The organism is Streptomyces sp. NPDC057307 (genome assembly GCF_042667665.1).
Classification (GTDB): Bacteria; Actinomycetota; Actinomycetes; order Streptomycetales; family Streptomycetaceae; genus Streptomyces.
The window spans coordinates 1-54,238 of record NZ_JBHUZM010000028.1 but is presented as its reverse complement, the minus strand read 5'-3'; the positions used below and the strand labels follow the sequence as shown (position 1 = coordinate 54,238).

Genomic DNA, 54,238 nt, shown 5'->3' with positions numbered 1-54,238 from the left:
CGCTGTCGTACGCGAGCGCGACATGCGAGGTGCCGACGACCTCCCCGTCGTACTCGGCGACCAGCATCCGGTACTTCGAGTCCGGGTGGGCGTTTCGCACGGCGAAGTGCAGGGCCTCCTCGGTCGTGATGGCGGCCTGCACGGAGGCACGCCGGACACGGACGACGGCGGCGGCGTCCTCGGGGCGGAAGTCACGAACGATCACGGTCATGGGGCGGCACGCTACGCGGGCCCGGCGCGGGGACGCCTCTTATTTTTCCGCCCCCGGAACGCGGGGCGCCAACACGGGGGCCGAACGCGGGGGATGGGGGACAATCAGCCGTGTGACCTTGAGAATCGCCATCGACGACGACGCGGCCGCCGCCCCGTACGAGCAGTTGCGCACCCAGATCTCCGAACTGGCCCGCTCGGGCGCGCTGCCCGTGGGACACAAGCTTCCGACGGTACGCGGCTTCGCCGAGGAACTCGGCCTCGCGGCGAACACCGTCGCCAAGGCATACCGGGCGCTGGAGTCGGACGGGGTGATCGAGACGCGCGGCCGGAACGGCACGTTCGTCGCGGCGGCGGGCGACGCCGCCGACCGCAAGGCGGCGGCCGCGGCCCAGGAGTACGCGGAGCAGGCGCGACGGCTGGGCCTGGCCCGCGCGCAGGCGCTGTCGCTGGCCGAGGACGCGGTGCGGGCGGCGTACTCGCGCTGAAGCGGCACGGGCCCGACGCGCGTGATCATCTCGCCAGCCGGCCCAGCAGCGACGACGCCGCGGTGATGCCCACGAGCGCCGCGAAGATCAGCACCCCGAAATCGAGCAGGAGATGGGACGGCGTGCCCAGCAGCAGCCCGCGCAGCGCGTCCACCTGGTAGCTGAGTGGGTTGATCTTGCTGACCACTTGGAGCCAGCCCGGCATGATCGCCACCGGGTAGAGGGCGTTCGAGGCGAAGAAGAGCGGCATGGTGATGGCCTGGCCGATGCCCATCAGCCGGTCCCGGGTCAGGACGATGCCCGCGATCGTGATCGACAGGCACGAGAAGAAGGCCGAGCCGAGGACCACCACGACCGCGACCCCGAGCAGCTTCAGCGGATTCCAGGTCAGCCCCACCCCGAGGGCGGCGGCGATGACGATCACGACGAGCGCCTGGATCAGCGCCTTCACCCCGGAGGCGAACGCCTTGCCGCTGATCAGCGCGGATCTCGGCGTCGGAGTGACCAGGAGTTTGGTCAGAATGCCGGCGTCCCGCTCCCAGATGATCATGATGCCGTAGAAGATCGCGATGAACATCGCGGACTGGGCGATGATCCCGGGCGCGAGAAAGTCGATGTACGGGATACCGCCGGTGGGGATGGCCCTGATGTGGGTGAAGGTCTCGCCGAAGATCAGCAGCCAGAGGGCGGGCTGGATGGCACGGGTGTACAGCTCGGTGCGGTCGTGGCGCAGCTTCTGGAGTTCGACCACGCACATGGCGACGACCCTGGCGGGCAGTACCCGCCAGCCCGTCCGGGGCGCCGGCGGTACGAGCAGCAGATCGAACCGCTTGGGATCGACGGCCTCAGCCGAGTCGGGACGCCGTCCGTCGGGTGCTCCTGACATCGCTGTAGTCACCTCCTTCCTCGTCCAGCCCCTGGCCGACCACGTCGCGGAAGACGTCCTCCAGCGTCGGGGTGGTGCCGTCGTCCTTCGTGCCCGCCTCACGCGCCTCCGTACGGCGGCGGTCACGCAGTTGGCCACGCAGTTCGTCGGAGGTGCCGAGCGCGTGGATGCGGCCCCGGTGCATCAGCCCGACCCGGTCGCAGTACTGCTCGGCCTCGTCCATGTAGTGCGTCGTCACCAGCACGGTCATGCCGGTGGCCTGCCGCACGGCGTTGATGTGCTCCCAGACGCTGCTCCGGGCGATCGGGTCGAGACCGATCGTCGGCTCGTCCAGCATCAGCAGGCGGGGCGCGCTGACCAGTGCCTGCGCGAGTTCCAGCCTGCGGATCATGCCGCCGGAGTAGGTCTTGGCCATCCGGTCGGCGGCGCCGGTGAGATCGACGACGTCCAGGGCCTGGGCGACCCGCGCGGCACGCTCGCGGCGCGGGACGTCGAAGACGCGGGCGAACAGCGTCACGTTCTCGCGGCCCGTCATCGTGGCGTCGGCGGAGAGCTGCTGCGGTACGTACCCGAGCAGACGCCGTACCGCCATCTTCTCCTTGGCGGCGTCGTGCCCGAACACCTTCACCATGTTCGTGGGGACCGGCAGGAGCGTGGTGATACAGCGGATGGCGGTGGTCTTGCCGGCGCCGTTGGGGCCCAGCAGGCCGAAGATCTCGCCGGTGTGGACGGACAGGTCGAGGCTGTCGACGGCCTTGGTGTCACCGAAGGAGTAGTTCAGCGCGCGACAGCTGACGGCTTCTTCGGCGGCTTCTTCCGCAGCTTCTTCGGCGGCGTCACCGGGGTTTCCGTCGGGGGTTTCGTCGGCGGCGACAGGTCCTCCGGTCATGGCCCCTCCACTTCCGCGTGCAGATTCCCGGCGAGCCTGCGCAGTGCCGGAAGGGCCCCGGCCAGGGCCGAGCGTTCCTCGTCGGTCAGCCGGGCCACCTGTTCGCGCACCAGCGCGGAGCGCCGTGCCTCCCAGTCGGCCAGCCGCGAGGTCGCCGCGGGGGTCGGCATCAGCAGGACGGCCCTGCCGTCGGCCGGATCACTGTCGCGACGCAGATATCCGGCCCGGCTGAGCTGATTGACGAGCGTGGAGACCGAGTTCCCGGCGAGGAACAGCTCCCTCGCCGCGCTCGACACCCGGATTCCGGGGTGGGCCGCGACCAGCCGCAGCAGATCGACCTGCGCGCCGCGCAGTGGCGGGGCCGTCAGGCCGGCCCTCAGCCGCCGCCGAATGGTGCGCTGCACTCCTGCCAGCACATCGGCGAGGGAGTCTGGGAGCGAGTCGGAGAACTCGACCGAAGTCATGCCTTCATTTTAGCTCTGACTGGGAGGAATCGCCCATAAGTGATCAAAGGTGTCGAAGGTGGCGAGTCGGCGAGTGGGCGAGTCGACCGGTTGGGTCACCTACAGATACAGCCCCGCGTCCATGCCCTTCGACTGACCCGGGACCGACGTCGGGCCGCTGCCTCGGCGCAGCGCGAACAACTCGGCCAGCGTCGCGCCCTCCCGGCCCACCGCGCCCTCCCAGTCGCCCTCCTCCCGGCTCAGCCAGCTCTCCGCCTCCGGGCGGGTCAGCGAGCCGACCTCGATACGGGCCAGACAGCGGCCGGGCCTGACGACCGCCGGGTGCAGCCGCTCCAGGTCCTCGTTGGTCGTCACGCCCACCAGGACGTTCCTGCCCTGGCCGAGCAGCCCGTCGGTGAGATTCAGCAGCCGGGAGAGCGCCTGGCCGGCCGTGTGCTTGGCCTCGCCGCGGATCAGTTCGTCGCAGTCCTCCAGGAGCAGCAGTCGCCAGCGGCCCTTCGCCGACCCCTCGTCCTCGCCGATCGCGATGTCCATCAGATAGCCGACGTCGTTGAACAGCCGCTCCGGGTCCAGGACGCAGTCGACCTGACACCAGTCGCGCCAGGACCGGGCCAGCGTCCGCAGCGCCGACGTCTTCCCGGTGCCGGGCGGGCCGTGCAGCAGGAGCAGCCGCCCCGCGATGTCGTCCGGTGTCACCTTCATCAGCCGGTCCATCGCGTCGGCCACCGGCGCCGTGTAGTTGGCTCTGACCTCGTCCCAGGTGCCGGCCGCGATCTGCCGGGTCGTCCGGTGCGGGCCACGCCGGGGCGACACGTACCAGAACCCCATGGTCACGTTCTCCGGCACGGGCTCGGGCTCGTCCTGCGCGCCGTCCGTCGCCTGCGCGTGCACCTTCTCGGCGAGTTCGGAGGTGGTCGCGGTCACCGTGACGTCCGCGCCCCGGTTCCAGCGGGAGATCAGCAGCGTCCAGCCGTCGCCCTCGGCGAGGGTCGCGCTGCGGTCGTCGTCACGGGCCGAGCGCAGCACGGTGGCGCCCGGCGGCAGCAGGGAGACACCGGACTTGACGCGGTCGATGGACGAACTGTGCGAGTGCGGCTGCTCGCCCGTCGCGAAACGCCCGAGGAAGAGCGCGTCGACCACGTCCGACGGCGAGTCGCTGTCGTCGACGTTGAGCCGAATCGGCAGGGCGTCCTGAGGGTTGGCAGACATGCGGCCCATGATCCGGCACGGGCGCCCCCGACGCACGGTGTTTTGCCCGGGGACGCCCCGCTCGCTCCGTAGCCCTCCTCGTTCCTTGTCGACCGTGTCGGCCTTGTCTGTCCGCGTCAGCCCTCGCCGATCCTTCGCGCGGCCCGGCGGGCGCCCCGTACCACCGCGTACGCCTTCGTCAGCGCACGGTCGGCGGCGAGGACACGGCCCGGGGAACGGCCGTCGACCAGGCGCGCGAACGCGTCGATCCCCGTGGAGCGCCGCACCGTGAGCCGTTTCAGGGCGTACGGACCCTGGGCCCGGCGCGCCGGGGCGTTGCCCACGGCCAGTGCCTGAGTGAAACCGGCCGCCCGTACCGCCCGGCGTACGCGGCGGGTGGAGTAGCCGTACGGGTACGCGAACGAGACCGGTGCCGCGCCCAGTTCGGCGGCGACGATCTCCCGGCAGCGCGCCGCCTCGTGGCCCAGCCGACCGTCGTCCACCTGGTCGAGCTGCGGGTGCGTATGGCTGTGGCCGCCGATCTCCACGCCCGCGGCGGCCAGTTGGCGCACCTGGTCCCAGTCGAGCATCGTGTCGAGGGCGCCACCCTCGTCGTACGGGCCGCGCAGCCACCCCGTGGAGACGAACAGGGTTGCGGCGAAGCCGTGTCGGGCCAGGGCCGGCAGGGCGTGCCGGTGCACGCCCTCGTAACCGTCGTCGAACGTGATCAACACCGGCCGCGCCGGCAGCCGCCCCCCGCCCCGCCAGACGGCGGCCAGCGCGGCCGTCGTCAGCGGGGTGAACCCCCGCTCGCCCAGCAGCGCCAACTGCTCGGCGAACGCGTCCGGCGACACGGACAGGGCGCGCACCGACGGGGCAGGACGGTGCGCGAGCGCGTGATACATCAGGATCGGCACGGGCTCCCGCGCGTTCGGTACGGGCTCCACCCCGCCCGGTACCGGCCCCTTCGCGCCCGGACTCATGCCGACACCGACGCGGCGGGCGTGATCGGGCCCGACGAGAACGTCACCGCGCCCCGGCGCGCGCGGGCGCTGCCCACCAGATAGCCCGCCGCCGTCGTCAGTACCCCGGCCACGATCGCGCCGGCCCGCCCCGCGCCGCCGCGTCCCCGCCCCGGCCGGCGCACCGCGTCGCGCAGCCCGCGCGCCACCCCCGCGGGCAGCACCCGTGTGGCATAGCGCCGCTCGGACTCAAGTCCCTTGCCCGCGCCGACACTTCGCGCCACCAGGGCCTTCGAGAGGCCCTCGGCGTAGGCGCGGGTGCGGAAGTACCCGAACCGGGTACGCGCCCGCGGCACCTTGTGGTGGATCACCGCCCGGTCGTCGATCAGCAGTACCGCGTCCGGCAGCGCCCTGCTGAGCCTGATGCACAGCTCCGTCTCCTCGCAGCCCAGCGGACGCTTGTCGCCGTCCCGCCCGATGCCGGTCGCGAAGCCCCCGGCGGAGTCGAACGCGGTACGGCGGAAGGAGGCGTTGCCGCCCAGGACGTTGCGGACCCGCACCTTGCCGGGCGGCAGACCCCGGTACGTACAGCCGACGACCCAGTCGAACTCCTCGGGGAACCAGGCTGGCCGGGCCCCCGTCGACCAGGCGGGCAGCGTCCTGCCGCCGACCGCCATCACCCGGGGATCGCCGTAGCCCGCCGCGAGGTACCGCAGCCAGTCGCGCTCGGCGACGGCGTCGTCGTCCAGGAAAGCCACGAACTCCCCCCGTGCGGCGGCGATCCCGGTGTTGCGGCCGGCGGAGAGGCCACGGGGGCCCGCGTTGGCGAGCACCCGCACCTCCCCGCCGTCCGCCGGTGACAGGGAGGTGTACCGCGCGCGGAGCCGGTCCAGCAGCGCCTCGTTGTGGTCGACCACGAGCAGCGTCTCCGTGGCCGGCATCGACTGACTCCGTACGGAGTCGACGGCGGCGAGGGTGTCCTCCCAGCGCTCCTCCGTGTACGCGCAGACGACCACGGAGAACGAGCGGTGGAGGTGACGGTCGATCAAGACACCTCTCCCTGGCTCGCGACGGTCCCCGCGAGGCCCGTCCGGACGGCGAGCGGGAGCGGCCCGGGAAGCGCCGGCCGGACACCGCGCGGCCGGCGCCGCGCCGCCCTCGGCACGCCCTTCTCCCGGAGGATGACCCTCAGGACCCGCAGTCCGTCCCGTACGGCCCGGAGATTGCTCACGCCGTGGATCCGGTCGTACTCGTGGCTCGGTATCTCCTGCACCTTCAGACCGGCCTTGACGACCCGGATGTTCATCAGGGTCTCGACCTCGAACCCGGTGCAGTCGAGCGTGATCCGGTCCAGGCAGTGCCGCCAGAAGGCGTTGTAGCCGTAGCAGAGGTCGGTGTAGCGGGCGCCGAACTTGGCGTTCACGACCGCGCAGAGCACATGGTTGCCGAGCTTGCGGATCGGTGTCATGTCGTCCGTACCGCCGCCGTTGGCGAACCGCGACCCCTTGGCGAAGTCGGCGCCCGAGACGAGGGCCGACACATAGCTGACGATCTCGTGGCCGTCGGCCGAGCCGTCCGCGTCGATCATCACGATGATGTCGCCGGTGCAGGCGGCGAAGCCGCTGATCAGTGCGTCGCCCTTGCCCTTGCCGCGCTGTTCCACGACCTTGACGTCCGGCCACAGCTCCCGCGCGACGCGGACCGTGCCGTCGGTGGAATTCCCGTCCACCAGGACGACTTCATGGATCCAGTCGGGCAGTGTCTTGAAGACGTACGGCAGATTCTCCGCCTCGTTCATCGCGGGAATCACCACGCTCACGGGCGGCGCGATCGCGAGGTAGGAGGAGATTGGCCGATAACGGCCAGGAAGGTGCCGGTCGTCGAGTCGTCGGTCGTCGAGAACGTCAGCGGAAAACGACACGGCTAACGGATCTTCGCCCGGGGTCGCCGGGCGCAGGAATGAACTCACGGGATCTTTTCCCTCTCCACCGGTGGACCGCCCGCCCCCGGGCGGTCCGGATGATGTGCCGGTTCGAAAGGGGGGTTCTCACCCTGTACGCGACAGCGTGGATCTCCGTGCCTGTCAGGTGAGTTGACAAGATTCGAGCGCCGCGCGGCACCCCCCTACCGCGCCCCGCGCCGGGAGCCGCCGCGACTTCTGAGCCCTCCCCTGAAGTCGCTCTCCATGACGGACCGATGCGGGTGGATGTCCGAAGGTATTGATACTTACGACTGTATGGCAAGGGCTGCGACATGACCGCGCATATTTGCTATTTGGCCTTACTTCGACGGTGGTTTCCGGAACCTCCCTGTTCGGATTTACTCGATCTGTTACGTCACGCGCCCCCGTTCGAGCCAAATCGAGCGGTATACGCGCGTCCATCTGCAATTTGTCACCGGATCTACTTGGCATGGGCACTTCCAGTGAAGTCCCTTGCCTGGTACGAACGTTGAAGCAGAGATCCTGCTCAATGGAGGTTCCATGAAGCTGTCCAGATTCGCCGCGCTCTCGTCCACGCTCCTGCTGGGTGCTGTTCTCGCGTTCACCGGCGCGGGCCAGGTCCAGGCGGCCGAGGCCGCGGCACTCGACTACGTCGCCCTCGGCGACTCCTACTCGTCCGGTCTCGGCGCCGGGCCCTACGACAGCGCGAGCGGCAACTGCAAGCGCAGCAACAAGGCGTACCCGTCCCTCTGGGCCGCCGCCAACGCACCCTCGTCGTTCGCCTTCACCGCTTGCTCGGGCGCTCGTACGGGTGATGTGACCGGGAGCCAGCTCGGGCCGGTGAACTCGGGGACCGACCTCGTCAGCATCACCGTCGGCGGCAACGACGCCGGCTTCGCCGACGTCATGACCACCTGCGTCCTCCAGTCCGAGGCCAGCTGCGTGGCGCGCGTGAACACCGCGCGGGCCTACGTGGACAACACGCTGCCCGGCCAGCTGGACACCGTCTACAACGCGATCAGCGCCAAGGCACCGGCCGCCGAGGTCGTCGTCATCGGCTACCCCCGCTTCTACCAGCTCAACGGCACCTGCGTGGTCGGCCTGACCGAGCGTGAGCGCAGCGCCATAAACGGTGCCGCCGACCACCTCAACACCCTGCTCGCCAAGCGCGCCGCCGACCACGGCTACCGCTTCGCGGACGTCACCGGTCCCTTCACCGGTCACGAGATCTGCTCGCCGTCGACCTGGCTGCACAGCGTCACGTTCCCGATCGGCGAGTCCTACCACCCCACGGCCCAGGGCCAGTCGGGTGGTTATCTGCCGGCCTTCTCTTCGGCCGTCTGACCCAATCGCGGATCGTACGAACTGACCGCCGGGCCGATGCCTGTCCGTCCGTCCCTCGGGGCGGGCGGGCAGGCATCGGTGTTCGATCCGGTCGAACCATTCGGTGGTCGATTGTCCAACTCGCCCTGGAATACAATGGATTCACCGGGCGGACTGCCATCCCCAACGGGTGCTGTCAATCCCTGAGGCGGGATACACGTGTGTCCCATGGGGGCGATAGGGTTAACCTGCCCGAGCCGGGTGCCCTCGTACGGGTGGGGAGTGACATGGATCAGATAACGGTGCACAGCAGGGCGCGAGTCCCTGCCATCACATGTGGGAGCAGCGCGACCAGTTCACGGCTCGACCGTCATCTGTCGGTGCTGGGCGGCCCCGCCGTCCCGCAGCGCGAGACGGCCGAGGCGACGATGCTGATGCGGGAGTTGACCTCGCGGGACGAGGTACGGACCCGTAAGAGCAAGAGCGCGCGTGTCTCCCTGTTCGCACCGCTCAGGCGGCTGCGACGGTCCCTCTTCGGCAGCCGCCGCTGACCTCAGCCGGTCGGCGGTCGCCGACCCCCGGACAGCGCTCGGACGATCACACCGTCCCGACGCAGCGCCGCTCTCCGCTCGCCCGTCACTCCCAGGGCCGGCGGCGGTGCGTCGGTGTGCTCGCCGAGTGCCGGGACTGTCCCCCAGCGGTGTCGCCTTCTCACCACCCGGCAAAGTGAACCGGCGGCAATCGGCAACGGGACAGCGGCGGTCGGCGGTGCGGCGGCGAGCCGCTATTCGCCGTTCCCGGTGTATCTGCGGACCGTCAGCGGCACGAACACCACCAGGATCAGCAGACCCCAGAGCAGCGCCCCCGCCACCGGATTGGCCAGCGGCCAGGCCGCGTCGGGGTTCGGCGGCGCGTTGCCGCACAGATCGCGTACGGCGGCGGCGACCGCGCTGATCGGATTCCACTCGGTGACCGGGCGGAGCCAGCCCGGCAGTCCGTCCGTGGGGATGTACGCGTTCGAGAGCAGCGGCAGGACGAAGGTGACGCTGCCCAGTTGACCGGCGATCTCCTCGTTGCGGATGAGCAGCCCGAGATACGCGCCGACCCAGTTGGTCGCGAAGCGGAAGAGCAGCAGCAGACCGAAGGCCCCGAGCGCGCCCGGTACACCTCCCTCGATCCGCCAGCCCACCGCGAGGCCCACCAGCACCAGCGGCACCATGCCGACCGCCGTGGTGACCAGATCCGCCGCCGTCTGGCCCAGCGGTACGGCGACCCGGCTCATCGGCATCGTGCGGAACCGGTCCATCACGCCGCGCTGTGCGTCCTGCGCGGACTGGAACATGCCGGTCATCATGCCGCCGGCCGCCGTCGCCGCGAGCAGCCCCGGCACCAGGAAGGCGCGGTACTCCTGGCCCGGTGTCGCGAGCGCGCTGCCGAAGACGAAGCCGAAGAACAGCAGCATCGTGATCGGCATGGTCTGGGTCAGGATCACCACGCCGGGGGAGTGCCTGATGCGCTGGAGATGGCGGCCGAGGACGGCCGTGCTGTCGTGGGCGACGGTGCTCACGCGGCACGCTCCTCGGTGGTCCCACGGGCGGTACGGGGCGTACTCGCGCCACCGGTCAGCCGCAGGAACGCCTCGTCCAGCGTCGGCGGCCGCAGGCTCGCGTCGACCACCGGCACCCCGGCCGCGTCCAGTTCGCGGACGATCCGGGGCAGGGTCAGCGCCCCGTCGGTCGCCACGGCCCCCACCGCCCGGCGCTCCCGGTCGATCACCGGCTCGGCGCCGGTCAGTCGGTCGAGCACGCCCGCCGCGGTGACGAAGACCGCCTCCGTGGCGTCGTCGGCCACCACCACCTCGGCGTACGACCCGATACGGGACTTCAGCTGGGCGGGTGTGCCCCGGTGCGCCGCCCGGCCGTGATCGATCAGCACGATGTCGTCGGCCAGCCGGTCGGCCTCCTCCAGATACTGGGTGGTGAGCAGGACGGTCGTGCCCCCGTCGGCCAGCTCACGTACCGCCGTCCAGATCTGGCCGCGGCTCCGCGGGTCGAGCCCGGTCGTCGGCTCGTCGAGGAAGAGCACCCGGGGCCTGGTGAGCAGGCTCGACGCCAGGTCGAGGCGGCGGCGCATACCGCCGGAGTAGGTGCGGGCGGCCCGGTCGGCCGCCTGGTCGAGTTCGAACCGTTCCAGCAGCTCGTCCGCGCGGGCCCGGCCCGTCGCCCCCCGCAGCCGGAGCAGTTTCGCGAACAGCCGGAGATTCTCCCGGCCGGTCAACTCGCTGTCGACGGAGGCGTACTGGCCCGCGACGCCGATCGCCGCGCGGACCGCCGCCGCCTCCGTCGCGATGTCGTGCCCGGCGACGCGGGCGGATCCGGCGTCGGGCGCGCTGAGCGTGGTGAGGACGCGAACGGCGGTGGTCTTGCCCGCGCCGTTCGGCCCCAGCACCCCGCAGACGGTGCCCGGCGCGACGGCGAGATCCAGACCACGCAGGGCGTGGACCGCACCGAACCGCTTCTCCAGACCTTCACTAAGTACAGCGTACGTAGTATTCATGCGGCTCACCGTACCCCACTACGTACGGTGTACGTAACAAGGCTTCTGGGGGAGAATGGCGGACGAGGTGATGACCGATGGCGGGGCGACCTGCTGAACCCGAAGTGATCTGGTCGCGTCCCGAGCGCGCCGCACGTGGCCCCAGGCCCGCGCACACCCGCGCCGAGATCGCGGCCGTCGCCGTACGCGTCGCGGACGACGACGGCATGGACGCCGTCTCCATGCGCCGGGTCGCCGGGGAGCTGGGCTGCGGCACGATGTCGCTGTACAACTACGTGCCGCGCAAGGAGGACCTGTACGAGCTGATGGTCGACCTCGTCGCCGAGGAGCACGAGCTGCCGGAGCGCCCCACCGGCGACTGGCGCGCCGATCTCACGGCGCTCGCCCACCGGGCGCGGGCCATCATGCGGCGCCATCCGTGGATGTCGCGCCTCATGCAGTCGGCCTACGGCTTCAGCCCGAACTCGATGAAGTTCCTCGAATTCAGCCTGTGGTGCCTGGATCCGCTCGACCTCCCGTACGGGCGCAAGGTCGAGCTGGTGGCCATGGTGAACGGCGTCGTCACCACCTATGTCGCCAACGAGCTGCAGACCGCCGAGCGCACCCGCTCACTGCCCTGGCCCGCCGAGCGGGAGCACGAGATCCGGATGGCGTATCTGGAGAAGCAGATCGCCACGGGGCGGTACCCCCGGCTGGCGGCGGCCTTCGCGGAGGACTCGGGGCCGGTCGACATGGAGGCCGTCTTCGACCGGGCGCTGAGCCGGGTGCTGGACTCGTTCGGGGGCGGCTGACGCCGGCCGCCCGCCGTCGCCGTACGGCTCAGATCAGGGCGAACTGCCCGTCCGGGCCCTCCTCGTGATGGTCGAGTACGGAGGCGGGGCGCCGGGCCGCGTCCGGGACCGGCAGCACACCGGCGGCCCGCAGCTCGTCGGGTCCGATGACCGGCCCGTTGTCCAGCGCCTCGCTCAACTCCCGCTGCCGGGGCCGCACTTCGGCGAGCAGCGCGAGTACGGTGATCAGCTCCAGCAGCTCCGAGGTCCACTCCTGCGGCCAGGCGCGCGGGCCGATCGCCTCCAGGGTGCCCGGCTCCGGGGGTGAGGTACGCCGCTCGAACCACAGCTCGATCATCCGGACACCGCCGACCTGGAAGTCCCACGCCTCGGCCGGCACGGGTGAGATCCGGCCGTCACCCAGGTGGAGCGTCTCGTCCTCGGAGTCGTAAACGATGGTCGTGGGCCGGGCGGGGATCGCGGCGCGTACGTACGGGCGCCGGCCACCCGGCAGCCGATGGCGCTCCCCGCCGCGCGCGCCGCGCAGTTGGACGCCGGTGAGCAGGGCGCCGAGCGCCACGCCGGTGGTCCAGAGGTCCGGGTCCGCGGTCAGCGGGACCACACAGCCGCGCGGCGAGGGCCGGGCCGCCGCGACCGCCCAGTCGAGCAACTGGCGTGCGGTGACCTCGTGTCCGAGGCGCGCGGACAGCGACTCCAGGAGCCCGGGCGTCAGATTGGGCTCCGTGCCGCCCGGCCGCCGGAACAACGGCCGGATCCGGCCGGGCCGCCCGGCGGGGGAGCGGCCGTCCGGCAGCAGGGCGCTGACCAGCAGCGCCGGACCGGCGGCTCCGGGGACGAACCCCTGCTCCACGGCGAAGAGCTGACGTTCGTCGGCGACCCGCCACAGCTCCGGCCTGGCCGCGTCGATCAGCCGGTGGTCGGGGATCAGATACCGCTCGTCGAACGGACCGTGCCCCACCCGCAACGGCGTCGGACACCGCCCGGACTCCCGCGCGAACCTCCCCGTGCCGGTCAGTTGCCCCGGCAGCGCGGTGACCGCGCTCTGCGGCGTACGGGACCGGGTCGGGCGGAAGAGCGCCGTACGCTGGGCTCCCGTGGCCCGTATCAGCGTGTCCCAGCGCGCGGTGAGCGAGGCGGCGTCGGGGGCCAGGATCCAGCCGCGGCCGAGCCGCAGCGGCGCCACCGACCACGGCATGAGGTCGCTCAGCAGCGGGGCCGTCGTCGGGGCCGTCATACGGGCACACCCCTCCCGGTCCGTTACGTGCCGTCGGCGAAAGCGTACCGACCGGGCCCGCCGGGCAGTGGCTCAGCCGTTCTGTCGCGTCAGTCCGTCTCCATCGTGACCGAGAAGGAGAAACGGTCGCCCCGGTAGCGGATCCTGGCCACGTCCACGACCTGGCCGTCCGCGTCGTACGTGACCCCCGTGTAGTGCAGGATCGGGCTGAGCAGCGGCACCTGGAGCAGGTCGGCCGTGGCCGGGTCGGCGAGCGTGGCCTCCACCGTGTCAGTGATCCGGCCGATCTTCACCCCCAGCACGTCGCGCAGCACCTTGGTCATCGGCCAGCGCTCCAGATCGCCCGGATCGAGCCGGTCCGCGACCTCCGTACGCAGCGCGTTCTCGGCCCAGTTGGTCGGCTCACCGCTCTCGCCGTCGCGGCGCAGCCGCCGGTAGAGGCCCACCTCGTCGACGCCCGGGAAGTACTCGGCCAGTTCGCCGGGCACCGGCGCCCGGCCGTGACCGATCACCGACGTCCGCTCGCCCGACTGCTGGGCCACGACCGCGTCGACCGAGCCGAGCAGCCGGCGGGGCGCACCGCGCCGGGCGCCCGGTTCGATGAAGGTGCCGCGCCGCCGGTGCCTGCTGATCAGGCCCTCCTGCTCCAGCTCCTTGAGCGCCTGACGCATCGTCAGGACGCTGACGCCGTAGTGCCCGGCCAACTGCTCCTCCGTGGGGAGGCGCAGCGGATCGTGCGGGCGCCGGCCGAGTATGGAGGCCCGCAGCGACTGCGAGACCTGGTACCAGAGCGGCAGCTTGCGGTTGAGGACCAGCGAATCGGGGGCGAATGCGGTCACGGCGGGCTCCGGGTCAGGGTCTGTCGGTGGGGGCCGGGCCGGAAGTTGGCCTGAAGTGGCGCTCCAGACCCTGCCACACGTTGTCGTAACCCGACTGAAGGTGTCCGGCCGTCGCGGCCTGGGCGGTGGCGGTCACCGGCCAGCGCGTCTCGAACATGAACGCCAGTCCGTCGTTGATCCGCTGCGGTTTCAGCTCGGCGGCGCTTGCCCGGTCGAACGTCTCCCGGTCGGGCCCGTGCGCCGACATCATGTTGTGCAGCGAACCGCCGCCGGGGACGAAACCCCCCTTGCCGGCTGTCTTGGCGTCGTACGCGCCCTCGATCAGGCCCATGTACTCGCTCATCACATTGCGGTGGAAGTACGGCGGCCGGAACGTGTTCTCGCCGACCAGCCAGCGCGGCGCGAAGACGACGAAGTCGACTCCCGCCAGACCCGGCGTGTCGGACGGCGAGGTCAGCACCGTGAAGATCGACGGATCGGGGTGGTCGTAGCTGATGGTGCCGATCACATTGAACCGGCGCAGGTCGTAGACGTACGGCAGATGATTGCCGTGCCAGGCGACGACATCGAGCGGGGAGTGGTCGTACGTCGCGGTCCACAGATTCCCGCAGAACTTGTTGACCACCTCCGTCGGGCGCTCGACGTCCTCGTAGGCGGCGACGGGAGCGCGGAAGTCCCGCGCGTTCGCCAGGCCGTTGGCGCCGATCGGGCCGAGGTCGGGCAGGACGAAGGGGCGGCCGTAGTTCTCGCAGACGTAACCGCGCGCCGTGTCGTCCAGCAGCTCGACCCGGAAGCGCACGCCGCGCGGGATCAGCGCCACCTCGCCGGGACGGGCGGCGAGCAGGCCGAACTCCGTGACGATCAGCAGCCCGCCCTGCTCCGGCACGATCAGCAGCTCACCGTCGGAGTCGCTGAACACCCGGTCGGACATGGGGGAGTTGGCGTGATAGAGGTGCACGGCCATGCCCGCGCGCTGCGCGGCGTCGCCGTTGCCCCCGAGCGTCCAGAGACCGGCCAGGAAGTCCGTGCCGGGCGCGGGGGCCGGCAGCGGGTTCCAGCGCAGGCGGTTGGGGTCGGGCACGGACTCGGTGAACGGCGCGCCGCGCAGGGTGCCGTTGTCGGTCCGGGTGAACGGCGGGTGCGCCGCCGACGGGCGGATCCGGTAGAGCCAGGAACGGCGGTTGTGCGCGCGGGGCTCGGTGAAGGCGCTGCCGCTCAACTGCTCCGCGTACAGGCCGAGCGGGGCTCTCTGCGGCGAGTTCCGCCCCACGGGCAGGGCGCCCAGGACGGCCTCCGAGCTGTGCTCGTTGCCGAAACCGGTGGCGTACGCCAGGCCCTCGGCGGTCTTCCGCGCCTGCTCGATGCCGCTCATCGTCGCTCCCCGTGTCGCCGGTCCTGCCACCGGTCGTGCCGCTGTGCTGCCGGACAGTGAATCCTATGGTCCACCGTAGGATTCCTTCGGTGGCGCGTCAACGGGGACAGGCACGTTGGATCACGTTGTCCGAAAGAGACGCCTGGACGAACAGAAGTACGTTCGCGCCGTCTCGAACAGCGGCCCGCCACAAGGGAGACTCGAAGGGCCGCAACCACCGCACATCTCGCCGAAGGATGGGCCAGCCCGTGTACGGAGTCAGCGCCGGCACCCACGACGGCCTCCGCAGGGTCCCCGTGCAGCAGCGCAGCGCGGCGCGTCTGGCCCGGATCCTCGACGCCTGCGCCGAACTGCTCGACGAGACCGGCTACGAGGAGCTGTCCACCCGCGCCGTCGCCACCAGGGCGGGCGTACCCATCGGATCCGTGTACCGCTTCTTCGGCAACAAGCGCGCCATGGCCGACGCGCTCGCCCGGCGCAATCTGGACAGCTACGCCCGGCGCGTCGAGCGCCGGCTCGCCGCGATCCCGGCCGCCGACTGGCGGGCGGCGATCGACGCGGTGCTGGACGAGTACCTGGCCATGAAGCGCACCGTGCCCGGCTTCGGGCTGGTCGACTTCGGCGCCAGGATCCCGGCGGGCCCGCCCGGTCCGGCCCCGGCCCCGGCCACCGACGACGACGACGGCGAGCCGGTGCGGGACGCCAACCACCGCGTCGCGGACCGCCTCACCACGCTGCTCGCCGCGCAGCTGCGCCGGGCCCCGGACCCCGTGCTGTGCCGGATGGTCCTGGTCGCCGTCGAGGCGGCGGACGCGCTGCTCCAACTCGCCTTCCGTACGGACCCGTCGGGCGATCCGGACCTCATCGCCGAGACACGGGAGCTGATCCGCGCCTATCTGGCACGGACCCTGGACTGAGCGGGCCGGGCCTCCCCGGCCCGTCCGGCGCATGGGGGCGAACCGCCACCGGACGGACCGGTCGGCGTGCCGGGCGGCGGCACCCACGGCGTACGTCACCGGCGGACCCCTTCCCTCATCCGTACCGGTCGGTATGCTCGGCGGCAGCCCGTGCGCCGTCGCCGCCGCCCCTGGAGGACCCATGCCGCCCACCGGCCCCGCCCGCACCGCCCTGCGCGTCTGCCCCCTCTGCGAGGCCACCTGCGGACTGACCCTCACCATCGAGGGGAGCACGGTCACCGGCGCGCGCGGCGACCGCGACGACGTGTTCAGCAAGGGCTTCATCTGCCCCAAGGGCGCCTCCTTCGGCGAGCTGGACGCCGACCCCGACCGGCTGCGCACCCCGCTGATCCGGGTGAACGGCGAACTGAGGGAGGGCAGTTGGGACGAGGCGTTCGACCTGATCGCCGCCCGGCTGCGCCCGCTGATCGAGGAGCACGGCCCCCAGTCCGTCGGCGTCGTCCTCGGCAACCCCAACGTCCACACCATGGCCGGCGCCCTCTACCCGCCCGTCCTGCTGGGCATCCTCCGCACCCGTAACCTCTTCACCGCCTCCACCCTCGACCAGATGCCGAAACACGTCTCGTCCGGTCTGCTCTTCGGCGACGCCCTCGCGATTCCCGTGCCCGACCTGGACCGCACCGACCATCTGCTGCTCCTGGGCGCCAACCCGCTGGACTCCAACGGCAGTCTCTGCACCGCGCCCGACTTCCCCGGCAAACTCAAGGCTCTGCGCCGGCGCGGCGGCACCCTCACCGTCGTCGACCCGCGCCGTACCCGCACCGCGCGCCTCGCCGACCGGCACCTCGCCATCCGGCCGGGCACCGACGCCCTGCTGCTCGCCGCCCTCGTCCAGGTCCTGTTCGACGAGCGGCTCACCGACCCCGGCGCCCTCACCGACCACCTGGAGGGAATGGACGAACTCCGGTCAGCGGTAAGTGACTTCACGCCCGAAGCCGTCGCGGCGGCCTGCGACCTGGACGCCGAGGCGATCCGTACCCTCGCGCGCGAACTCGCCGCGGCGCCCACCGCAGCCGTCTACGGACGCATCGGCAGCTGCACCGTGGAGTACGGCACACTCGCCAGCTGGCTCATCGACGTCCTGAACGCCCTCACCGGCAATCTCGACCGGCCGGGCGGCGCCCTCTTCCCGCTCTCCGCCACCGACCCCGCGCCCCGCCCGGCCGCCCCCGGCAAGGGATTCGCGCTCGGCCGCTGGGCCAGCAGGGTCGGCGGCCACCCGGAGGCCAAGGGCGAGCTGCCCATCGCCGTCCTCGCCGAGGAGATCGAGACGCCCGGCGACGGGCGGATCCGCGCGGTGATCGCCCTCGCGGCCAACCCCGTGCTCTCCGCGCCCGACGGCAGCCGCCTCGACCGGGCGCTGAACGGCCTCGACTTCATGGTCAGCGTCGACCCGTACCTCAACGAGACGTCGCGGCACGCGGACGTCGTACTGCCCCCGCCGCCCCCTTCGCAGAGCGCCCACTTCGACTTCGCCTTCAACGGCTTCGCCGTACACGACCAGGTCCGCTACAGCCCGCCCGCCGTCCCCTTGGCGGCAGGGCTGATGGACGAGTGCGAGATCCTGGCGCGGCTGGTGCTGGCCGTGGGCGGGATGCACGGGGCGGATCCGTCGGCCGTGGACGACCAGGTGATCGACCGGACGCTCGGCAAGGCCGTCGCCGACCCGCTGTCACCCGTGCACGGACGTGACCCGAAGGAACTCGCCGCGGAACTGGCCGCCGGCCTCGTCCGGGCCGGCGGTCCTCAGCGGCGGCTCGACCTGATGCTGCGCCTGGGCCCGTACGGCGACGGCTTCGGCGCCGACCCGGCGGGGCTCACCCTCGCCCGGCTCGCCGACCGGCCGCACGGCATCGACCTCGGACCGCTGAAGCCCCGGATCCCCGGACTGCTCAAGACCCGCAGCGGGCGCGTCGAACTCCTCCCCGAGCCGATCGCCGCCGACCTGCCCCGGCTGCGCGCCGCGCTCACCGACGTGCCCGCGTCCCTGGTCCTCGTCGGCCGCCGCCATCTGCGCTCCAACAACAGCTGGATGCACAACGTGCCCACGCTCAACGGCGGTTCGAACCGCTGCACCGTCCAGGTCCACCCCGACGACGCCGCGAGGCTCGGCCTCGCGGACGGCGGACCGGCGCGGATCACCACGGAGGCGGGCGAGATCACGATCCCCGTGGAGATCACCGACACGGTCCGGACCGGGGTCGTGAGCGTGCCGCACGGCTGGGGGCACGACCGGCCCGGCACGCGGATGGCGGTGGCCCACGCGCGGCCGGGCGTCAACGTCAACCAACTGCTCGACGGCAGCCGGCGCGACCCGCTGTCCGGGACGTCCGTCCTCAACGGTTTTCCGGTCGAGTTGGCCCCCGCCTGACCAGCACCCTTCGCTGACCTGGGGTTTTGCGCGTATTGCTCACAGGTCAACACCTTGTTAACGCGAGGAAACGGCACCTAACGTCAGCCGCACCGCCGATCCGGGTGGGAGTTCAACGGTGAACGTGAGGTACCCCAGATGCTGACAATCCTCGGATTCGTCATGATCGCCACCTTCCTGGTGCTGATCATGACGAAGAAGATGTCCCCGATCGCGGCGCTCGTGCTGATCCCCGCGCTGTTCTGCGTCCTGGTCGGCCAGGGCGCGAACCTGGGGGACTACGTCATCGAGGGAGTCGGCGAACTGGCGCCGACCGCGGCGATGCTGATGTTCGCCATCGTCTACTTCGGTGTGATGATCGACGTCGGTCTCTTCGACCCGATCGTGCGGGGCATCCTGCGCTTCTGCCAGGCCGACCCGATGCGCATCGTGGTCGGTACGGCCCTGCTCGCGGCGATCGTCTCGCTCGACGGCGACGGCTCGACCACCTTCATGATCACCGTCTCGGCGATGTATCCGCTCTACAAGCGGCTGAAGATGAGCCTGGTCGTGCTGACCGGTGTCGCCGCCACCGCGAACGGCGTCATGAACACCCTTCCCTGGGGCGGCCCCACGGCGCGGGCGGCCACCGCGCTGAAGGTGGACGCCACCGACATCTTCGTCCCGATGATCCCCGCGCTCGCCGTCGGACTGCTCGCCGTCTTCGTACTCGCCTACGTCCTGGGGCTGCGCGAGCGCAAGCGTCTCGGCATGCTCACGCTGGACGAGGTGCTGGAACCGGTGACCGAGACCGTGCTGGTCGAGGCCGGAGGCGGCAGCGCTGCCAAGGAAGCCGAGCCGGCCCACAAGGGCGGCGGCGCCGATGGCGGGGGCAGCGCCTCCGGCGACACGGGCGCCGACGCCCAGGAGCCCGCGGACGACGACGACTTCCAGGGCCTCGACCCCAACCGCTCGACCCTGCGCCCCCGCCTCTACTGGTTCAACGCCGGACTCACCCTCGTCCTGCTCACCGCGATGATCATGCAGCTCATGCCCATCCCGGTCCTCTTCCTGCTCGGCGCCGCACTCGCCCTCACCGTCAACTTCCCCTCCATGACCGACCAGCGGGCCCGGATCGCCGCCCACGCCGACAACGTCCTGAACGTCTCCGGCATGGTCTTCGCGGCAGCCGTCTTCACCGGCGTCCTGACCGGCACCGGTATGGTCGAACACATGGCTGACTGGCTGGTGAGCGCCGTCCCCGAGGGCATGGGCCCGCACATGGGAATCGTCGCCGGAGTGCTGAGCCTGCCCCTCACGTACTTCATGTCGAACGACGGCTTCTACTTCGGCGTCCTGCCCGTCCTCGCCGAGGCGGGCGCCGCGCACGGCGTCTCCCCGCTGGAGGTCGCCCGCGCCTCGATCGTCGGCCAGCCGCTCCACATGTCGAGCCCGCTCGTCCCCGCCGTGTACGTCCTCGTCGGCATGGCCAAGGTCGAATTCGGCGACCACACCAAGTTCACCGTCAAATGGGCCGTACTCACCTCGCTCGTCGTCCTCGCCGCCGCGATCCTCTTCGGCATCATCTGATGGCGGCGGGGGACCGACGCTGGCTGCTCCGCCTCGTCATCGCCTTCGCCTTCTCCCAGGCCGCCGTGTCGATGGCACGGCCGGCCGTCTCCTACCGGGCCCTCGCCCTCGGCGCCGACGAGCGGGCGGTCGGCGTCATCGCGGGTGTGTACGCGCTGCTGCCGCTCTTCGCCGCCGTACCGCTGGGGCGCAGGACCGACCGGGGGCGCTGCGTTCCGCTCCTGGCCGTCGGTGCCGCGTTCATCGGCGTGGGCTGCGGGCTCAGCGGTACGGCGGGGTCACTGGCCGCGCTCGCCGCCTGGAGCGGAGTGATGGGCCTCGGCCATCTCTGCTTCGTCATCGGCGCGCAGTCCATCGTCGCGCGCCGCAGCTCACCGGCCGAACAGGACCGCGACTTCGGGCACTTCACCATCGGCGCGTCGCTCGGCCAGCTCGTCGGGCCCGTCGCCGCCGGGCTGCTGGTCTCCGGCCACGACGGGGCGATGGGGCGTACGAGCGCGCTGGCCCTGGTCGTATCGGCCGGGGTCGCGGCCGTCTCCCTCACCTGCCTGCGGCGGATAGAGGCGCCGCTCACGCCGGCCGCCGCGCCGGACGGGACGGGCGGGACGGGCGGGCGGAGCGGGAGGGACAAGCGGAGTGGGAAGGGCAAGGCCGCCGGGAAAACCCCCTCGCCCAAGCCCGGCAAGGTGTCCGTGTGGCACATCCTGCGCACCCGTGGCGTCCCCAGCGGCATCCTCGTCAGCCTGGCCGTGCTCTCCGCGACGGACATCCTCACCGCGTACCTCCCCGTCATCGGTGAGGACCGGGGCATCTCCCCGACGACGATCGGTGTGCTCCTGAGTCTGCGGGCCGCCGCCGCGATCGCCTGCCGTCTGGTGATGACGCCGATGATCCAGCGGGTGGGGCGTACGGTCCTGCTCACCGTCTCCTGTCTGCTCGGCGGGCTGCTGTGCGCGGGGATCGCGCTGCGCGTGCCGGTGTGGGGGCTGGCCCTGATGCTCGTGGCGCTCGGTTTCTGCCTCGGCGTCGGCCAGCCGCTGTCGATGACGACCGTCGTCCGGGCCGCGCCCGAGGAGGCCCGCTCCACCGCCCTCGCGCTCAGGCTCACGGGCAACCGCCTCGGGCAGGTCGCCGCCCCCGCGTCCGCCGGGCTCGTCGCCGGAGTCGCGGGCACCGGCGCGCCGTTCATGATGCTCGGGGTGCTGCTGCTGGGCGCGGCGGGCCTCGGCGTACGGAGCACCCCACGCGACCCGGCGCCGACCCCGGCTCCATCGGCCCCACCGGCACCGGCGACCCCAACTCCCGCTCCTGCGAAGGCCCTTGAGGGACCGTCCGTATCCGCCCAGGAGTGCCGCGACCGCCGCTGAGCCGACGTCGTCCCGTATCGCTCCTCTGAACGACAGGTCCTACGACTCCTGTCCGGCCGCCGCCCCCTGCATCTGCCGTACCGCCTGCGCCGCGTACCCGCCGTGTATCGCCCCAGGTGCCACCTGTGCCGCCGCAAGTCATTCCCTGACCCCGCGTAGTCGGCTAACTTCAGGCTCCGCAGGCGCTCAACCTCACCTTCCGGGCGGAACCCTCATGACTCGCGCCATCTCTCTGCACAGTGTCAGCAAGGTGTACGGACGGGCCACACGTGCCGTCGACCGGCTTTCTCTGGACATCGACCCCGGCGAATTCGTCGTGCTGCTCGGTCCCTCGGGCTGCGGCAAGTCCACCGTGCTGCGCATGATCGCGGGTCTGGAGGACATCACCGAGGGGGAGTTGCTGCTCGACGGCGTGCGCTCCAACCTGATGCCACCCCGCGAGCGCGGCATGGCGATGGTGTTCCAGAACTTCGCGCTCTACCCGAGCATGACCAACCGCGACAACATCGGTTTCCCCCTGCGCCTGGAGAACCCCCGGCAGGACAGCTCCGAGCGGATCGAGGCCACCGCCCGGATGCTCGGCATCGAGAACGTCCTGGACCGCTACCCCAGCCAGCTCTCCGGCGGCGAGCGGCAGCGCGTCGCGATGGGCCGCGCCATCTCACGGCGCCCCTCGGCCTTTCTCATGGACGAGCCGCTGTCGAATCTGGACGCCAAGCTGCGCAACCACCTCCGGGCCGAGATAGCCCAGCTGACCGCCGAGTTGGGCGTCACGACGGTCTATGTGACCCACGATCAGGCCGAGGCGATGTCACTCGGCGACCGCGTCGCCGTGATGCGCGGCGGGGTGCTCCAGCAGGTCAGCTCACCGCGCGAGGTGTACGCGCTGCCGCGCAACGTCTTCGTCGCCGCCTTCATCGGCACCCCGCGCATCAATCTGCTCCAGGCCGTCGTCTACGCGCCCCTCGAAGGCCGCATGTCGATCGACCTCGGCCGGCAGCGCCTGCCGCTGCCCGAACCGCTCAGCCCCGACCACCAGTTGCTCCGGATCCAGCAGGGCCGGCAGATCATCGTCGGCCTGCGCTCCGAGGCGGCGCGCATCGCCCCGCCGAGCCAGGCGCGCCCCGGCGAGGTGGCGCTGAGCGGCATCGTCGAACACGTGGAGTACCAGGGGCACGAGGCGCTGGTGCATCTCAACACCGGTTCGCAGCCCGCCGTGGTGCCCGACCTGGAGTCGCCCCGGCCGAGGTCGGCCCCGCGCCGCCGCCGTGCCGGACCGGGCGTCCTGGAGCGGCTGAGGGAACGGGCCGCCGCGCATGTCCCCGGCCGGGTGCCCGCCAATGTCTCGGGTCCCGTCGTGGTGCTGGACGACCCGGAGCCGGAGACCCCCGCCACGTACACCCCCGACCGCCCCGCGATCACGGCGAGCGATCTCGTCGTACGGACCGGCCCCGACATGCGCCTGCGTACGGGGGCGCAGGTGCCGCTCCTGGTCGACCTGGCGCATCTCTACGTCTTCGACCACTACGGCCGGCGGATCTGTCCCGCGCCGATGGACATGCCCGGCCTCGACATGTGACCCGCGGGGATGTGACGTTCGGGGATGTGACGTTCGGGACTCCCGAGGTCCCTGGCGCCGGAAAACTATCACCGCTAGTTTGGGAGGCGACGACGCCGAACCGCGGCCGCACACGGCAGTCCCCGGGAGGAACCAGCGATGAAGGCACACGACAGCATGTACATCGGCGGCGAGTGGCGGCCCGCCGCCGGCCCCGACACCATCGCCGTCGTCAACCCGGCGACCGAGCAGGTCATCGCGGAGGTCCCGGCCGGTACCGCCGAGGACGTCGACGCCGCCGTACGTGCCGCGCGGGCCGCCTTCCCCGGCTGGGCGGCCACCCCGCCCGCCGAACGCGCCGCGCGCCTCACGGCCCTGCGGGACGCGCTGGCCGCCCGTAAGGACGAGATCGCCGAGACCGTCACCGCCGAACTGGGCGCGCCGCTGCGGCTGTCGAAGGCGGTGCACGCCTCGGTGCCGGTGCTCGTCGCGGGCTCGTACGCCGAACTCGCCGCCTCCTACGCCTTCGAGGAGCGGATCGGCAACTCGACGGTGCTGATGGAGCCGGTGGGCGTCGTCGGCGCGATCACCCCCTGGAACTACCCGCTGCACCAGATAGTCGCCAAGGTCGCGCCCGCGCTCGCCGCCGGCTGCACGATCGTCGTCAAGCCCGCCGAGGACACCCCGCTGACCGCTCAGCTCTTCGCCGAGGCCGTCCACGAGGCGGGCCTGCCCGCGGGCGTCGTCAACGTGGTCACCGGGATCGGCGCCGTCGCCGGGCAGGCGCTCGCCGCGCACGAGGACGTCGACCTGGTCTCCTTCACCGGCTCCACCGCCGTCGGCCGGCGGATCGGTGCCACGGCCGGAGCGGCCGTCAAGCGCGTCGCGCTGGAGCTGGGCGGCAAGTCCGCCAACGTGATCCTGCCGAGCGCCGATCTCGCCAAGGCCGTCAAGGCCAATGTCGCCAACGTGATGACCAACTCGGGCCAGACGTGCAGCGCGTGGACCCGGATGCTGGTCCACACCGACCGGTACGACGAGGCGGTGGAGGCCGCGGGGGCGGCCGTCGCCTCGTACCGCGCGGGCGACCCGCACGACGAACTGTGCCGTCTGGGCCCCGTCGTCAACGCGACACAGCACGCCCGGGTGCGCGGCTACATAGAGAAGGGCGTCGCCGAGGGCGCCCGGCTGGTCGCGGGCGGGGCCCGACCGCCGCACGACACCGGCTACTTCGTCGCCCCGACGGTCTTCGCCGACGTCACCCCGGAGATGAGCATCGCGCAGGAGGAGATCTTCGGCCCCGTCCTGTCCATCCTCCGTTACGAGGACGAGGACGACGCCCTGCGGATCGCCAACGGCACCGTCTACGGCCTCGCCGGCGCCGTCTGGGCGGGCGAGGAGGACGAGGCCGTCGCCTTCGCGCGGCGGATGGACACGGGCCAGGTCGACATCAACGGCGGCCGGTTCAACCCCCTTGCCCCGTTCGGGGGTTACAAGCAGTCGGGCGTCGGCCGGGAACTCGGCCCGCACGGACTCGCCGAGTACCTCCAGACCAAGTCCCTCCAGTTCTGAGCCGGGAGAAACCGATCGTGGTCCGCGCCGCCGTCCTGCCCGCCGTCGGAGCTCCGCTGGAGATCACCGACATCGAACTGCCCGAGCCCGGCCCCGGCCGGGTGAGGATCCGCCTGGCCGCCGCCGGGGTCTGCCACTCCGACCTGTCCCTCACCGACGGCACCATGCGCCTGCCGGTCCCCGCCGTCCTCGGCCACGAGGGTGCGGGCACGGTCCTGGCCGTCGGCGAGGGCGTCACCCACGTCGCGCCGGGCGACGGAGCCGTACTCAACTGGGCGCCGTCCTGCGGAGAGTGCCACCACTGCCGGCTCGGCGAAGTCTGGCTCTGCGCCTCGGCGTTGACCGGCGCGGGCGGTGTCCACGCCCGTACGGCCGACGGCACGCAGCTCCATCCCGGCCTGAACGTCGCCGCGTTCGCCGAGGAGACGGTCGTCGCCGCGAACTGCGTCCTGCCCGCCCCCGACGGCATCCCGCTCACCGACGCCGCGCTGCTCGGCTGCGCCGTCCTCACCGGATACGGCGCCGTCCACCACTCCGCCCGGGTGCGCGCGGGCGAGACCGTCGTGGTCTTCGGCGTGGGCGGGGTCGGACTGGCGGTGCTCCAGTCCGCGCGTCTCGCCGGGGCCTCGACGATCGTCGCCGTCGATGTCTCCCCGGAGAAGGAGGAGTTGGCGCGGGCGGCCGGAGCCACGGACTATCTCGTCGCCTCCGCCACCACCGCCAAGGACGTCCGCAGGCTCACCGAAGGACAGGGCGCGGACGTCGCCGTCGAGTGCGTCGGCCGCGCCGTCACCATCCGCACCGCCTGGGAGTCCACCCGCCGGGGCGGCCGGACCACGGTCGTCGGCATCGGCGGCAAGGACCAGCACGTCACTTTCAACGCGCTGGAGTTGTTCCACTGGGGCCGGGCGCTGTCGGGGTGTGTGTACGGCAACTGCGACCCGGTCCGCGATCTGCCGGTCATCGCCGACCATGTCCGGGCCGGCCGCTTCGACCTCGGCTCGCTGGTGACGACCCGCATCACGCTGGACGGGATCCCGGCCGCGTTCGACGACATGGTCGCCGGACGCGGCGGCCGGGCTCTGATCGTCTTCTGAGTACGCCTCAAGTGGCCCGCGGCAGTGGGTCCTTCGGCCGGCGCGACCGGGAGCGCGCCACCGCCACGCCCGCCAGGCAGAGCACGCCACCGGCGAGCGTGAGCGGGCCGGGGATCTCGTCCAGCAGCAGCCAGGCCATCAGGACGACGATCGCCGGAACCGCGTAGGTCGTGGCGCCCATCCGCGACGCGGTCGTACGGGCCAGGGCGTACGCCCAGGTCGTGAACGCCAGCGCGGTCGGGAAGACGCCCAGATAGACCATGTTGAGCGTCGCGGACAGCGGCGCGTGCGCGGCGTCCTGCACGAGCTGCCAGCCGAAGGGCAGGCAGCCGACCGCCCCGATGAGCGCGCCGTACGTCGTGACCTGCAACGGTGTCGCGTACGCCAGCGTGGGCTTCTGCGCGACGACGCCGCCCGCGTACGCCACCGCCGCCACCAGGCAGAGCACGACGCCGAGTACGGAGGTGCTGCCGCCGCCCGCCATCGACAGACCGACCACCACGGCGCCGGCGAAGGAGACCGCCATGCCGGTGAGCAGCCGGGGAGCCAGGTTCTCACCCAGCAGGCGGAACGCGAGCAGCGCCATCAGCAGCGGCGCGATGTTCACGACGAGGGACGCCGTGCCCGCGTCGACGAGCTGTTCGCCCCAGTTGAGGACGACCGAGTAGCCGCCGAACCAGAGCAGTCCCGACACCACGATGCCGGGCCAGGCGGCGCGCGGCGGCAGCCCTTCGCGGCGTATCAGCAGGATCGCGACCAGCACCAGGGATCCGGTGAGCAGCCGGCCGAGCGCCAGCGCGCCCGGTGCGTACGCCTCGCCCGCGCTGCGGATGGAGACGAAGGCCGACGCCCAGAGGACGACGGTGACCCCGGCGGCGGCCAGGGCCAGCGGCTGCGCGCGGCCGGGCGCCGGGGTGGACGCCGGGCCGGGCGCCGGGGCGGATGTGCCGCCGGGAGGAGCGGTCGTCGGTGCGGCCGGGCGCGCCTGGGCGCCCGGACCGGAGAGGTTCGCCATGAGAGCGATGCTAAGCCCTTAACAGTTCGGCTGTCACCGAAGTATTGAGGGCTCGATCCCGAGCAGCTCGGCGAAGACCCGCTCCCCGGTCGGTGTCACCCGTACCGCCCGCTCCGTACCGATGCGCACGCACCACTTCGACTCCAGGGCGAGCCGGCACAGCCCCGCCCCCGCCACCCCCGCCAGATGGCGCCGGCGTTCCGTCCAGTCCAGACAGGAGCTGACCACCGGGCGCCGGCCGGCGACGCCCAGCGCGATTCCCCGCTCGCGGAACCACTCCGTGCCCTGCTCGGTGAGGGCGAAGCCCGCGTCCGTGAGCAGCAGTCCACGCCGTGACATGGCATCGGTGAGGGCCACCCCGAGCCGGCCGGCGAAGTGGTCGTAGCAGGTACGGCCGCGTGCCATGGCGCCGCTCGCCCGCGACGCGAGCACGATGTGGGGGCTGTCCCGGCCCGGCATGACGTGCGCGGCCAGCGACTCGACCAGTTCGGCGGTGGTCGCGTCGGCCAGCCGCACGTACCGGTGGCGGCCCTGCCGCTCCTCGGTGACCAGCCGGGCGGCGATCAGCTTCCCGATGTGCTCGCTGGCCGTGGACGCCGCGACACCGGCCTCGCGCGCCAGCTCACCCGCCGTCCAGGCGCGCCCGTCGAGCAGGGAGAGACAGAAGACGGCGCGGGTCTCGTCGGCGAGCAGCGCGGCGAAGCTCGCGAGGAGCGCGCCGGGGGACGCCGACGGGGCGGGCAGGTCGAAGGAGTCGGGGGTGGCGCCGATCGCGCCCGGGGTGGAGGTCTGCGGCATGCCTCCAGGGTGCCTCAAGAACTCTTCGGTGTGGCCCGAACTGTCTCGTACTGCGCGGCCAGCCCGTCGACCAGCGCCCTGAGCCCCGTCTCGAAGGCCCCCTCGTCCACCTGCTGCTGCCGCTCGGCGAGCAGATGGGCCTGGCCGAGGTGCGGATAGTCGGCGGGGTCGTACGCCGTCTCGTCGTCCACGAAGCCCCGCGCGAACGAGCCGAGCGCCGAGCCCGTGATGAAGTACCGCATCAGCGCCCCGATATGGGTCGCCTGGGTCGGCGGCCACCCCGCCCGTACCATCGCGCCGAAGACCGTGTCGGCCACCCGCAGGCCCGCCGGTCGGCGGCCGGGACCCTGGGCGAGCACGGGCACGATGTGCGGGTGCGCGGTGAGCGCGGCGCGGTAGGAGACGGCGTAGTCGTGCAGCGCGGTGCGCCAGTCCCGTCCGTCGTCCTCGTCGAACATCGACAGGTCGACCTGCGCGCTGACCGTGTCCGCGACGGCGTCCAGGATCTCGTCCTTGTTGCGGAAGTGGTTGTAGAGCGAGGGTCCGCTGACCCCCAGCTCCGCCGCCAGCCGGCGGGTGGAGACGGCGCCGAGCCCCTCGGCGTCCACGAGCGCGCCCGCGGTCGCGACGATGCGGTCTCTGCTGAGGAGCGGCTTGCGGGGTCGGGCCATGGCGCACATCGTATGGCTGTGACCCCGGCGCCGGGTCGTCGAGCGGTGCGGCACCGGCGGGACGGCGGTTCGAGCAGAGACCTAAGCGCTTGCTCACCCTCGGGGTAGGGTGTGCGTTCTGTTGACCGGAAGCCACCGGAAGGGGCGAGAGCGATGCGTACGGCGGAACGGACGGCCGACGGCGAGGGCATCCCGTGGGGCGAGGTCACCCCCGAGGCGGCCAGAAGGCTGCTCGTCGCCGCCGTGGAGGCGTTCGCCGAACGCGGGTACCACGCCACCACCACCCGCGACATCGCGAGCCGCGCCGGTATGAGCCCCGCGGCGCTCTACATCCACTACAAGACCAAGGAAGAACTGCTCCACCGGATCAGCCGGATCGGCCACGACAAGGCCCTGGAGATCCTTGACGCCGCCGCCGACCGCGACGGCACGGCCGCCGAGCGGCTCACCGACGCGATCCGCTCGTTCGTCGGCTGGCACGCGACACGCCACACCACGGCGCGTGTGGTCCAGTACGAACTCGACGCCCTCACCGAGGAGCACCGCGCCGAGATCGTCGAACTGCGCAGGCGCAGCGACGCGGCGGTGCGCCGGATCCTCCAGGACGGCGTACGGGACGGGGAGTTCGACGTCCCGGACGTGCCGGGCACCACCGTGGCCGTGCTGTCGCTCTGCATCGACGTGGCGCGCTGGTTCAACACACAGGGCCGCCGGACGCCCGACGAGGTCGGCGCGCTCTACGCCGACCTCGTGCTGCGCATGGTGGTGGCCGGGTGAACTCGCCCCCGGCCGTGGGTCAGAAGTAGTAGCGGGAGACCGACTCCGCGACGCACACCGGCTTCTCGCCGCCCTCGCGCTCCACCGTGACGACGGCGGTGACCTGCACGCCCCCGCCCGCCTCGGCGACCTCCTTCAGCACGGCCGTCGCGCGCACCCGTGAACCCGAGGGCACGGGTGCGGGGAAACGCACCTTGTTGGCGCCGTAGTTGACGCCCATCGTCACGTTCTGGACGGTCAGGATCTGCGGGACGAGGACCGGCAGGAGCGACAGCGTCAGATAGCCGTGCGCGATGGTCGTGCCGAACGGCCCCTTCGCCGCCTGCTCCGGGTCCACATGGATCCACTGGTGGTCCCCGGTGGCCTCGGCGAAGAGATCGATGCGCTTCTGGTCGACCTCCAGCCAGTCGCTGTGCCCCAACTGCTCGCCGACAGCGGCGCGCAGTTCCTCCGCGGATGTGAAGACCCTCGGCTCAGCCATGTCTGTCGATACCTGCCTCTCAAGCGCCGTCTCACGTGCCGTCCGCGCGGTGTCCAAGCGCTTGCTCAGCATGGTTGGGGCCGCCTGTCCTGTCAACGCGTGACACGGAGCCCGACGTAGGGTCGGTGACGTGCCGCAGATTCCGGAGAAGATCCATGAACTCACCGTCGGCCAACTCTCGGCGCGCAGCGGTGCCGCGACGTCGGCCCTGCACTTCTACGAGACGAAAGGGCTGATCACCAGCCGTCGGACCAGCGGCAACCAGCGCCGCTACAGCAGGGACACGCTCCGCAGGGTCGCCTTCGTGCGCGCGGCTCAGCGCGTCGGTATTCCGCTCGCCACCATCAGGGACGCTCTCGCGGAGCTTCCCGAGGGGCGCACCCCGAACCACGACGACTGGGCACGGCTGTCGGAGGCATGGCGCTCGGAACTGGACGAGCGCATCAAACAGCTCGGCCGGCTCCGGGACCATCTGACCGACTGCATCGGCTGCGGGTGTCTCTCGCTGGAGACCTGCGTACTGTCCAACCCCGACGACGTGTTCGGCGACCGGATGTCCGGCTCGCGGCTGCTGGCGGAGCGCAAGCGGGCGCCCCGGTAGGGGTCCTCGCGTCGCGGTCCCGGCCTGGTGTCCCGTACGTCCTGGTCGCGGTCGCGCCCTGAGCCGTACGCCCTGCTCGTGCCGTACGCCTTGCTCGTGCCGTACGCCTTGCTCGTGCTGTACGTCCTGCTCGCGCCGTACGTCCTGACGGATCGGCGCGCCCCTGACCGATCCGTACCGATCCGTATGCCGTCCGCCGTCGACGGCCTGTCCCGCCCGGGGGCGGGTCAGGCCACCGAGGCCAACTCCCGCTGCCGTACGCGCTTCGCCCGCTCCATGGCCTCGGACGTAAGAACGGGCCGTGGCACGACAATGCCACAGCCCTTGCACACCGCTCCCGACCACGGAGCCTGCGACAGATCCGGCCGCCAGACGATTCCCTTCTCCGCGCACACCGGGCACGCGCCGCCCGGTCCCGACTCCAGCCCGGCGATCAGCCGGCGCAACACCTCGGCCAGGGGCTCCGTCGGGTGCACGGCCGGGTCGTCGCACCGCGCCACTCCGTTGCCGCCCCAGGTCCTGCGGTGCCAGTCGTCGAACGTGCCGGGTCTTCTCAGCCCGTCGTGCTTCTCGCGCTTACGGCGCTTGGCGAACTGTGTCTCGTACGCCAGCCAGACGGCCCGAGCCTCCTCCAGTTCGTCCAGCGCGGCCATCAGCCGCACCGGATCGGGAGCCCTGTCCTCCGGCTCGATGTCGTGCCGTTCACACAGATGGTCCCATGTGGCTCGATGCCCATAAGGGGCAAACCGCTCAAGGCACTTACGCAGTGAATACCGGCGTAGTGCCAGGTCACATCGGGGATCGCGCACCTGTCTCGCGAGACTCCGGAATCCGGCCATCGCCTGCCACCTCCGTCGTTGCTGCATCGGCGTCATCCAATAGACGTACGCGTGCCCGATCCGGCTCCATCGAAAATGCGATGGCAGCCATCAGACGGCTTTTCACCCCTGAGGACCGCCATCAGCCCCGCTCAGCGGTACTGGAGGTACCGCTCACGGGTCGCCCGGAACGCCGCGAGTTCACCGCGCCAGGCGCCGACCACCTCGTCCGTGTCCGCGCCCGCGTCAATCAATGTGCGTACGGACGTGGAGCCGGTGAGCTTGTCGATCCAGTTGTCCTCGCGCCAGGCGAAGCCGCTCCACGCCCTCTTCGCCGTCACCAGCAGCGCGATGCCGGTACGCACCGGGTCGAACGACTCCCGGTCGTGGACGTGCAGTTGGACCCCGCCGACCGTCCTCCCCTGGAACTTGGAGAACGTCGGTGCGAAGTACGCCTCGCGGAAGCGCACCCCGCGCAGCCCCTCGGCGTCGGCGGCCTCGGCCCACGCGCCGTCGACGCCCTCGGCGCCCAGCAGTTCGAAGGGGCGGGTCGTGCCGCGGCCCTCGGAGAGGTTGGTGCCCTCGAAGAGGCAGGTGCCCGAGTAGACCAACGCGGTCTCCGGCGTCGGCATGTTGGGGCTCGGCGGGACCCAGGGCAGGCCGGTCCCGTCGAAGAAGTCGGAGCGGCGCCAGCCGGACATCCTCACGATGTCCAGCCGCTCCACCGGCCGGTCGAGGAACTCGCCGTTGAAGAGCAGCGCCAGTTCGGTGACCGTCATGCCGTGCGCCTGCGCGATGGGCTTGCGGCCGACGAACGTCGCGAACTCCGGGTGCAGGACCGGTCCGAGGGCCGCCCGCCCGGTGACGGGGTTGGGGCGGTCGAGCACGACGAAGCGCTTGCCGGCGAGGGCCGCCGCCTCCATGCAGTCGTACAGCGTCCAGATGTAGGTGTAGAAGCGGGCGCCCGCGTCCTGGATGTCGAAGACGACCGTGTCGACACCGGACGCGGTGAAGATGTCCGCGAGGCGCTGCCCGCTGGTCTGGTACGTGTCGTACACCGGCAGCCCGGTCGCCGGGTCGTCGTACCTGCCCTCGGAGCCGCCGGCCTGGGCCGTGCCCCGGAAGCCGTGCTCGGGACCGAAGACGGCGGTCAGGTCGACGCGTTCGTCCGGGTGCATGACATCGACGATGTGCCGTACGTCCCGCGTGACGCCGGTCGGGTTGGTGACGATCCCGACCCGCTGGCCGGCGAGCAGCCGGTAGCCGTCGGCCGCCAGCCGGTCGAAGCCCGTACGGACCCGCCCGCCCCCGCCGCCCCGGCCCCGGTCCGCCGCGACGGCGGGAGCACCGGCCACCCCCACCGCCCCCACCGCTCCCACCACGCCGCCCGCGGCGAGCAAACCCCGTCTGGACAGGCTCATTCGGCCACCTCCGTGATCACATGCTCTGTCATGTCCACGGACTCTAGGGCGTGTCCCGCCGATCGCACCCCGTCCGGGCGCGGCGGCCGCGGGGGTGCGCGGGCCCGTACGCGGCGAAGCGGCGCCCGTTCCGTCCACGCCCTTCCGTCACGACATACCGACTGGTTAGTCTGCCGGGGTCGAGCGGTGTGTGCCGCGGTGAACCGGAGAGGCAGGTCCGATGAGTACGGTGCGGGGCGCGCGAGTGGTGGTCACGGGAGCCGGCGGCGGTATCGGTGCCGCGCTCGCCCGCAGATTCGTCGCCGGGGGCGCCCATGTGGTCGTCAACGACCTCGACGCCGTCAAGGCCCACGCCGTCGCCGAGTCCATCGGCGCCGCCGCCGCCCTGCCGGGCGACGCCTCCGCCGTGGTCAGGCAGGCACGCGAGGCGCTCGGCGGCGCCGTCGACATCTACTGCGCCAACGCGGGCGTCGGCTCGGCCGGTGACGCCTTCGCCGACGAGGACGTCTGGGCGTCGGCCTGGGACGTCAACGTGATGGCGCACGTACGCGCCTCCCGGATCCTGCTGCCCGACTGGCTGGAGCGCGGCACGGGCCGGTTCGTCTCCACCGTCTCCGCCGCCGGACTGCTCACCATGATCGGCGCGGCGCCGTACAGCGTCACCAAGCACGGCGCGCTCGCCTACGCGGAATGGCTCTCCCTGACCTACCGCCACCGCGGCCTCAAGGTCCACGCGATCTGCCCGCAGGGAGTCCGTACGGACATGCTGGCCGCCACGGGATCGGCGGGCGACCTTGTACTCGCCCCGACCGCGATCGAACCCGAGGACGTCGCCGACGCGCTGTTCGACGCGATGGACGAGGACCGGTTCCTGGTGCTGCCGCACGCCGAGGTGGCGGGCTACTACCGGGCGCGGGCCGGCGACCCCGACCGCTGGCTGACCAGCATGAACCAGATCCAGCAGAAGTGGGAAGGAGCCGGGCTGTGACGGCGCTCAGCTACGCGGACAAACCCTGGATCGGCCGGCTCACCGAGGCCCAGGCGTCCGTCATCCACCCGCCCGCCTCCGTCCTGCACGCCTTCCGCGCCGCCGCCGACCGGGCACCCCAGCACCCCGCGCTCGTCTACTTCGACGGCCGGCTCAGCTACGGCGAGACCGACGCGCTCTCCGACTCCGTCGCCGGCCATCTGGCCGCCCAGGGCCTGGCGCGCGGCGACCGCGTCGCGATCATGCTCCAGAACACCCCGCAGTTCGTCATCGCGCTGCTCGGCGCCTGGAAGGCCGGGGCGATCGTCGTCCCGGTCAACCCGATGTACAAGTCGACCGAGGTCGGCCATGTCCTCACGGACGCCGGAGTGACCGCGCTGGTCTGCTCCGACGGCGCGTGGGAGTCGTTCCTCCGCGACACCGTGCGGACGTCCCCCGTGCGGATCGTCCTGACCGTCGCCGAGCACGAACTCCAGACCCGCGACGACCCCCGCGTGCTCGGCTTCGACCGGCTGCCGCGCCCCACCGACACCGACGATCTGCTCACCGTCGCCCGCCAGGGCCTGCCCGCGCCCGCCGAACGCGACCCGGCGGCCACCGACGTGGCGCTGATCAGCTACACCTCGGGCACCAGCGGCATCCCCAAGGGCGCGATGAACGCCCACGGCAACATCACCGTCAACGCCGAGCGCCAGCGCGTCGGCCACCCCCTCGCGGAGGGCGCCGGCTACTTCGTCCTCGCCCCGCTCTTCCACATCACCGGACTCGTCTGCGAACTGGCCGCCTGTATCGCCAACGCGGGCACGCTGATCCTCGCGTACCGCTTCGAACCCGGCGTCGTCCTCGACGCGTTCACCGAACACCGCCCCGCCTACACCGTCGGACCCTCCACCGCCTTCATGGCGCTCGCCGCCCACCCGGCCGCCACGCCCGACCACTTCAGCTCCTTCGCCGTGATCTCCTCCGGCGGCGCCCCGGTGCCGCCCGCGCTGGTCGAGAAGTTCCGCGCCGGCTTCGGCCCGTATCTGCGCAACGGCTACGGGCTCACCGAGTGCACCGCCCCCTGCGCGTCCGTGCCGCCCGAGAGGGAGGCGCCCGTCGACCCGGTCTCCGGCACCCTGTCCGTCGGCCTCCCCGGCCCCGACTCCGTCGTGCGGATCGTCGACGAGGAGGGCGGGGACGTCCCCTTCGGCGAGCACGGCGAGATAGCCGTACGCGGCCCCCAGGTCGTCTCCGGCTACTGGAAGCAGCCCGCCGCCACCGCCGAGACGTTCCCCGACGGCGAGCTGCGCACCGGCGACATCGGCTTCATGGACACCGACGGCTGGCTCTACGTCGTGGACCGCAAGAAGGACATGATCAACGCCTCCGGCTTCAAGGTCTGGCCGCGCGAGGTCGAGGACGTCCTCTACACGCACCCCGCGGTGCGCGAGGCGGCCGTGGTCGGCATCCCCGACGACTACCGCGGGGAGAGCGTGAAGGCGTACGTCAGCCTCCGGCCGGGGGCGGCGGCCGACCCCGCCGAACTGGCCGCGTACTGCGCCGAACGGCTCGCCGCGTACAAATATCCACGCCAGGTCGAGGTCCTGCCCGAGCTGCCCAAAACCACGAGTGGGAAGATCCTGAGGCGGGAGCTGCGTTCACGCCGCAGGACGGCGGCGGACACCACGGTGGCGGACCCCGCGGGGAACTGAGAGAGGCAGGCGGCGACAGTGGCCAGAACGACGGACGGGAACGGTGCGCCCGTACCCCAGCGGCTGCTGGCCGCCGCCACCCGGCTCTTCGCCGAGCAGGGCTACGGCAGCACGTCGGTCCAGGAGATCGTGGAGGCGGCGGGCGTCACCAAGGGCGCGCTCTACCACTACTTCGGCTCCAAGGAAGACCTCCTCCAGGAGGTGTACGCGCGGGTGCTCCGCCTCCAGCAGGAGCGGCTGGACGCCTTCGCCGACGCCGACGAGCCCGTGGAGCGACGGCTGCGCGCGGCGGCGGCCGACGTGGTCGTGACCACCATCGAGAACCTGGACGACGCGGCGATCTTCTTCCGCTCGATGCACCATCTGAGCCCGGAGAAGAACAAACAGGTACGGGCCGAGCGACGGCGCTACCACGAGCGGTTCCGCGCGCTGGTCGAAGAGGGACAGCGCAGCGGGGTGTTCACCTCCGCCACACCGTCCGACCTGGTGGTGGACTACCACTTCGGCTCGGTCCACCACCTCTCCACCTGGTACCGCCCGGACGGCCCGCTCACGCCGCAGCAGGTCGCCGACCACCTGGCGGACCTGCTGCTGCGCGCGCTGCGCCCCTGACGCGGGGCCTTCGGGAGACGGCCTAGAGGTACTTCTTCAACTCCCGGCGTGCCAGCGACCGTTGGTGCACCTCGTCCGGCCCGTCCGCCAGCCGCAGCGTCCGCGCCGCCGCCCACAGCTCCGCCAGCGGGTAGTCCTGGCTGACCCCGCCGGCGCCGTGCAGCTGCACCGCGCTGTCGATGATGTCGACCACCGCGCGCGGGGTCGCGATCTTGATGGCCTGGATCTCCGTGTGCGCGCCCCGGTTGCCGACCGTGTCCATCAGCCAGGCCGTCTTGAGCACCAGCAGCCGCAGTTGCTCGACGCTCACCCGGGCGTCGGCGATCCAGTTCTGGACCACGCCCTGCTGGGCGATGGACTTGCCGAAGGCCGTACGGGAGACCGCCCGCCGGCACATCAGCTCGATGGCGCGCTCGGCCATGCCGATCAGCCGCATGCAGTGATGGATCCGGCCGGGGCCGAGCCGGGCCTGGGCGATGGCGAAGCCGCCGCCCTCCTCGCCGATCAGCTGGTCCGCCGGGACGCGGACGTCGGTGAAGGACACCTCGGCGTGGCCGCCGTGGGAGTGGTCCTCGTAGCCGTACACGCTCATCGCGCGCTCGACGGTGAGGCCGGGGGTGTCGCGCGGGACGAGGATCATCGACTGCTGGCGGCGGGTGTCGGCGCCGTCCGGGTCGGTCTTGCCCATCACGATGAAGATGCGGCAGTCCGGGTTCATGGCCCCGGAGATGTACCACTTGCGGCCGTTGATCATATACTCGTCGCCGACGCGCTCGATCCGGGTGCGGATGTTCGTCGCGTCGGACGAGGCGACCTCCGGCTCGGTCATCGCGAACGCCGAGCGGATCTCACCGGCGAGCAGCGGCTCCAGCCAGCGCTTCTTCTGCTCGTCGCTGCCGAACTGGGCCAGCACCTCCATGTTCCCGGTGTCGGGCGCCGCGCAGTTGAGCGCCGTCGGGGCCAAGTGCGGGCTGTGGCCGGTGATTTCGGCGAGCGGCGCGTACTGGAGGTTGGTCAGCCCGGCGCCGTGCTCCGCGTCGGGGAGGAAGAGATTCCACAGCCCCCTCCGGCGGGCCTCGGCCTTCAGCTCGCCCACGATCGACGGGGTTTCCCACGGATCGGCGAGCCGGGCCCGCTGTTCGTGCGCGACGGCCTCGGCGGGGCGGATGTGCTCGTCCATGAAGTCCAGCAGCTCGCTGCGGAGTTCCTCGGTACGGGCGTCGAATGCGAAGTCCATGGGTGCGGTCAGCCTTCCTGCAGGGTGGTGAGGCCGTGCTCGATGAAGACGGGGACGAGATCCCCGATGCGCTCGAATCCGCCGCCGACCGTCTGGCCCAGCGTGTAGCGGTAGTGGATGCCTTCGAGGATCACGGCGAGCTTGAACCAGGCGAAGGCCGTGTACCAGGCGATCGCCGAGGTGTCGCGGCCCGATCCGGCGGCGTAGCGCGCGATCAGCTCGGCCGGGGAAGGATGGCCGGCCGCGCCGGCGGTCGTACTGATCGGGGAGCCGGGGATCTCCAGCGGCGCGCTGTACATCACCAGCAGACCGAGGTCGGTCAGCGGATCGCCGAGCGTGGACATCTCCCAGTCCAGCACGGCCCTGATGCGGTCGTCGTCGCCGATCAGGACGTTGTCCAGCCGGTAGTCGCCGTGAATGACCGTGGGCGCGGGGGAGTTGGGCAGGGAGCGGCTGAGAGCCGCGTGCAACTCGTCCACGCCGGGCAGGTCCCGGTTGCGCGAGGCGTCCAACTGCTTGCCCCATCGACGCAGTTGGCGGTCGAGGAAGCCCTCGGGCCGGCCGAAGTCGGCGAGCCCCACCGCCGAGGGGTCGACCGCGTGCAGTTCGACCAGGGTGTCGACCAGGCCGAGGACCGCGGTGCGGGTCCGTTCGGGGCCGAGGGGGGCGAGCTGTTCGGCCGTACGGTACGGCGTCCCCGTGACGTACTCCATCACGTAGAAGGGCGCCCCGAGCACGTCGGGGTCCTCGCACAGCAGCAGCGGCTCGGGCACCGGCACGGCGGTCGGGTGCAGGGCGCTGATCACCCGGAACTCGCGCTTCATGTCGTGCGCCGTGGCGAGGACATGGCCGAGCGGGGGCCTGCGGACGACCCGGTCGTGGGCGCCGTCGGTGACGAGATACGTCAGGTTCGACCGGCCGCCCTCGATCAGCCGGGCGCTCAGCGGTCCACTCACCAGACCGGGGCGCTCGCGGTCGAGGTGGCCGCGCAGCCGCTCCGGGTCGAGTCCTGGCGGGGGACTGGCGCTCATCGGTCGTACCTCCATGGGCGGGCGGTATGGCGGGCGGGGGCGGTGGAGAGCCTTCGCCGTTCATGATGCCGACCAGTCGGTATGCCGTCCAGTGGATGACGGGAAACCGCCGGAGGGAGTGACGGGATCGACGGGCGTGCGGATCGATGCGCCGGGCCCGGCGGAACCGGACCCGGCCGGTCATGTCCTCGCTGTACGTCCGGGGTGCGCGCCCGGGTCAGTGGTCGTCCCAGTGGCCTTCGTGCGCGGCGTGCCGGTGGCCGTCGTGGACGTAGTCCTTGTGGTCGCCGTGCGCGACGGCAGGGTGGCCGCAGCCCTCGCCGTGCTGGTGGGGATGGCTCTCGTGGACGACGTGGGCGACGGGCTCGCACTCGTCCCAGTGCTCGACGTGCTTCCGGTGCAGATGACCGTCGTGCGCGTAGTCGACATGGTCGCCGTGCCGTACCTCGGTGTGGCCGCAGGTCGGTCCGTGGGCGTGCTGGTGCGTGGGGTGTTCCTGGTGAAGAGGCGTCATGATGTGCACCTTTGTTGGGTTGAATGGCTATTCGCGAAGCCGGTCGGGACGCTACCAGGCATGTCCGTGATGACCGGTAGGTCCGGTTCGCGTGCCGTAAATCGAATGACCGCACGGGGCACGCGGTGCTGAACTGGGAGGTATGACCGCCGAAGCAGCGCCGCCGCCCCGGCCCTACCGCTGGTCGCTGTCCTCGTTCGGCGGCGGCCGGCCCGACCAACTCGGCACGCTCCCCGCCCCGCGGGACCAGAGCCCGCCCTCCGCGCTGGTCCTCGCCGAGCTGACCGGCGTCACCGCCAAGGTCCTCGCCCGCTCCGACGGCGCCGACCTCTGCTTCCTCGGCCGGTCGCTGGACTCCATGTACGACCTGCTGACCGGCGCGCTGGAACACTCGCCGTGGGACGGGCGGCTGCTGCGGCTGCCGGTCTCCTGCATGACCGACACCCACTGGAGCCCCGCCGCCGTCGGCCGCTTCCGCGAGCACCTCGCCTCCGTGGGCCTGGAGCCGTACGCGCTGGCGCGCCGCAAACGCCCCGTCGCCCTGGTCGACGTCGTCTGCGAGGGGCGGAGCTACGGCACCCTCCACGGCCGACTCGCCGACTGGATCGAGGAGAGCCGCGAACCGTGGGCGGTCATCCGGCGCAAGCTCCGGTACGTCGCGGTGACCCCGCGCACCCGCACCAGCCCGAACACCTGGCGCTGGCAGCAGGACCCCGGCAACGCGTGGGTACGGACCCTGCCCGCGCACCAGGTGACCGACGTGTCCCTCGACGGCCGTGTGTGGCGGTATCTCGCCGACGACCAGCCGAAGGTCAACCAGTCGTTCCCGCACTGGAACTGGTTCGACGAGGAGTCGACCCTGCCCCCCCGCCACCACGAGGTCGCCCGCGCGCTCGCCGAGGCCCGGTACTTCACCGAGGCGGGCCGCGGCACCCGCCTCCGGGAGGAACTGATCCGGCTGATGGCCCGTGAGCCGGGCTTCGCGGGACGCGAACAGCGCAGGATCGCGCTGGCGCTCCGCACGAGATCAACCTCCCGCACGGGCTCGGGCACCCGCCCCCGCGCGGGCACCCGGGCGCGGTACAAGACGGGCAACCGCTAGGGCCTGTCCGGGGCCCTGTCCGCTGAATCCAAGCCCTCAGAGCACCGTCACGCCGAACGCCGCCAGACCGACCACGCACACCGCCGCCGCGACCCCCGCGCGCACCGGCAGCGCGCGCGGCTCCGCCGTGTCCAGCGCCACCGTCCGCCGGTGCGCCACCCACAGGAACGCCAGCCAGACCAGCGCGCTCAGCGCCGCCGCGACCACCCCCGCGACCGTCACGTCGTCCCGCACGACCTGCCGGCCCGCGAGCACCGCCACGACCGTGTACGTCAGGGTCGTACGCCGCCAGGCCAGCCGGGTCCGCTCCGGCTGCAGGCCGGGGTCCCGCGTGGTCTCACCCATCAGCCGGTCCGGCCCAGCAGCACCACGACCAGCATGATCACCGCGACGGCCGCGACGGACAGACCCAGCAGCGTCGGGAACGGCGTCACCGGCAGATCCTCGCCCCGGCGCATCGCCCGCTCGCTGCGCACCCACTGGCTGATCGCCCGCAGCGCGCTGAGCGCGCCGATGGCGAAGAGCACCACGGCCAGCCCCACCCGGACGCCCCACCGCAGGTCCGGCAGGAACTGGTCGACCGCGAATCCGCCGCCCACCAGGGCGAGCGCGGTACGGATCCAGGCGAGGAACGTGCGCTCGTTGGCGAGCGAGAAGCGGTAGTCGGGGGTCGTACCCTCGTCGCTGATCCGCCGGGGCGCGAACCACAGGCGCAGGCTCCGCACAAAGTCGATCACCCGTCGCACCCTACGCACCCCGCGCGCGGGCCGCCTTCAGCCGCTCGTACGCCGCCAGACCGTCCGGCGTCCACAGCCACCCGCCGTCGGCGGCGCTCCGCGCCACCCGTCGGTCCAACTCCTCCTCGTCGAGGAAGGTGTGCCAGTCGATCTCCTCCACCTGCGGGGAGACCGGCAGTGCGCAGCGGACCTCGTAGACCCGCGACCACCAGCCCTGGCCGTCGCCCTCGGGCTCGTACAGGAACGAGAACAGCGGTACGGGGCGAGGAAGGCCCGAGACACCCAGTTCCTCCTCGGCCTCGCGCAGCGCCGCGTCGTCGTACGTCTCGCCCGCGCCGACCACCCCGCCCACGAACATGTCGTAGCGGGACGGGAAGACGAGCTTGGTCGCGGTCCTGCGGTGGACGAAGACACGGTCGTCGGCGTCGCGCGCCAGGATGAAGGCGCAGCGGTGCCGCAGGCCCTTCTCGTACGCCTCGCCGCGCCGGGCCTGCCGGACGACACGGTCGTTCTCGTCGACGATGTCGAGGATTTCGTCAGCGGCGCTCATGGGGGACAGCCTGGCATGCCGAACAGTTGACTCGTTACCGGCCCGTACGGAAGATCGGACCACCTCAGTCGCCCCGAGAAGGTGGGAACCCATGGCGTACGACGCTGATGTGATCGTGATCGGCGCGGGACTGGCCGGACTGGTCGCCACCGCCGAACTCGTCGACGCCGGGCGGTCGGTCATCCTGCTCGACCAGGAGCCCGAGGGGTCCATCGGCGGCCAGGCGCACTGGTCCTTCGGCGGGCTGTTCCTCGTGGACTCGCCCGAGCAGCGCCGGCTGCGCGTCAAGGACAGCCGCGACCTCGCGCTCCAGGACTGGCTCGGCACGGCCGGCTTCGACCGCGAGGAGGACCACTGGCCGCGCAAGTGGGCGGAGGCGTACGTGGACTTCGCCGCCGGGGAGAAGCGGTCCTGGCTGCGCGAGCGCGGTGTGCGGTTCTTCCCGGTCGTCGGCTGGGCCGAGCGCGGCGGCTACGGCGCGCGCGGGCACGGCAACTCGGTGCCGCGCTTCCACATCACCTGGGGGACCGGCCCCGGCGTCGTCGAGCCGTTCGAACGCAAGGTGCGCGAAGGAGTCGCCAAGGGGCTCGTGACGTTCCGCTTCCGCCACCGGGTCACCGGACTCGGCGCCACGGCCGGCGCCGTCGACACCGTGACCGGCGAGGTGCTGGAGCCGAGCGACGCCGAACGCGGCACGGCCAGCAGCCGCGTCACGGCGGGCGAGTTCCAACTCAGGGCGCAGGCCGTGATCGTGACGTCCGGCGGTATCGGCGGCAATCACGACCTCGTACGTGCCCAGTGGCCCGAACGCCTCGGCACCCCGCCCGCGAAGATGCTCTCCGGCGTGCCCGCGCATGTCGACGGTCTGATGCTCGGCATCACCGAGCGCTCCGGCGCCCACCACATCAACCAGGACCGGATGTGGCACTACACGGAGGGCATCGAGAACTGGAACCCGATCTGGGCCAGGCACGGCATCCGGATCCTGCCGGGGCCCTCGTCGCTGTGGCTCGACGCGCGCGGCCGGCGGCTGCCGGTACCGCTGTTCCCCGGCTTCGACACCCTCGGCACGCTGGACCACATCATGCACTCGGGCCACGACTACACCTGGTTCGTCCTCAACCAGCGCGTCATCGGCAAGGAGTTCGCGCTCTCGGGCTCCGAGCAGAACCCCGACCTGACGGGCAAGTCTGTCCGCGACGTGATCAACCGGGCGCGGCTGGACGTGCCGGGACCCGTGAAGGCGTTCATGGACAACGGCGCGGACTTCGTCGTGGAGAAGGACCTGGCGTCGCTCGTGCGCGGCATGAACGCGCTCACCGAGAAGCCGCTGATCGACGAGGCCGAGCTGCGCCGGGAGATCACCGCCCGCGACCGGGAGGTCGCGAACCCGTTCACCAAGGACCTCCAGATGACGGCCGTGCGCGGGGCGCGCGCCTATCTGGGCGACAAGCTGATCCGTACGGTGGCGCCGCACCGCATCCTCGACCCCAAGGCCGGTCCGCTGATCGCCGTACGGCTGCGCATCCTGACCCGCAAGTCGCTCGGCGGGCTGGAGACCGACCTGTCGTCACGCGTGCTGCGGGAGGGCGGCACACCGCTGGCGGGGGTGTACGCGGCGGGGGAGGCGGCCGGCTTCGGCGGCGGTGGGATGCACGGATACCGCTCGCTGGAGGGAACGTTCCTCGGCGGCTGCGTCTTCTCCGGGCGCGCGGCCGGGCGGGCCGCCGCGGAGGCGGTGGGCTGAGGCCGTCGGCCGAGAGGGGCTGAGGCGGTCGGCCGAGGCGGTCGGCCGAGCGCCGGCGCTACCGGCGCTCCACGACGCGGAAGCGTTCCGCCACCACCAGCGTCCCGTCGTGCACCGTGAACGACGGGTCGCCCAGCGCCTCGCGCATCTCGTCGCTGTGCCAGAACGCCTCGTGGCCCGCGCGCCAGGCCGCCACCGACCCGTATCCCTCGCCCTCGTCGAGCGCGTGCTGGAGATCGACCTGCCCCAGCGGCAGCACCCGTACCTCCGTCAGCTCGACGACGGCGATCTCACGGCCGTCCGAGTCGATCAGCGCCGAACGCTCGCCGACCGGAGGCAGCTCCTCCTTCTCCGCCTCGTACTCGGCGAGCAGGCCCGTGGTCGAGACCTTCTCCCCGGACAGGACGGCGGCGACGAGCTGATCGCGCAGCGGGCCGGGGAAGGCGAGCAGAAACGGCGGCAGCGCTTCGCGGTCCGCGTGCGGGTGTTCCGGGGGCGTCTCCATGCGCGCCAGTCTGCCGGACCTGACGAAACCATGACGGAAAGCCGGCGCCCCTGGCTTCCGGGCCCCGGTGGTGTTCGAATCAAGAGGTGACCACTCCAGATACCGACCCGGAGGGCACGCCCGTCGGGCGCCGCCTGGTGCTCTCCATGCTCGGCCTCGGCGCCGCGGGCGTCGTCACGGCGCCCTATCTGCAGCGCGGCCTCGAATCCTTCCTGGGCGCGGTGTCCGACAGCGACCCGACGGGGCTGACCGGCCTGCTGCCCAACGGGGGCGGGTTCCGCTACTACTCGGTGGCCACCTCCGTACCCCGCAAGGGCCCCGAGAACTACCGGCTGAAGGTGGACGGGCTGGTCGACCGGCCCACCACGTACACGCTCGACAGTCTGCGGAAGCTCCCGCAGACCCGCATGGTCCGTGACGTCCAGTGCGTCACCGGCTGGCGGGTGACGGAAACACCGTTCGAGGGAGTACGGCTGTCCCGGATCCTGGACGCGGCCGGGGTACGGCCCGACGCCAAGGCCGTACGGTTCACCTGCTTCGACGGCACGTACAGCGAGAGCCTGACCATGGAGCAGGCCAGGCGGCCCGACGTACTGGTGGCGCTGAAGATGCAGGACAAGCCGGTCGAGCACTCGCACGGCGGTCCGGTACGGCTCTACGTGGCGCCCATGTACTTCTACAAATCGGCGAAATGGCTCTCCGGGATCTCCGTCACCTCCGACGTCCGCCCCGGCTACTGGGAGGAGCGCGGCTATGACGTCGACGCCTGGGTCGGGCGGTCCAACGGCCGCACCGACACCCCGACCGTCTGACCGGCCCCCGGACTCGACGGACCCGGCGCGTCCCCGGCTGCGGCGGCGGTTCAGCCGCGCCGAGCGGCTGGTCCACCGCGCGACCGGCGCCCTCATGCTGGTGTGCGTGGCGACGGCGGCCTGCCTGTACGTACCCCAGCTCGCCGAACTCGTCGGCCGCCGCTATCTGGTGGTCACCCTGCACGAGTGGTCGGGGCTGCTGCTGCCCGCGCCGTTCCTCGTGGGGCTCGCGTCCCCGTCGTTCCGCGCCGATCTGCGGCGGCTGAACCACTTCGCGCCGCACGACAAGGAGTGGCTGCGGGCGGTACGGCGCCGCGACTTCCGGCCGGAATCGCGCCCGGCGGGCAAGTTCAACGCCGGGCAGAAGCTGTACGGCGGCTGGATCGCCGGAGCCGTACTGGTCATGCTCGCGACGGGCCTGATGATGTGGTTCACCGGACTGACACCCCTGGTGTGGCGGACGAGCGCCACGTTCGTGCACGACTGGCTGTCGCTGGCCGTGGGGCTCGTGCTGGTCGGGCACATCGGGATGGCGTTCGCCGACCCGGAGGCACGGCGCGGGATGCGGACCGGATCGGTGGAACGGCCGTGGGCGGAGCGGGAGCACTCGCTGTGGAAGGACGAGGAGTGACCCGCCCCGCCCGGGCGGGGGACGACGCTTGAGGACCGTGCCGGACGCTGCTTCGGGACCGCGCTAGACGATCAGCGAGAGCAGCATCACAAAGCCGAGACCGACGACGGAGATGATCGTCTCCATCACCGACCAGGTCTTGATCGTCTGGCCGACGTCCATCCCGAAGTACTCCTTCACCAGCCAGAATCCCGCGTCGTTGACATGGCTGAAGAAGAGCGAACCGGCGCCGATCGCCAGCACCAGCAGCGCGGCGTGCGACGTCGACATGTCGGCGGCCAGCGGCGCCGCGAGACCGGCGGCGGAGATCGTCGCGACGGTCGCCGAACCGGTCGCCAGCCGGATCGCCACCGCGATCAGCCAGCCAAGCAGCAGCGCGGGGATCGACCAGTCCTCGGAGAATTCGAGGATCATCTGGCCGACGCCGGCGTCGATCAGGGTCTGCTTGAAACCGCCGCCCGCGGCGACGATCAGCAGCACGCCCGCGATGGGCCCGAAGGACTTCTCGACGGTCGAGGCGAGCCGGTCCTTGGTGAAGCCGGCGGCGCGCCCGAGGGTGAACATGCCGACGACGACGGCGGCGAGCAGCGCGATCAGCGGGGAGCCGACGACATCGGCGACCTTCTGGACCTGGTCGTCCGGATCGTCCACGACGATGTCGACCAGTGCCTTGACCAGCATCAAGACGACGGGCAGCAGGACCGTCGCGACGGTGGCGCCGAAGCTCGGACGCTTGTCGGTGTCGTCCGACGGACGCTTCTCCAGCGTCTGGAGCATCCGCTCGGGCGGCTGGATGTCCACCCAGCGCGCGGCGTAGCGGGAGAACAGCGGACCGGCGATGATCACCGTCGGTACGGAGACGACCAGGCCCAGCGCCAGCGTGACACCGAGGTCGGCGCCGATGGCGTCGATCGCGACGAGCGGGCCGGGATGCGGCGGTATCAGCCCGTGCATGACGGAGAGACCGGCCAGCGCCGGGATACCGATCCGCATCAGGGAGAAGTTGCCGCGCTTGGCGACCAGCAGCACCACCGGGATCAGCAGCACGATGCCGACCTCGAAGAACAGCGGCAGCCCGATCACCGAGGCGATGAGGACCATCGCCCAGGGCATGGCGCGCCCGCTCGCCCGGCTGAGGATCGTGTCGACTATCTGGTCGGCGCCGCCCGAGTCCGCGAGCAGCTTGCCGAGTATCGCGCCGAGCGCGATCAGCACGCCGACACTCGCGACGGTGGAGCCGAGACCGGCGGAGAAGCTGGTGATCGTGTCGCCCAGGGACGCGCCGGCGAAGGCGCCGAGTGCCAGCGTGCCGATGGTCAGGGCGAGGAAGGCGTGCAGCTTGAACTTGGTGATGAGCAGGACGATGACGGCAATACCGGCGAGAACGGCGATGCCCAGCTGCGTGTTGCCGGCCGAGGTGATCGGTTCTACGGCGTCCGCTGCCAGCGTCTCGACGCTGAGACTGGTCACGGGGGTTCCTTAGTTCGGGGAGATTCGGGGGTTCGGGGGATCGGGGGATCGGAGAACCGGCCTGTCTGTCAGACGAGTTCAGACGAGTTCAGGTGGGTTCGGGCAAGTCCGCCCGAGTCGGGCCGAGTCCGGCCGTGTTCAGGCGCACTCAGGCGGGTTCGGTCTCGTGGGGACGGTCGAGACGGCGCAGCGCGGCGACGCCCCGTTCGGCGATCTCCTCGGGAGTGCCCGCCACGTCGACGGTGACGCCCGCCTCGTCGTCGCCCAGCGGCTGCAACGTGGCGAACTGCGAATCCAGCAGGGCGGTGGGCATGAAGTGCCCCTTGCGGTCCGCCATCCGCCCCTCGATCAGGGCCCGTTCGCCGGTGAGATGCAGGAAGACGGCGTCGGGCGCCGCCGCCCGCAGCCGGTCCCGGTAGGCGCGCTTGAGCGCCGAGCTGCTGACCACGCCGCCGAGTCCGGCCCGGCCGTGCGCCCAGCGCCCGATCGCGTCGAGCCAGGGCCGGCGGTCGTCGTCGTCCAGCGGGGTGCCCGCGGACATCTTGGCGATGTTCGCCGGGGGGTGGAAGTCGTCGCCCTCGGCGTACGGGACGCCCAGTGCGGCGGCCAGCAGGGGACCGACGGTGGTCTTGCCGGTCCCTGCGACGCCCATCACCACGACGACGTGGGGGGTGCTCATCTGATGCCTCGCTGTCTTCACGTGCTCCGCTGCCTCCGCGCTACTGAAACGCATATGTACGACGTATTCAAGGTGTCGTAACCCACACGTCATATTTTTTCTTCGCCGAGCCCGCCCCGTAGGCTTCCGTCATGACCACAGAAGGCCGGGGCCTGCATACCCATGTGCTCGACACCCTCGGCCTCGCCATCACGGGGGGCGAGTACCCCGAGGGCGGCGTCGTGCGCACCGACGAGGTCGCGCGGCGCTTCGACGTCTCACGCACCGTCGTACGCGAAGTGGTCCGCGTCCTCGAATCGATGCACCTCGTCCAGTCCCGGCGCCGCGTCGGGGTGACGGTGCGCCCCGCCCGCGAGTGGAACGTCTACGACCCGCGCGTCATCCGCTGGCGGCTCGCCGGCAACGACCGGCCCCGCCAACTGCGCTCCCTGACCGTGCTGCGCTCCGCGATCGAACCGGTCGCCGCCGGTCTCGCCGCCGTCCACGCCACGCCCGAGCAGTGCGCCGCCCTCACCGAGCAGGCGCTCGGGATGGTCGCCACCTCGCGCGGCCACCAGCTGGAGGGCTATCTGCGCCACGACATCGCCTTCCACCGGGTGGTTCTCGACGCGTCGGGCAACGAGATGTTCGCGCGGCTCGGGGATGTGGTCGCCGAGGTCCTGACGGGCCGTACGCGACACGAGGTGATGTTCCACGACCCGGACCCGGCGGCCGTGACCCTGCATGTACGGGTCGCCGAGGCCGTACGGGAACGGGACGCGGCCCGCGCGGAGGAGCTGACCCGGGAGATCGCCGTCGGCGCCCTCCAGGAACTCGACGTGCTGGCGCCCTGACCTGGGGCCCCGACGGGCGCGGCGCGGTGTCAGACTTGGCCCTTCAGGCTCGATGGAGAGGCAGGTCCTGGCATGTCGCAGCAGGTGCAAGGCGTCGTGGCGCCCGGCAAGAACGAGTCGGTGCGGATCGAGACGATCGTGATCCCCGATCCCGGCCCCGGCGAGGCCGTGGTGAAGATCCAGGCGTGCGGGGTCTGCCACACCGATCTGCACTACAAGCAGGGCGGGATCAGTGACGACTACCCCTTCCTCCTCGGCCACGAGGCGTCGGGCGTGGTGGAGTCGGTCGGCGCCGGAGTCACCGATGTCGCCCCCGGTGACTTCGTCATCCTCAACTGGCGCGCCGTCTGCGGCAGTTGTCGGGCGTGTCTGCGGGGCAGGCCCTGGTACTGCTTCAACACCCACAACGCCACGCAGAAGATGACCCTCACGGACGGGACCGAACTGTCCCCGGCACTGGGCATCGGCGCCTTCGCGGAGAAGACCCTGGTCGCCGCCGGGCAGTGCACGAAGGTCGACCCGTCGGTCGCACCGGCCGTCGCCGGGCTGCTCGGCTGCGGCGTCATGGCGGGCATCGGCGCGGCGATCAACACCGGCAACGTCGGCCGGGGCGACTCCGTCGCCGTCATCGGCTGCGGCGGTGTCGGCGACGCGGCGATCGTCGGCTCCCGTCTCGCGGGCGCGGCCCGGATTATCGCCGTCGACATCGACGACCGCAAGCTGGCCACGGCGAAGACGATGGGCGCCACCCACACCGTCAACTCCCGCACCACCGACGCCATCGGGGCGATCCGCGAACTGACCGGGGGCTTCGGGGCCGATGTCGTCATCGAGGCGGTCGGCCGCCCCGAGACGTACAACCAGGCTTTCTACGCCCGCGACTTGGCCGGCACGGTGGTCCTCGTCGGGGTCCCCACCCCGGAGATGAAGATCGAACTGCCGCTGCTCGACGTCTTCGGACGCGGCGGCTCGCTCAAGTCGTCCTGGTACGGCGACTGTCTGCCGTCCCGCGACTTCCCGATGCTGATCGACCTGCACCAGCAGGGCCGGATCGACCTGGCCGCGTTCGTCACCGAGACCATCGGACTCGGGGACGTCGAGAAGGCGTTCGCCCGGATGCACGAGGGCGACGTCCTGCGCTCGGTCGTGACGCTCTGATGGCCGCCACCGACTCACCCACCGGCCCCACCGCGCGGGTCGACCACCTCGTCACCTCCGGCACGTTCTCGCTCGACGGCGGCACCTGGGACGTCGACAACAACGTCTGGATCGTCGGCGACGACTCCGAGGCGATCGTCATCGACGCGGCCCACGACGCCACGGCCATCGAGACGGCGCTCGGCGGCCGGACACTGCGCGCCATCGTCTGCACCCACGCGCACAACGACCACATCGACGCCGCGCCGGCGCTCGCCGCCGCCACCGGCGCGCCGATCCTGCTGCACCCGGACGACCTGCCGCTGTGGAAGCAGACCCACCCGGACCGGCTCCCGGACGGCGAACTGGCCGACGGCCAGAGCCTGTCGGTGGCCGGCACCACCCTCATGGTGCTGCACACGCCCGGTCACGCGCCCGGCGCGGTCTGTCTGTACGCCCCCGAGCTGGCCACCGTCTTCACGGGGGACACGCTCTTCCAGGGCGGGCCCGGCGCCACCGGGCGGTCCTTCTCGCACTTCCCGACGATCATCGAGTCGATCCGCGAGCGGCTGCTGACGCTGCCGCCCGGGACGGTCGTCCGTACCGGACACGGCGACTCGACCACCGTCGGCGCCGAGGCGCCGCAGCTGGACGACTGGATCCGCGAGGGCGGCTGAGCGGCCTCGCGTGGGCCGCGCCGCGTGGGCCGTGTCGTCGCCTCAGGCGACGCGGTCCCGCGCGGCGTCGGCGGTGGCCCAGCGCCTGATGTGGTGCCTGACCGTGTTGGCCACGGCGGCGGGCTGGTCGTTGAGATAGAAGTGGCCGCCGGGGAACACGTGCATGTCGAAGTCCGACTCCGTGTGATCCGCCCACGGCCGGGCGTCGATGACCGGCACCTGCGGATCGGCGTCGCCCATCAGGGCCACGAGGGGATACGGGATCGACGCCCCCGGCTCGCTGCGGTACGACAGCACGGCCGCGTAGTCGTTGCGCAGGGCCGGCAGGATCATGCGTACGACGTCGTCGTCACCGAGGACCTGTGCGTCCGTGCCGCTCAGCCGACGGACGTTGTCGATTATGTGCTCGTCGGTGAACAGCTGCCGCTTCGCGATGCACCGGCAGGGCGGCGCGCACCGGCCCGAGACGATCAGCCCGAGCACGTTCACGTCCGCGTCGCGCAGCCGCCGCGCGACCTCGAACGCCACGGACGCGCCCATGCTGTGACCGAAGAGGGTCATGGGCCGGTCCGCCCACTCCAGCAGCTCACGCGCCACGGCGTCGGCCAGCTCCGGAATGCTGCTGATGCCCTTCTCGTCGCGCCGGTCCTGCCGGCCCGGATACTGCACGGCCAGCACATCGGTCTCGGGCGCGAGCGCCTTGGTCATCGGCAGATAGAAGGGCGCGGACCCTCCCGCGTGCGGCAGGCACACCAATTGGGTGCGTGCGGCGGGGGCCGGCCGAAAGCGTCGAATCCACGGCTGCGTTTCGCTGGGCGCGAGCGTCATGTTGTTTCCGTCGCCTCATTCCGGGGGCACACGCCGACTGAGAATTGCATCGCAAACGTGCCAGCGCGACCCCTCGGCGGGCAACCCCTAATCTGCTTGATCTCCGCCCTGACCTGGGAGTTCAGCCAGATCTTAGGGGTGGCCCGACCGGCCGCCCATGATCGGTGGCCGGCCCCGGAAATCCAGAATTCGGCAATGATTCACACGCCCGAAACAATCCGCGCCGGCACTCGTGCGCGGTGGTCGGACGGGGATGGGAAACGCGAAATGCCGACCGGGAAAAGGAATCCCGATCGGCACTGTGTCAACGTTGGTGTCCGAGGGGGGACTTGAACCCCCACGCCCGATAAAGGGCACTAGCACCTCAAGCTAGCGCGTCTGCCATTCCGCCACCCGGACAAGGTGTCCGCCGGACGACCAGAGGCCGTTCCGACGTGGAAAACCATAGCAAACATCGGGCACTGCCCGATCCCGCCCCGGTGGGAGGATGGAGCGACCACCGGCAGCGACAGCGGCAACGACAGCGGGAGTGAGCAGCGTGAGCGAGTCGAACACGGGCGGGACGGTCTCGGGCGAGGACGAGGTCGTGGACCTCTGCCGCGACCTGATCCGGATCGACACCAGCAACTACGGGGACCACTCGGGCCCCGGCGAACGGCTGGCCGCCGAGTACGTGGCGGAGAAACTGGCCGAGGTGGGTCTCGAACCGCAGATCTTCGAGTCCCACAAGGGCCGCGCCTCCACCGTCGCCAGGATCGCCGGCGAGGACCCCTCCAGGCCCGCGCTGCTCATCCACGGCCACACCGACGTCGTGCCCGCCAACGCGGACGACTGGACGCACGACCCGTTCGCCGGCGAGATCGCCGACGGCTGCCTCTGGGGGCGCGGCGCGGTCGACATGAAGGACATGGACGCCATGACCCTCGCCGTGGTGCGGGACAGGCTCCGCAGCGGACGCAAGCCCCCGCGGGACATCGTCCTCGCCTTCCTCGCCGACGAGGAGGCCGGCGGTACGTACGGGGCGCGGTATCTCGTGGACAACCACCCCGGGCTCTTCGACGGCGTCACCGAGGCGATCAGCGAGGTCGGCGGCTTCTCCTTCACCGTCAACGAGAACCTGCGGCTGTATCTCGTCGAGACGGCGCAGAAGGGCATGCACTGGATGCGTCTGACCGTGGACGGCACGGCCGGGCACGGCTCGATGACCAACAAGGACAACGCGATCACCGAACTCTGCGAGGCGGTGGCCCGGTTGGGCCGGCACGAATGGCCGGTGCGGATGACCAAGACCGTGCGGTCCTTCCTGGACGAGCTGTCCGACGCGCTCGGTGTCCCGCTCGACCCGGAGGACATGGAAGGCACGCTCGCCACGCTCGGCGGTATCGCGAAGATGATCGGCGCCACCCTGCGCAACTCCGCGGCGCCCACCATGCTCGGCGCGGGCTACAAGGTGAACGTGATCCCCGGCCAGGCGACCGCCCATGTCGACGGCCGCTTCCTGCCCGGCTACGAGGCGGAGTTCCTCGCCGACATCGACCGGATCCTCGGCCCGCGGGTGAAACGCGAGGACGTGCACGGCGACAAGGCCCTGGAGACGAGCTTCGACGGCCGGCTCGTGGACGCCATGCAGACCGCGCTCGTCGCGGAGGACCCGATCGCGCGGGCCGTTCCGTACATGCTCTCGGGCGGCACGGACGCCAAGTCCTTCGACGACCTCGGCATCCGCGGCTTCGGCTTCGCCCCGCTCAAGCTCCCGCCGGAGCTGGACTTCGCCGGGATGTTCCACGGCGTGGACGAGCGGGTGCCGCTGGACGGTCTGAAGTTCGGCGTACGGGTGCTGGACCGCTTCATCGACGCCAGCTGACGTCGGTCGGCGCCGGCCGGAGCCTGCCGGATCCGGGCGGGGCGGTATTCGCCAGCGCGTACGTACTGGACTGAAAAGAGTGAATGCGACCATACGCTCGTAGCCTCATTACTCCCTCCTCGTTACAAGGGTGCGGTCCGAGGTTGGGACCGCGTTTGCCAACAAGGAGGAATAATGATCAAGAAGGTCGTCGCCGCTGCGGCTGCCACCGGCAGTCTCGTGCTCGCGGGCGCGGGCATGGCCGTCGCTGACTCCGGTGCCCAGGGTGCCGCTGTCGGGTCCCCCGGTGTGCTCTCGGGCAATGTCGTCCAGGTGCCCATCCACATTCCGGTGAATGCGTGCGGCAACACGGTCTCCGTGATCGGGCTGCTGAACCCCGCCTTCGGCAACACCTGCGTCAACGCGTGACGTTGCTCAACCCGTAAGGGTCCGAGCACAGCGGCCCCGGAGTGCGCACCATGCGCTCCGGGGCCGCCGGGCTTCACACCCCAGGCGTCGTGCCCGGGGTATCCGGTAGGCAGAAGGCAGGAACAAGCTATGAGACAGGTCACGCGCAAAGGCCTGATCACCGTGGCGGCGGCCGGCGGCGTACTCGCCCTCGGCGGCGGCTACGCCCACGCGGACTCGGGTGCCGACGGAACAGCGGCGAACTCCCCGGGCGCGCTGTCCGGGAACAACGTCCAGGTCCCGGTGCACGTCCCGGTCAACGTCTGCGGCAACACCGTCAACGTCGTCGGAGTACTGAACCCCGCCATGGGCAACAGCTGCGCGAACACGTCCGACGGGGGTCGCGGCCCGCACAACGGGGGCTCCCAGGGCGGCGGCTCCCAGGGCGGCGGCTCGCACGGCGGTGGCTCGCACGGCGGCAAGGACCACGGCGACGGCAAGGGCGACTCGCCCGGCGGTCCCGGAGGCGGCGGCTCGCACGCCGAGGGCGGCGCCGGGAACTCACCCGGTGTGGGCTCAGGCAACCTGATCCAGGTGCCGATCGACGTCCCCGTGAACGTCTGCGGGAACAGCGTCGACATCGTCGGGGCACTCAACCCCACCTTCGGCAACGGCTGCGAGAACGCGGACACCCCCGCGCCGCCGACCGAGGGCGAACCGGAGGTCCCGGTCACCCCGGAGCCCCCGACGGACCGCGCCCTCCCGCCGTCCCCGAACACCCCGGACACACAGGCCGTCGACCCGCCCGCCGCCCCCGAGGGCACCGAGGCGCTGGCCCGGACGGGCTCCGACGGGCTCGGGCTGGTGATCCCGGCCGGTGCGGCCCTGCTGCTCGCGGGCAGCGTCATCTACCGCCGCGCCCGCGCCGCCGCATAGGGGCGCACGCGTACGACACGTGTTCGGCCCGGTACGGCCACGGGGCGGGCCTCCGCAGAGCGGGGACCCGCCCCGTCGCCGTCACCAGGTCGCGCGAACCTGACGGATGATGCGTCTGCGCAGCCGCACTCTGCGGCTGCCGTCCCGATGCAGGCTCAGTCGGTCCATTTCCCAGTGTCCGTACTCTGCGTGGTCGGTCAGCAGGCGGGTCGCGTCGCTGCGGGACACCCCGCGCGGCACATACACGTCGACAAATTCGTATTCCGGCATCGCATCTATTGTGCGGGCAGAGGCCCGGTACGGATAGCGTCTGCTCTATGTCTGATGCTGCGCAGCCCACGGCTGCCGAGGTACGTGCCGCCGCCGAGGCGGTCAAGGTCGCGCTGGACCGTCACCTCGCGGCGGTCGAACGCCGCACGGGGGAGGACGACCCGGCGGTCTCCGAAGCGTTCAACGCCCTCGCCACGGCGGCGGAGGCGTACGACGAGCGGCTCTACGACCTCTACGACGAGGTCACCCCCTTCGAGATCCCCGGCACGGACGACTCCCTGCCGCCGTACACCGGCCCGGAGGAGCCGAACGCGCTCAGCGTGCTCATCCGCCGTGACTACGCGGTGGCGGAGCCCCGGAGACTGCTCGCTCAGGCACAGCGCATCGCCGATGTCGACGGGGACGCCGAGACCGTGGCGGTCGTCGGCGCCAGTGTCCACGCCGCCGTCGGCGTGCTCTTCGGCGAGTACGAACCGGACGAGATCGCGTCCCGGCACAAGGAGTTCGGCCTGGAGGAGGGCGACTCGACCCTCTGGGTGTCGGCCGCCGACGACCTTCCGGAGCCCGGCGAATGGCTCGGCGCCCCCTTCGAACAGGCCGATCCGCAGCAGGTCGTCTGCCGCTTCGACGTCAGCTCGGTCTTCGACGAGGACGATTTCGACGGCGACAGGGATCTCGGCGACCTGGAGGAACAGGACGCCTGACCGGCTCGTACGACCTCGTACGACACCGCCGACGGCCCGCCCGCGAACTCCGTGGG

Annotated in this window: 57 protein-coding genes and 1 tRNA gene (1 of these 58 cut by a window edge); 27 read left to right on the top strand and 31 right to left on the bottom strand. The window is 71.5% G+C overall.

The genetic code is table 11. The annotated features are described in order from the left end of the window. Positions 1-211, bottom strand: partial view of a GNAT family N-acetyltransferase gene (locus ACFUN8_RS13640; RefSeq protein ID WP_383635570.1) — the 5' end (the start) only. It extends 710 nt beyond the left edge of the window; the window shows 211 of its 921 coding nt (coding positions 1-211); its start codon is at positions 209-211; its stop codon lies beyond the left edge, outside the window. Between the two features lie 112 nt (positions 212-323). Here ACFUN8_RS13640 and ACFUN8_RS13635 point away from each other — a divergent pair, with 112 nt between their 5' ends. Then, positions 324-698: a GntR family transcriptional regulator gene (locus ACFUN8_RS13635; protein ID WP_069629282.1), complete on the top strand. Its 375-nt coding sequence runs from the start codon at positions 324-326 to the stop codon at positions 696-698. 25 nt (positions 699-723) lie between these two features. Here ACFUN8_RS13635 and ACFUN8_RS13630 read toward each other — a convergent pair whose 3' ends face one another. From ACFUN8_RS13630 to ACFUN8_RS13600, 7 genes are all read right to left on the bottom strand, one after another. Continuing rightward, on the bottom strand, positions 724-1,584 hold the full coding sequence (locus tag ACFUN8_RS13630; protein WP_383635566.1) for an ABC transporter permease: 861 nt from the start codon (positions 1,582-1,584) through the stop codon (positions 724-726). Beyond that, positions 1,544-2,473, bottom strand: coding sequence for an ABC transporter ATP-binding protein (locus ACFUN8_RS13625; protein WP_383635563.1), 930 nt, complete (start codon positions 2,471-2,473; stop codon positions 1,544-1,546). The genes ACFUN8_RS13630 and ACFUN8_RS13625 overlap by 41 nt, the downstream gene beginning before the upstream one ends. Further along, on the bottom strand, positions 2,470-2,937 hold the full coding sequence (locus tag ACFUN8_RS13620; RefSeq protein ID WP_383635560.1) for a MarR family winged helix-turn-helix transcriptional regulator: 468 nt from the start codon (positions 2,935-2,937) through the stop codon (positions 2,470-2,472). The genes ACFUN8_RS13625 and ACFUN8_RS13620 overlap by 4 nt, the downstream gene beginning before the upstream one ends. A 99-nt stretch (positions 2,938-3,036) precedes the next feature. Beyond that, entirely contained in the window at positions 3,037-4,146 is a 1,110-nt protein-coding gene (locus ACFUN8_RS13615) for a DUF5925 domain-containing protein (RefSeq protein ID WP_383635557.1), read from the bottom strand. Between the two features lie 116 nt (positions 4,147-4,262). After that, positions 4,263-5,108, bottom strand: a complete 846-nt coding sequence (locus ACFUN8_RS13610) for a polysaccharide deacetylase family protein (protein ID WP_383635554.1) — start codon at positions 5,106-5,108, stop codon at positions 4,263-4,265. Next, positions 5,105-6,136 carry a glycosyltransferase family 2 protein gene (locus ACFUN8_RS13605; RefSeq protein ID WP_383635551.1) on the bottom strand — a complete coding sequence of 344 codons (1,032 nt, stop codon included), beginning with the start codon at positions 6,134-6,136 and terminating at the stop codon, positions 5,105-5,107. The genes ACFUN8_RS13610 and ACFUN8_RS13605 overlap by 4 nt, the downstream gene beginning before the upstream one ends. Beyond that, positions 6,133-7,056 carry a glycosyltransferase family 2 protein gene (locus ACFUN8_RS13600; protein WP_383635548.1) on the bottom strand — a complete coding sequence of 308 codons (924 nt, stop codon included), beginning with the start codon at positions 7,054-7,056 and terminating at the stop codon, positions 6,133-6,135. Before ACFUN8_RS13600 ends, ACFUN8_RS13605 begins: the two co-directional genes overlap by 4 nt. A 513-nt stretch (positions 7,057-7,569) precedes the next feature. On the opposite strand from ACFUN8_RS13600, the gene ACFUN8_RS13595 reads away from it, so the two are divergent. Both ACFUN8_RS13595 and ACFUN8_RS13590 read left to right on the top strand, forming a co-directional pair. Beyond that, positions 7,570-8,373 (top strand): SGNH/GDSL hydrolase family protein, encoded by an 804-nt coding sequence (locus tag ACFUN8_RS13595; protein ID WP_383635545.1) that lies wholly within the window; start codon positions 7,570-7,572, stop codon positions 8,371-8,373. Between the two features lie 266 nt (positions 8,374-8,639). Continuing rightward, on the top strand, positions 8,640-8,903 hold the full coding sequence (locus tag ACFUN8_RS13590; RefSeq protein ID WP_382567560.1) for a hypothetical protein: 264 nt from the start codon (positions 8,640-8,642) through the stop codon (positions 8,901-8,903). A 233-nt stretch (positions 8,904-9,136) separates the two neighbouring features. On the opposite strand, the gene ACFUN8_RS13585 is transcribed toward ACFUN8_RS13590, so the two are convergent. Together ACFUN8_RS13585 and ACFUN8_RS13580 are read right to left on the bottom strand one after the other, a co-directional pair. Next, positions 9,137-9,919: an ABC transporter permease gene (locus ACFUN8_RS13585; protein WP_383635542.1), complete on the bottom strand. Its 783-nt coding sequence runs from the start codon at positions 9,917-9,919 to the stop codon at positions 9,137-9,139. Continuing rightward, positions 9,916-10,908 carry an ATP-binding cassette domain-containing protein gene (locus ACFUN8_RS13580; protein ID WP_383635540.1) on the bottom strand — a complete coding sequence of 331 codons (993 nt, stop codon included), beginning with the start codon at positions 10,906-10,908 and terminating at the stop codon, positions 9,916-9,918. The genes ACFUN8_RS13585 and ACFUN8_RS13580 overlap by 4 nt, the downstream gene beginning before the upstream one ends. Positions 10,909-10,985: 77 nt before the next feature. Here ACFUN8_RS13580 and ACFUN8_RS13575 point away from each other — a divergent pair, with 77 nt between their 5' ends. Beyond that, entirely contained in the window at positions 10,986-11,699 is a 714-nt protein-coding gene (locus tag ACFUN8_RS13575) for a TetR/AcrR family transcriptional regulator (RefSeq protein ID WP_383635537.1), read from the top strand. Between the two features lie 28 nt (positions 11,700-11,727). On the opposite strand, the gene ACFUN8_RS13570 is transcribed toward ACFUN8_RS13575, so the two are convergent. The 3 genes from ACFUN8_RS13570 to hmgA form a co-directional block, all read right to left on the bottom strand. Then, the gene (locus ACFUN8_RS13570) at positions 11,728-12,933 is read right to left on the bottom strand and encodes a type ISP restriction/modification enzyme (RefSeq protein ID WP_383635533.1); all 1,206 of its coding nucleotides are present in this window, start codon (positions 12,931-12,933) and stop codon (positions 11,728-11,730) included. 89 nt (positions 12,934-13,022) lie between these two features. Next, entirely contained in the window at positions 13,023-13,772 is a 750-nt protein-coding gene (locus tag ACFUN8_RS13565) for a GntR family transcriptional regulator (protein ID WP_383635530.1), read from the bottom strand. A 13-nt stretch (positions 13,773-13,785) separates the two neighbouring features. Continuing rightward, positions 13,786-15,144 carry a homogentisate 1,2-dioxygenase gene (gene hmgA, locus ACFUN8_RS13560; RefSeq protein WP_383635526.1) on the bottom strand — a complete coding sequence of 453 codons (1,359 nt, stop codon included), beginning with the start codon at positions 15,142-15,144 and terminating at the stop codon, positions 13,786-13,788. Between the two features lie 236 nt (positions 15,145-15,380). On the opposite strand from hmgA, the gene ACFUN8_RS13555 reads away from it, so the two are divergent. The 7 genes from ACFUN8_RS13555 (at position 15,381) to ACFUN8_RS13525 (ending at position 25,655) form a co-directional block, all read left to right on the top strand. Beyond that, positions 15,381-16,061 carry a TetR/AcrR family transcriptional regulator gene (locus tag ACFUN8_RS13555; RefSeq protein ID WP_383635524.1) on the top strand — a complete coding sequence of 227 codons (681 nt, stop codon included), beginning with the start codon at positions 15,381-15,383 and terminating at the stop codon, positions 16,059-16,061. Between the two features lie 181 nt (positions 16,062-16,242). Next, a complete protein-coding gene (locus ACFUN8_RS13550; protein ID WP_383635521.1) occupies positions 16,243-18,492 on the top strand; it encodes a molybdopterin oxidoreductase family protein in 2,250 nt (749 codons plus the stop codon). A gap of 138 nt (positions 18,493-18,630) precedes the next feature. After that, entirely contained in the window at positions 18,631-20,061 is a 1,431-nt protein-coding gene (locus ACFUN8_RS13545; RefSeq protein ID WP_383635518.1) for a CitMHS family transporter, read from the top strand. Beyond that, positions 20,061-21,428, top strand: a complete 1,368-nt coding sequence (locus tag ACFUN8_RS13540; protein WP_383635515.1) for an MFS transporter — start codon at positions 20,061-20,063, stop codon at positions 21,426-21,428. The genes ACFUN8_RS13545 and ACFUN8_RS13540 overlap by 1 nt, the downstream gene beginning before the upstream one ends. A 214-nt stretch (positions 21,429-21,642) precedes the next feature. After that, positions 21,643-23,007: an ABC transporter ATP-binding protein gene (locus ACFUN8_RS13535; protein ID WP_383635512.1), complete on the top strand. Its 1,365-nt coding sequence runs from the start codon at positions 21,643-21,645 to the stop codon at positions 23,005-23,007. Between the two features lie 138 nt (positions 23,008-23,145). Then, entirely contained in the window at positions 23,146-24,558 is a 1,413-nt protein-coding gene (locus ACFUN8_RS13530; RefSeq protein ID WP_383635509.1) for an aldehyde dehydrogenase family protein, read from the top strand. A 17-nt stretch (positions 24,559-24,575) separates the two neighbouring features. Next, positions 24,576-25,655: a Zn-dependent alcohol dehydrogenase gene (locus ACFUN8_RS13525; protein WP_383635506.1), complete on the top strand. Its 1,080-nt coding sequence runs from the start codon at positions 24,576-24,578 to the stop codon at positions 25,653-25,655. Positions 25,656-25,662: 7 nt separating this feature from the next. On the opposite strand, the gene ACFUN8_RS13520 is transcribed toward ACFUN8_RS13525, so the two are convergent. Genes ACFUN8_RS13520 through ACFUN8_RS13510 form a run of 3 tightly spaced genes read right to left on the bottom strand, consistent with a single transcriptional unit; the run spans position 25,663 to position 28,139 of the window. Next, entirely contained in the window at positions 25,663-26,670 is a 1,008-nt protein-coding gene (locus ACFUN8_RS13520) for a DMT family transporter (RefSeq protein WP_383635503.1), read from the bottom strand. Between the two features lie 33 nt (positions 26,671-26,703). After that, positions 26,704-27,468, bottom strand: coding sequence for an ArsR/SmtB family transcription factor (locus ACFUN8_RS13515; protein ID WP_383635500.1), 765 nt, complete (start codon positions 27,466-27,468; stop codon positions 26,704-26,706). A gap of 14 nt (positions 27,469-27,482) precedes the next feature. After that, a complete protein-coding gene (locus tag ACFUN8_RS13510; protein ID WP_383635497.1) occupies positions 27,483-28,139 on the bottom strand; it encodes a TetR/AcrR family transcriptional regulator in 657 nt (218 codons plus the stop codon). Positions 28,140-28,292: 153 nt separating this feature from the next. Between ACFUN8_RS13510 and ACFUN8_RS13505 the strand changes: the two genes are divergently transcribed. Continuing rightward, on the top strand, positions 28,293-28,916 hold the full coding sequence (locus ACFUN8_RS13505) for a TetR/AcrR family transcriptional regulator (protein WP_383635494.1): 624 nt from the start codon (positions 28,293-28,295) through the stop codon (positions 28,914-28,916). 19 nt (positions 28,917-28,935) lie between these two features. Here the strand turns inward: ACFUN8_RS13505 and ACFUN8_RS13500 are convergent, their stop codons facing one another. Beyond that, positions 28,936-29,397, bottom strand: coding sequence for a MaoC family dehydratase (locus ACFUN8_RS13500; RefSeq protein ID WP_383635491.1), 462 nt, complete (start codon positions 29,395-29,397; stop codon positions 28,936-28,938). Positions 29,398-29,527: 130 nt separating this feature from the next. Between ACFUN8_RS13500 and soxR the strand changes: the two genes are divergently transcribed. Then, a complete protein-coding gene (soxR, locus tag ACFUN8_RS13495) occupies positions 29,528-29,998 on the top strand; it encodes a redox-sensitive transcriptional activator SoxR (protein WP_383635488.1) in 471 nt (156 codons plus the stop codon). 227 nt (positions 29,999-30,225) lie between these two features. Here soxR and ACFUN8_RS13490 read toward each other — a convergent pair whose 3' ends face one another. Together ACFUN8_RS13490 and ACFUN8_RS13485 are read right to left on the bottom strand one after the other, a co-directional pair. After that, complete coding sequence (locus ACFUN8_RS13490) at positions 30,226-30,837, bottom strand: hypothetical protein (RefSeq protein ID WP_383635485.1); 612 nt, start codon at positions 30,835-30,837, stop codon at positions 30,226-30,228. A 131-nt stretch (positions 30,838-30,968) separates the two neighbouring features. After that, positions 30,969-32,237, bottom strand: coding sequence for an exo-beta-N-acetylmuramidase NamZ domain-containing protein (locus ACFUN8_RS13485; protein WP_383635482.1), 1,269 nt, complete (start codon positions 32,235-32,237; stop codon positions 30,969-30,971). Positions 32,238-32,457: 220 nt separating this feature from the next. Here ACFUN8_RS13485 and ACFUN8_RS13480 point away from each other — a divergent pair, with 220 nt between their 5' ends. The 3 genes from ACFUN8_RS13480 to ACFUN8_RS13470 are packed head-to-tail and all read left to right on the top strand — an operon-like array spanning position 32,458 to position 35,531. Further along, positions 32,458-33,225 (top strand): SDR family oxidoreductase, encoded by a 768-nt coding sequence (locus ACFUN8_RS13480; RefSeq protein ID WP_383635479.1) that lies wholly within the window; start codon positions 32,458-32,460, stop codon positions 33,223-33,225. Beyond that, entirely contained in the window at positions 33,222-34,919 is a 1,698-nt protein-coding gene (locus ACFUN8_RS13475) for an AMP-binding protein (protein ID WP_383635476.1), read from the top strand. The genes ACFUN8_RS13480 and ACFUN8_RS13475 overlap by 4 nt, the downstream gene beginning before the upstream one ends. Before the next feature lie 18 nt (positions 34,920-34,937). After that, positions 34,938-35,531, top strand: a complete 594-nt coding sequence (locus tag ACFUN8_RS13470) for a TetR/AcrR family transcriptional regulator (RefSeq protein WP_382567514.1) — start codon at positions 34,938-34,940, stop codon at positions 35,529-35,531. Between the two features lie 22 nt (positions 35,532-35,553). On the opposite strand, the gene ACFUN8_RS13465 is transcribed toward ACFUN8_RS13470, so the two are convergent. The 3 genes from ACFUN8_RS13465 to ACFUN8_RS13455 form a co-directional block, all read right to left on the bottom strand. Further along, positions 35,554-36,768, bottom strand: coding sequence for an acyl-CoA dehydrogenase family protein (locus ACFUN8_RS13465; RefSeq protein WP_383635473.1), 1,215 nt, complete (start codon positions 36,766-36,768; stop codon positions 35,554-35,556). An 8-nt stretch (positions 36,769-36,776) separates the two neighbouring features. Then, on the bottom strand, positions 36,777-37,799 hold the full coding sequence (locus tag ACFUN8_RS13460; protein ID WP_383635470.1) for a phosphotransferase family protein: 1,023 nt from the start codon (positions 37,797-37,799) through the stop codon (positions 36,777-36,779). A gap of 217 nt (positions 37,800-38,016) precedes the next feature. After that, the gene (locus ACFUN8_RS13455) at positions 38,017-38,313 is read right to left on the bottom strand and encodes a hypothetical protein (RefSeq protein ID WP_383635467.1); all 297 of its coding nucleotides are present in this window, start codon (positions 38,311-38,313) and stop codon (positions 38,017-38,019) included. Between the two features lie 142 nt (positions 38,314-38,455). On the opposite strand from ACFUN8_RS13455, the gene ACFUN8_RS13450 reads away from it, so the two are divergent. Beyond that, on the top strand, positions 38,456-39,415 hold the full coding sequence (locus ACFUN8_RS13450; protein WP_383635464.1) for a hypothetical protein: 960 nt from the start codon (positions 38,456-38,458) through the stop codon (positions 39,413-39,415). A 36-nt stretch (positions 39,416-39,451) separates the two neighbouring features. Here the strand turns inward: ACFUN8_RS13450 and ACFUN8_RS13445 are convergent, their stop codons facing one another. From ACFUN8_RS13445 to ACFUN8_RS13435, 3 genes are read right to left on the bottom strand one after another with little or no spacing between them, the layout of a single operon-like run. Further along, positions 39,452-39,760 (bottom strand): DUF202 domain-containing protein, encoded by a 309-nt coding sequence (locus ACFUN8_RS13445; RefSeq protein ID WP_383635461.1) that lies wholly within the window; start codon positions 39,758-39,760, stop codon positions 39,452-39,454. Next, positions 39,760-40,152, bottom strand: coding sequence for a YidH family protein (locus ACFUN8_RS13440; protein WP_383635458.1), 393 nt, complete (start codon positions 40,150-40,152; stop codon positions 39,760-39,762). Before ACFUN8_RS13440 ends, ACFUN8_RS13445 begins: the two co-directional genes overlap by 1 nt. Positions 40,153-40,162: 10 nt before the next feature. Further along, on the bottom strand, positions 40,163-40,702 hold the full coding sequence (locus ACFUN8_RS13435; protein ID WP_383635455.1) for an NUDIX hydrolase: 540 nt from the start codon (positions 40,700-40,702) through the stop codon (positions 40,163-40,165). Between the two features lie 91 nt (positions 40,703-40,793). Here ACFUN8_RS13435 and ACFUN8_RS13430 point away from each other — a divergent pair, with 91 nt between their 5' ends. Further along, positions 40,794-42,449, top strand: coding sequence for an FAD-binding dehydrogenase (locus tag ACFUN8_RS13430; protein ID WP_383635452.1), 1,656 nt, complete (start codon positions 40,794-40,796; stop codon positions 42,447-42,449). 58 nt (positions 42,450-42,507) lie between these two features. On the opposite strand, the gene ACFUN8_RS13425 is transcribed toward ACFUN8_RS13430, so the two are convergent. Next, a complete protein-coding gene (locus ACFUN8_RS13425) occupies positions 42,508-42,954 on the bottom strand; it encodes an ASCH domain-containing protein (RefSeq protein ID WP_383635449.1) in 447 nt (148 codons plus the stop codon). A 146-nt stretch (positions 42,955-43,100) separates the two neighbouring features. On the opposite strand from ACFUN8_RS13425, the gene ACFUN8_RS13420 reads away from it, so the two are divergent. Both ACFUN8_RS13420 and ACFUN8_RS13415 read left to right on the top strand, forming a co-directional pair. After that, complete coding sequence (locus ACFUN8_RS13420; RefSeq protein ID WP_383635609.1) at positions 43,101-43,766, top strand: molybdopterin-dependent oxidoreductase; 666 nt, start codon at positions 43,101-43,103, stop codon at positions 43,764-43,766. Beyond that, positions 43,708-44,397, top strand: coding sequence for a cytochrome b/b6 domain-containing protein (locus ACFUN8_RS13415; RefSeq protein ID WP_383635446.1), 690 nt, complete (start codon positions 43,708-43,710; stop codon positions 44,395-44,397). The genes ACFUN8_RS13420 and ACFUN8_RS13415 overlap by 59 nt, the downstream gene beginning before the upstream one ends. A 63-nt stretch (positions 44,398-44,460) precedes the next feature. Here ACFUN8_RS13415 and ACFUN8_RS13410 read toward each other — a convergent pair whose 3' ends face one another. Both ACFUN8_RS13410 and ACFUN8_RS13405 read right to left on the bottom strand, forming a co-directional pair. Continuing rightward, positions 44,461-45,867, bottom strand: coding sequence for a GntP family permease (locus tag ACFUN8_RS13410; protein ID WP_383635443.1), 1,407 nt, complete (start codon positions 45,865-45,867; stop codon positions 44,461-44,463). A 148-nt stretch (positions 45,868-46,015) separates the two neighbouring features. Continuing rightward, entirely contained in the window at positions 46,016-46,546 is a 531-nt protein-coding gene (locus ACFUN8_RS13405) for a gluconokinase (RefSeq protein WP_383635441.1), read from the bottom strand. Between the two features lie 131 nt (positions 46,547-46,677). On the opposite strand from ACFUN8_RS13405, the gene ACFUN8_RS13400 reads away from it, so the two are divergent. The 3 genes from ACFUN8_RS13400 to ACFUN8_RS13390 all read left to right on the top strand — a co-directional run bounded on the left by ACFUN8_RS13400 (position 46,678) and on the right by ACFUN8_RS13390 (position 49,193). Continuing rightward, positions 46,678-47,379 (top strand): FadR/GntR family transcriptional regulator, encoded by a 702-nt coding sequence (locus ACFUN8_RS13400; protein WP_383635438.1) that lies wholly within the window; start codon positions 46,678-46,680, stop codon positions 47,377-47,379. Between the two features lie 72 nt (positions 47,380-47,451). Then, complete coding sequence (locus ACFUN8_RS13395) at positions 47,452-48,537, top strand: S-(hydroxymethyl)mycothiol dehydrogenase (protein ID WP_383635435.1); 1,086 nt, start codon at positions 47,452-47,454, stop codon at positions 48,535-48,537. Next, the gene (locus ACFUN8_RS13390; protein WP_383635432.1) at positions 48,537-49,193 is read left to right on the top strand and encodes an MBL fold metallo-hydrolase; all 657 of its coding nucleotides are present in this window, start codon (positions 48,537-48,539) and stop codon (positions 49,191-49,193) included. The genes ACFUN8_RS13395 and ACFUN8_RS13390 overlap by 1 nt, the downstream gene beginning before the upstream one ends. 42 nt (positions 49,194-49,235) lie before the next feature. Here the strand turns inward: ACFUN8_RS13390 and ACFUN8_RS13385 are convergent, their stop codons facing one another. Both ACFUN8_RS13385 and ACFUN8_RS13380 read right to left on the bottom strand, forming a co-directional pair. Further along, positions 49,236-50,021 (bottom strand): thioesterase II family protein, encoded by a 786-nt coding sequence (locus ACFUN8_RS13385; protein WP_383635429.1) that lies wholly within the window; start codon positions 50,019-50,021, stop codon positions 49,236-49,238. Between the two features lie 311 nt (positions 50,022-50,332). Continuing rightward, positions 50,333-50,420: transfer RNA gene (locus ACFUN8_RS13380), tRNA-Leu, on the bottom strand. Positions 50,421-50,559: 139 nt separating this feature from the next. Between ACFUN8_RS13380 and ACFUN8_RS13375 the strand changes: the two genes are divergently transcribed. The 3 genes from ACFUN8_RS13375 to ACFUN8_RS13365 all read left to right on the top strand — a co-directional run bounded on the left by ACFUN8_RS13375 (position 50,560) and on the right by ACFUN8_RS13365 (position 53,208). Further along, positions 50,560-51,885: a M20/M25/M40 family metallo-hydrolase gene (locus tag ACFUN8_RS13375; protein ID WP_382567478.1), complete on the top strand. Its 1,326-nt coding sequence runs from the start codon at positions 50,560-50,562 to the stop codon at positions 51,883-51,885. Between the two features lie 174 nt (positions 51,886-52,059). After that, on the top strand, positions 52,060-52,293 hold the full coding sequence (gene chpH, locus ACFUN8_RS13370) for a chaplin ChpH (protein WP_382567476.1): 234 nt from the start codon (positions 52,060-52,062) through the stop codon (positions 52,291-52,293). A 129-nt stretch (positions 52,294-52,422) separates the two neighbouring features. Then, complete coding sequence (locus tag ACFUN8_RS13365; RefSeq protein ID WP_383635425.1) at positions 52,423-53,208, top strand: chaplin; 786 nt, start codon at positions 52,423-52,425, stop codon at positions 53,206-53,208. 81 nt (positions 53,209-53,289) lie between these two features. Here the strand turns inward: ACFUN8_RS13365 and ACFUN8_RS13360 are convergent, their stop codons facing one another. After that, on the bottom strand, positions 53,290-53,478 hold the full coding sequence (locus ACFUN8_RS13360; RefSeq protein WP_023542774.1) for a DUF5703 family protein: 189 nt from the start codon (positions 53,476-53,478) through the stop codon (positions 53,290-53,292). Between the two features lie 47 nt (positions 53,479-53,525). Between ACFUN8_RS13360 and ACFUN8_RS13355 the strand changes: the two genes are divergently transcribed. After that, positions 53,526-54,182, top strand: a complete 657-nt coding sequence (locus tag ACFUN8_RS13355) for a hypothetical protein (protein ID WP_383635422.1) — start codon at positions 53,526-53,528, stop codon at positions 54,180-54,182. Positions 54,183-54,238: the final 56 nt, after the last annotated feature.

Coding starts and splice junctions, on each gene's coding strand:
- ACFUN8_RS13630 (WP_383635566.1), bottom strand. CDS start 1,584: ATGTCAGGAGCACCCGACGGACGGCGTCCCGACTCGGCTGAGGCCGTC.
- ACFUN8_RS13625 (WP_383635563.1), bottom strand. CDS start 2,473: ATGACCGGAGGACCTGTCGCCGCCGACGAAACCCCCGACGGAAACCCC.
- ACFUN8_RS13620 (WP_383635560.1), bottom strand. CDS start 2,937: ATGACTTCGGTCGAGTTCTCCGACTCGCTCCCAGACTCCCTCGCCGAT.
- ACFUN8_RS13615 (WP_383635557.1), bottom strand. CDS start 4,146: ATGTCTGCCAACCCTCAGGACGCCCTGCCGATTCGGCTCAACGTCGAC.
- ACFUN8_RS13610 (WP_383635554.1), bottom strand. CDS start 5,108: ATGAGTCCGGGCGCGAAGGGGCCGGTACCGGGCGGGGTGGAGCCCGTA.
- ACFUN8_RS13595 (WP_383635545.1), top strand. CDS start 7,570: ATGAAGCTGTCCAGATTCGCCGCGCTCTCGTCCACGCTCCTGCTGGGT.
- ACFUN8_RS13590 (WP_382567560.1), top strand. CDS start 8,640: ATGGATCAGATAACGGTGCACAGCAGGGCGCGAGTCCCTGCCATCACA.
- ACFUN8_RS13580 (WP_383635540.1), bottom strand. CDS start 10,908: ATGAATACTACGTACGCTGTACTTAGTGAAGGTCTGGAGAAGCGGTTC.
- ACFUN8_RS13575 (WP_383635537.1), top strand. CDS start 10,986: ATGGCGGGGCGACCTGCTGAACCCGAAGTGATCTGGTCGCGTCCCGAG.
- ACFUN8_RS13570 (WP_383635533.1), bottom strand. CDS start 12,933: ATGACGGCCCCGACGACGGCCCCGCTGCTGAGCGACCTCATGCCGTGG.
- hmgA (WP_383635526.1), bottom strand. CDS start 15,144: ATGAGCGGCATCGAGCAGGCGCGGAAGACCGCCGAGGGCCTGGCGTAC.
- ACFUN8_RS13555 (WP_383635524.1), top strand. CDS start 15,381: ATGGGCCAGCCCGTGTACGGAGTCAGCGCCGGCACCCACGACGGCCTC.
- ACFUN8_RS13550 (WP_383635521.1), top strand. CDS start 16,243: ATGCCGCCCACCGGCCCCGCCCGCACCGCCCTGCGCGTCTGCCCCCTC.
- ACFUN8_RS13545 (WP_383635518.1), top strand. CDS start 18,631: ATGCTGACAATCCTCGGATTCGTCATGATCGCCACCTTCCTGGTGCTG.
- ACFUN8_RS13540 (WP_383635515.1), top strand. CDS start 20,061: ATGGCGGCGGGGGACCGACGCTGGCTGCTCCGCCTCGTCATCGCCTTC.
- ACFUN8_RS13535 (WP_383635512.1), top strand. CDS start 21,643: ATGACTCGCGCCATCTCTCTGCACAGTGTCAGCAAGGTGTACGGACGG.
- ACFUN8_RS13530 (WP_383635509.1), top strand. CDS start 23,146: ATGAAGGCACACGACAGCATGTACATCGGCGGCGAGTGGCGGCCCGCC.
- ACFUN8_RS13520 (WP_383635503.1), bottom strand. CDS start 26,670: ATGGCGAACCTCTCCGGTCCGGGCGCCCAGGCGCGCCCGGCCGCACCG.
- ACFUN8_RS13515 (WP_383635500.1), bottom strand. CDS start 27,468: ATGCCGCAGACCTCCACCCCGGGCGCGATCGGCGCCACCCCCGACTCC.
- ACFUN8_RS13510 (WP_383635497.1), bottom strand. CDS start 28,139: ATGGCCCGACCCCGCAAGCCGCTCCTCAGCAGAGACCGCATCGTCGCG.
- ACFUN8_RS13505 (WP_383635494.1), top strand. CDS start 28,293: ATGCGTACGGCGGAACGGACGGCCGACGGCGAGGGCATCCCGTGGGGC.
- ACFUN8_RS13500 (WP_383635491.1), bottom strand. CDS start 29,397: ATGGCTGAGCCGAGGGTCTTCACATCCGCGGAGGAACTGCGCGCCGCT.
- ACFUN8_RS13490 (WP_383635485.1), bottom strand. CDS start 30,837: ATGGCCGGATTCCGGAGTCTCGCGAGACAGGTGCGCGATCCCCGATGT.
- ACFUN8_RS13485 (WP_383635482.1), bottom strand. CDS start 32,237: ATGAGCCTGTCCAGACGGGGTTTGCTCGCCGCGGGCGGCGTGGTGGGA.
- ACFUN8_RS13480 (WP_383635479.1), top strand. CDS start 32,458: ATGAGTACGGTGCGGGGCGCGCGAGTGGTGGTCACGGGAGCCGGCGGC.
- ACFUN8_RS13465 (WP_383635473.1), bottom strand. CDS start 36,768: ATGGACTTCGCATTCGACGCCCGTACCGAGGAACTCCGCAGCGAGCTG.
- ACFUN8_RS13460 (WP_383635470.1), bottom strand. CDS start 37,799: ATGAGCGCCAGTCCCCCGCCAGGACTCGACCCGGAGCGGCTGCGCGGC.
- ACFUN8_RS13455 (WP_383635467.1), bottom strand. CDS start 38,313: ATGACGCCTCTTCACCAGGAACACCCCACGCACCAGCACGCCCACGGA.
- ACFUN8_RS13450 (WP_383635464.1), top strand. CDS start 38,456: ATGACCGCCGAAGCAGCGCCGCCGCCCCGGCCCTACCGCTGGTCGCTG.
- ACFUN8_RS13445 (WP_383635461.1), bottom strand. CDS start 39,760: ATGGGTGAGACCACGCGGGACCCCGGCCTGCAGCCGGAGCGGACCCGG.
- ACFUN8_RS13435 (WP_383635455.1), bottom strand. CDS start 40,702: ATGAGCGCCGCTGACGAAATCCTCGACATCGTCGACGAGAACGACCGT.
- ACFUN8_RS13430 (WP_383635452.1), top strand. CDS start 40,794: ATGGCGTACGACGCTGATGTGATCGTGATCGGCGCGGGACTGGCCGGA.
- ACFUN8_RS13425 (WP_383635449.1), bottom strand. CDS start 42,954: ATGGAGACGCCCCCGGAACACCCGCACGCGGACCGCGAAGCGCTGCCG.
- ACFUN8_RS13420 (WP_383635609.1), top strand. CDS start 43,101: ATGCTCGGCCTCGGCGCCGCGGGCGTCGTCACGGCGCCCTATCTGCAG.
- ACFUN8_RS13415 (WP_383635446.1), top strand. CDS start 43,708: ATGACGTCGACGCCTGGGTCGGGCGGTCCAACGGCCGCACCGACACCC.
- ACFUN8_RS13405 (WP_383635441.1), bottom strand. CDS start 46,546: ATGAGCACCCCCCACGTCGTCGTGGTGATGGGCGTCGCAGGGACCGGC.
- ACFUN8_RS13400 (WP_383635438.1), top strand. CDS start 46,678: ATGACCACAGAAGGCCGGGGCCTGCATACCCATGTGCTCGACACCCTC.
- ACFUN8_RS13395 (WP_383635435.1), top strand. CDS start 47,452: ATGTCGCAGCAGGTGCAAGGCGTCGTGGCGCCCGGCAAGAACGAGTCG.
- ACFUN8_RS13390 (WP_383635432.1), top strand. CDS start 48,537: ATGGCCGCCACCGACTCACCCACCGGCCCCACCGCGCGGGTCGACCAC.
- ACFUN8_RS13385 (WP_383635429.1), bottom strand. CDS start 50,021: ATGACGCTCGCGCCCAGCGAAACGCAGCCGTGGATTCGACGCTTTCGG.
- chpH (WP_382567476.1), top strand. CDS start 52,060: ATGATCAAGAAGGTCGTCGCCGCTGCGGCTGCCACCGGCAGTCTCGTG.
- ACFUN8_RS13365 (WP_383635425.1), top strand. CDS start 52,423: ATGAGACAGGTCACGCGCAAAGGCCTGATCACCGTGGCGGCGGCCGGC.
- ACFUN8_RS13360 (WP_023542774.1), bottom strand. CDS start 53,478: ATGCCGGAATACGAATTTGTCGACGTGTATGTGCCGCGCGGGGTGTCC.
- ACFUN8_RS13355 (WP_383635422.1), top strand. CDS start 53,526: ATGTCTGATGCTGCGCAGCCCACGGCTGCCGAGGTACGTGCCGCCGCC.